General features: G+C 72.5%; 51 protein-coding genes (1 of these 51 cut by a window edge). 23 read left to right on the top strand and 28 right to left on the bottom strand.

Annotation, left to right across the window (positions count from 1 at the left end; genetic code table 11):
• Positions 1-31: 31 nt before the first annotated feature.
• Positions 32-523, top strand: a complete 492-nt coding sequence (locus AMA02S_RS14395; protein ID WP_067457800.1) for a glutathione peroxidase — start codon at positions 32-34, stop codon at positions 521-523.
• Between the two features lie 88 nt (positions 524-611).
• Here AMA02S_RS14395 and AMA02S_RS14390 read toward each other — a convergent pair whose 3' ends face one another.
• The 4 genes from AMA02S_RS14390 to AMA02S_RS14375 form a co-directional block, all read right to left on the bottom strand.
• Positions 612-1,154: a methylated-DNA--[protein]-cysteine S-methyltransferase gene (locus AMA02S_RS14390; protein ID WP_067457798.1), complete on the bottom strand. Its 543-nt coding sequence runs from the start codon at positions 1,152-1,154 to the stop codon at positions 612-614.
• A 127-nt stretch (positions 1,155-1,281) separates the two neighbouring features.
• Positions 1,282-3,930 carry a DUF6493 family protein gene (locus AMA02S_RS14385; RefSeq protein WP_067457795.1) on the bottom strand — a complete coding sequence of 883 codons (2,649 nt, stop codon included), beginning with the start codon at positions 3,928-3,930 and terminating at the stop codon, positions 1,282-1,284.
• Positions 3,927-5,303, bottom strand: coding sequence for an SWIM zinc finger family protein (locus AMA02S_RS14380; RefSeq protein WP_067457791.1), 1,377 nt, complete (start codon positions 5,301-5,303; stop codon positions 3,927-3,929). The genes AMA02S_RS14385 and AMA02S_RS14380 overlap by 4 nt, the downstream gene beginning before the upstream one ends.
• A 58-nt stretch (positions 5,304-5,361) precedes the next feature.
• Positions 5,362-6,609, bottom strand: a complete 1,248-nt coding sequence (locus tag AMA02S_RS14375; protein ID WP_067457786.1) for a hydroxymethylglutaryl-CoA lyase-like TIM-barrel protein — start codon at positions 6,607-6,609, stop codon at positions 5,362-5,364.
• 93 nt (positions 6,610-6,702) lie between these two features.
• Between AMA02S_RS14375 and AMA02S_RS14370 the strand changes: the two genes are divergently transcribed.
• From AMA02S_RS14370 to AMA02S_RS14355, 4 genes are all read left to right on the top strand, one after another.
• Positions 6,703-7,923 (top strand): citrate synthase, encoded by a 1,221-nt coding sequence (locus AMA02S_RS14370; RefSeq protein ID WP_245667532.1) that lies wholly within the window; start codon positions 6,703-6,705, stop codon positions 7,921-7,923.
• Between the two features lies 1 nt (position 7,924).
• Positions 7,925-8,284: a hypothetical protein gene (locus AMA02S_RS14365; protein WP_067457777.1), complete on the top strand. Its 360-nt coding sequence runs from the start codon at positions 7,925-7,927 to the stop codon at positions 8,282-8,284.
• Positions 8,285-8,331: 47 nt separating this feature from the next.
• Positions 8,332-8,640, top strand: coding sequence for a DUF3817 domain-containing protein (locus AMA02S_RS14360; protein WP_245667531.1), 309 nt, complete (start codon positions 8,332-8,334; stop codon positions 8,638-8,640).
• 77 nt (positions 8,641-8,717) lie between these two features.
• Positions 8,718-9,641: a bifunctional helix-turn-helix transcriptional regulator/GNAT family N-acetyltransferase gene (locus tag AMA02S_RS14355; RefSeq protein WP_067457775.1), complete on the top strand. Its 924-nt coding sequence runs from the start codon at positions 8,718-8,720 to the stop codon at positions 9,639-9,641.
• Positions 9,642-10,499: 858 nt separating this feature from the next.
• Here the strand turns inward: AMA02S_RS14355 and AMA02S_RS45005 are convergent.
• The 4 genes from AMA02S_RS45005 to AMA02S_RS43260 form a co-directional block, all read right to left on the bottom strand.
• Positions 10,500-10,754 carry a Type 1 glutamine amidotransferase-like domain-containing protein gene (locus AMA02S_RS45005; protein WP_084265146.1) on the bottom strand — a complete coding sequence of 85 codons (255 nt, stop codon included), beginning with the start codon at positions 10,752-10,754 and terminating at the stop codon, positions 10,500-10,502.
• Between the two features lie 103 nt (positions 10,755-10,857).
• Positions 10,858-12,111 (bottom strand): trypsin-like serine peptidase, encoded by a 1,254-nt coding sequence (locus AMA02S_RS14350; protein WP_067457774.1) that lies wholly within the window; start codon positions 12,109-12,111, stop codon positions 10,858-10,860.
• A gap of 473 nt (positions 12,112-12,584) precedes the next feature.
• A complete protein-coding gene (locus tag AMA02S_RS44685) occupies positions 12,585-13,148 on the bottom strand; it encodes a CocE/NonD family hydrolase (RefSeq protein ID WP_218004965.1) in 564 nt (187 codons plus the stop codon).
• Positions 13,072-14,511 (bottom strand): CocE/NonD family hydrolase, encoded by a 1,440-nt coding sequence (locus tag AMA02S_RS43260; protein ID WP_084265144.1) that lies wholly within the window; start codon positions 14,509-14,511, stop codon positions 13,072-13,074. Before AMA02S_RS43260 ends, AMA02S_RS44685 begins: the two co-directional genes overlap by 77 nt.
• 522 nt (positions 14,512-15,033) lie before the next feature.
• Between AMA02S_RS43260 and lon the strand changes: the two genes are divergently transcribed.
• Together lon and AMA02S_RS14335 are read left to right on the top strand one after the other, a co-directional pair.
• Positions 15,034-17,430: an endopeptidase La gene (gene lon, locus AMA02S_RS14340; protein ID WP_067458918.1), complete on the top strand. Its 2,397-nt coding sequence runs from the start codon at positions 15,034-15,036 to the stop codon at positions 17,428-17,430.
• Between the two features lie 138 nt (positions 17,431-17,568).
• A complete protein-coding gene (locus AMA02S_RS14335; protein WP_245667529.1) occupies positions 17,569-18,051 on the top strand; it encodes a VanZ family protein in 483 nt (160 codons plus the stop codon).
• A 25-nt stretch (positions 18,052-18,076) separates the two neighbouring features.
• Here AMA02S_RS14335 and AMA02S_RS40255 read toward each other — a convergent pair whose 3' ends face one another.
• Positions 18,077-19,576, bottom strand: coding sequence for a nitroreductase family deazaflavin-dependent oxidoreductase (locus AMA02S_RS40255; RefSeq protein WP_084265143.1), 1,500 nt, complete (start codon positions 19,574-19,576; stop codon positions 18,077-18,079).
• A 138-nt stretch (positions 19,577-19,714) separates the two neighbouring features.
• On the opposite strand from AMA02S_RS40255, the gene AMA02S_RS14325 reads away from it, so the two are divergent.
• Genes AMA02S_RS14325 through AMA02S_RS14315 form a run of 3 tightly spaced genes read left to right on the top strand, consistent with a single transcriptional unit; the run spans position 19,715 to position 22,613 of the window.
• Entirely contained in the window at positions 19,715-20,713 is a 999-nt protein-coding gene (locus AMA02S_RS14325; protein ID WP_218004964.1) for a sugar ABC transporter substrate-binding protein, read from the top strand.
• Positions 20,710-21,762, top strand: a complete 1,053-nt coding sequence (locus tag AMA02S_RS14320) for an ABC transporter permease (protein WP_067457771.1) — start codon at positions 20,710-20,712, stop codon at positions 21,760-21,762. Before AMA02S_RS14325 ends, AMA02S_RS14320 begins: the two co-directional genes overlap by 4 nt.
• Entirely contained in the window at positions 21,759-22,613 is an 855-nt protein-coding gene (locus tag AMA02S_RS14315; RefSeq protein WP_067457768.1) for an ATP-binding cassette domain-containing protein, read from the top strand. Before AMA02S_RS14320 ends, AMA02S_RS14315 begins: the two co-directional genes overlap by 4 nt.
• A 70-nt stretch (positions 22,614-22,683) precedes the next feature.
• On the opposite strand, the gene AMA02S_RS44125 is transcribed toward AMA02S_RS14315, so the two are convergent.
• The 4 genes from AMA02S_RS44125 to AMA02S_RS14295 are packed head-to-tail and all read right to left on the bottom strand — an operon-like array spanning position 22,684 to position 28,478.
• The gene (locus AMA02S_RS44125; RefSeq protein ID WP_084265142.1) at positions 22,684-25,956 is read right to left on the bottom strand and encodes a coiled-coil domain-containing protein; all 3,273 of its coding nucleotides are present in this window, start codon (positions 25,954-25,956) and stop codon (positions 22,684-22,686) included.
• Entirely contained in the window at positions 25,953-26,609 is a 657-nt protein-coding gene (locus tag AMA02S_RS14305) for a DprA-like winged helix domain-containing protein (RefSeq protein WP_067457765.1), read from the bottom strand. The genes AMA02S_RS44125 and AMA02S_RS14305 overlap by 4 nt, the downstream gene beginning before the upstream one ends.
• Positions 26,602-27,261 carry a hypothetical protein gene (locus AMA02S_RS14300; RefSeq protein WP_245667528.1) on the bottom strand — a complete coding sequence of 220 codons (660 nt, stop codon included), beginning with the start codon at positions 27,259-27,261 and terminating at the stop codon, positions 26,602-26,604. The genes AMA02S_RS14305 and AMA02S_RS14300 overlap by 8 nt, the downstream gene beginning before the upstream one ends.
• On the bottom strand, positions 27,258-28,478 hold the full coding sequence (locus tag AMA02S_RS14295) for a hypothetical protein (RefSeq protein WP_084265141.1): 1,221 nt from the start codon (positions 28,476-28,478) through the stop codon (positions 27,258-27,260). The genes AMA02S_RS14300 and AMA02S_RS14295 overlap by 4 nt, the downstream gene beginning before the upstream one ends.
• Positions 28,479-28,677: 199 nt before the next feature.
• Here AMA02S_RS14295 and AMA02S_RS41700 point away from each other — a divergent pair, with 199 nt between their 5' ends.
• From AMA02S_RS41700 to AMA02S_RS14280, 4 genes are all read left to right on the top strand, one after another.
• Complete coding sequence (locus AMA02S_RS41700; RefSeq protein WP_067457763.1) at positions 28,678-31,236, top strand: ATP-binding protein; 2,559 nt, start codon at positions 28,678-28,680, stop codon at positions 31,234-31,236.
• An 82-nt stretch (positions 31,237-31,318) separates the two neighbouring features.
• Complete coding sequence (locus AMA02S_RS41695; protein WP_439951595.1) at positions 31,319-31,588, top strand: response regulator transcription factor; 270 nt, start codon at positions 31,319-31,321, stop codon at positions 31,586-31,588.
• A 270-nt stretch (positions 31,589-31,858) separates the two neighbouring features.
• Entirely contained in the window at positions 31,859-33,043 is a 1,185-nt protein-coding gene (locus AMA02S_RS14285) for a class I adenylate-forming enzyme family protein (protein WP_067457760.1), read from the top strand.
• A gap of 65 nt (positions 33,044-33,108) precedes the next feature.
• On the top strand, positions 33,109-34,044 hold the full coding sequence (locus AMA02S_RS14280; protein WP_084265138.1) for an AMP-binding protein: 936 nt from the start codon (positions 33,109-33,111) through the stop codon (positions 34,042-34,044).
• 41 nt (positions 34,045-34,085) lie between these two features.
• On the opposite strand, the gene AMA02S_RS42850 is transcribed toward AMA02S_RS14280, so the two are convergent.
• The 3 genes from AMA02S_RS42850 to AMA02S_RS42840 all read right to left on the bottom strand — a co-directional run bounded on the left by AMA02S_RS42850 (position 34,086) and on the right by AMA02S_RS42840 (position 35,561).
• Positions 34,086-34,328, bottom strand: a complete 243-nt coding sequence (locus tag AMA02S_RS42850) for a SpoIIE family protein phosphatase (protein ID WP_281181890.1) — start codon at positions 34,326-34,328, stop codon at positions 34,086-34,088.
• A gap of 107 nt (positions 34,329-34,435) precedes the next feature.
• Positions 34,436-34,882, bottom strand: coding sequence for a cytidine/deoxycytidylate deaminase family protein (locus AMA02S_RS42845; protein WP_067457754.1), 447 nt, complete (start codon positions 34,880-34,882; stop codon positions 34,436-34,438).
• Positions 34,875-35,561 (bottom strand): RibD family protein, encoded by a 687-nt coding sequence (locus AMA02S_RS42840; RefSeq protein WP_067457751.1) that lies wholly within the window; start codon positions 35,559-35,561, stop codon positions 34,875-34,877. Before AMA02S_RS42840 ends, AMA02S_RS42845 begins: the two co-directional genes overlap by 8 nt.
• A gap of 280 nt (positions 35,562-35,841) precedes the next feature.
• Here AMA02S_RS42840 and AMA02S_RS14265 point away from each other — a divergent pair, with 280 nt between their 5' ends.
• Positions 35,842-36,975, top strand: coding sequence for an exonuclease SbcCD subunit D (locus AMA02S_RS14265; RefSeq protein ID WP_067457748.1), 1,134 nt, complete (start codon positions 35,842-35,844; stop codon positions 36,973-36,975).
• Positions 36,972-39,995 carry an AAA family ATPase gene (locus AMA02S_RS14260; protein WP_067457746.1) on the top strand — a complete coding sequence of 1,008 codons (3,024 nt, stop codon included), beginning with the start codon at positions 36,972-36,974 and terminating at the stop codon, positions 39,993-39,995. The genes AMA02S_RS14265 and AMA02S_RS14260 overlap by 4 nt, the downstream gene beginning before the upstream one ends.
• 28 nt (positions 39,996-40,023) lie before the next feature.
• On the opposite strand, the gene AMA02S_RS14255 is transcribed toward AMA02S_RS14260, so the two are convergent.
• The gene (locus AMA02S_RS14255) at positions 40,024-40,815 is read right to left on the bottom strand and encodes an SAM-dependent methyltransferase (protein ID WP_067457745.1); all 792 of its coding nucleotides are present in this window, start codon (positions 40,813-40,815) and stop codon (positions 40,024-40,026) included.
• 307 nt (positions 40,816-41,122) lie between these two features.
• A complete protein-coding gene (locus AMA02S_RS14250) occupies positions 41,123-41,575 on the bottom strand; it encodes a MarR family winged helix-turn-helix transcriptional regulator (RefSeq protein WP_218004963.1) in 453 nt (150 codons plus the stop codon).
• Between the two features lie 116 nt (positions 41,576-41,691).
• On the opposite strand from AMA02S_RS14250, the gene AMA02S_RS14245 reads away from it, so the two are divergent.
• Entirely contained in the window at positions 41,692-42,702 is a 1,011-nt protein-coding gene (locus AMA02S_RS14245; RefSeq protein WP_067457738.1) for an SMP-30/gluconolactonase/LRE family protein, read from the top strand.
• A gap of 37 nt (positions 42,703-42,739) precedes the next feature.
• On the opposite strand, the gene AMA02S_RS14240 is transcribed toward AMA02S_RS14245, so the two are convergent.
• The 4 genes from AMA02S_RS14240 to AMA02S_RS44680 all read right to left on the bottom strand — a co-directional run bounded on the left by AMA02S_RS14240 (position 42,740) and on the right by AMA02S_RS44680 (position 45,035).
• Positions 42,740-43,060 (bottom strand): GroES family chaperonin, encoded by a 321-nt coding sequence (locus AMA02S_RS14240; protein WP_067457736.1) that lies wholly within the window; start codon positions 43,058-43,060, stop codon positions 42,740-42,742.
• 10 nt (positions 43,061-43,070) lie between these two features.
• On the bottom strand, positions 43,071-43,982 hold the full coding sequence (locus tag AMA02S_RS14235; RefSeq protein ID WP_067457733.1) for an NAD-dependent epimerase/dehydratase family protein: 912 nt from the start codon (positions 43,980-43,982) through the stop codon (positions 43,071-43,073).
• 146 nt (positions 43,983-44,128) lie between these two features.
• Positions 44,129-44,896, bottom strand: coding sequence for an SDR family NAD(P)-dependent oxidoreductase (locus tag AMA02S_RS14230; RefSeq protein ID WP_067457730.1), 768 nt, complete (start codon positions 44,894-44,896; stop codon positions 44,129-44,131).
• Positions 44,897-44,906: 10 nt separating this feature from the next.
• Positions 44,907-45,035 carry a hypothetical protein gene (locus AMA02S_RS44680; protein WP_281181892.1) on the bottom strand — a complete coding sequence of 43 codons (129 nt, stop codon included), beginning with the start codon at positions 45,033-45,035 and terminating at the stop codon, positions 44,907-44,909.
• Positions 45,036-45,091: 56 nt separating this feature from the next.
• Between AMA02S_RS44680 and AMA02S_RS14225 the strand changes: the two genes are divergently transcribed.
• Entirely contained in the window at positions 45,092-45,484 is a 393-nt protein-coding gene (locus AMA02S_RS14225) for a DUF4132 domain-containing protein (protein WP_067457727.1), read from the top strand.
• On the opposite strand, the gene AMA02S_RS14220 is transcribed toward AMA02S_RS14225, so the two are convergent.
• The gene (locus AMA02S_RS14220; RefSeq protein WP_067457724.1) at positions 45,414-46,076 is read right to left on the bottom strand and encodes a helix-turn-helix domain-containing protein; all 663 of its coding nucleotides are present in this window, start codon (positions 46,074-46,076) and stop codon (positions 45,414-45,416) included. The genes AMA02S_RS14225 and AMA02S_RS14220 overlap by 71 nt on opposite strands.
• 93 nt (positions 46,077-46,169) lie before the next feature.
• Between AMA02S_RS14220 and AMA02S_RS14215 the strand changes: the two genes are divergently transcribed.
• On the top strand, positions 46,170-47,045 hold the full coding sequence (locus AMA02S_RS14215; protein ID WP_067458904.1) for an aldo/keto reductase: 876 nt from the start codon (positions 46,170-46,172) through the stop codon (positions 47,043-47,045).
• 91 nt (positions 47,046-47,136) lie between these two features.
• On the top strand, positions 47,137-47,694 hold the full coding sequence (locus tag AMA02S_RS14210) for a PadR family transcriptional regulator (protein ID WP_067457721.1): 558 nt from the start codon (positions 47,137-47,139) through the stop codon (positions 47,692-47,694).
• 57 nt (positions 47,695-47,751) lie between these two features.
• Here AMA02S_RS14210 and AMA02S_RS14205 read toward each other — a convergent pair whose 3' ends face one another.
• The gene (locus tag AMA02S_RS14205; RefSeq protein ID WP_084265136.1) at positions 47,752-49,161 is read right to left on the bottom strand and encodes an APC family permease; all 1,410 of its coding nucleotides are present in this window, start codon (positions 49,159-49,161) and stop codon (positions 47,752-47,754) included.
• Between the two features lie 153 nt (positions 49,162-49,314).
• Between AMA02S_RS14205 and AMA02S_RS14200 the strand changes: the two genes are divergently transcribed.
• Both AMA02S_RS14200 and AMA02S_RS14195 read left to right on the top strand, forming a co-directional pair.
• Complete coding sequence (locus tag AMA02S_RS14200; RefSeq protein ID WP_067457717.1) at positions 49,315-49,935, top strand: TetR/AcrR family transcriptional regulator; 621 nt, start codon at positions 49,315-49,317, stop codon at positions 49,933-49,935.
• A complete protein-coding gene (locus tag AMA02S_RS14195) occupies positions 49,932-51,041 on the top strand; it encodes a DmpA family aminopeptidase (RefSeq protein WP_067457714.1) in 1,110 nt (369 codons plus the stop codon). The genes AMA02S_RS14200 and AMA02S_RS14195 overlap by 4 nt, the downstream gene beginning before the upstream one ends.
• A 30-nt stretch (positions 51,042-51,071) precedes the next feature.
• Here the strand turns inward: AMA02S_RS14195 and AMA02S_RS14190 are convergent, their stop codons facing one another.
• The 4 genes from AMA02S_RS14190 to AMA02S_RS14175 all read right to left on the bottom strand — a co-directional run bounded on the left by AMA02S_RS14190 (position 51,072) and on the right by AMA02S_RS14175 (position 54,948).
• Positions 51,072-52,058 carry a diacylglycerol/lipid kinase family protein gene (locus AMA02S_RS14190; protein ID WP_067458898.1) on the bottom strand — a complete coding sequence of 329 codons (987 nt, stop codon included), beginning with the start codon at positions 52,056-52,058 and terminating at the stop codon, positions 51,072-51,074.
• A gap of 358 nt (positions 52,059-52,416) precedes the next feature.
• Positions 52,417-53,460 carry a cation diffusion facilitator family transporter gene (locus tag AMA02S_RS14185; protein ID WP_067457711.1) on the bottom strand — a complete coding sequence of 348 codons (1,044 nt, stop codon included), beginning with the start codon at positions 53,458-53,460 and terminating at the stop codon, positions 52,417-52,419.
• A complete protein-coding gene (locus AMA02S_RS14180; RefSeq protein ID WP_067457707.1) occupies positions 53,457-53,846 on the bottom strand; it encodes an ArsR/SmtB family transcription factor in 390 nt (129 codons plus the stop codon). Before AMA02S_RS14180 ends, AMA02S_RS14185 begins: the two co-directional genes overlap by 4 nt.
• Before the next feature lie 25 nt (positions 53,847-53,871).
• Entirely contained in the window at positions 53,872-54,948 is a 1,077-nt protein-coding gene (locus tag AMA02S_RS14175) for a DUF6777 domain-containing protein (RefSeq protein WP_157430573.1), read from the bottom strand.
• A 108-nt stretch (positions 54,949-55,056) separates the two neighbouring features.
• Here AMA02S_RS14175 and AMA02S_RS43475 point away from each other — a divergent pair, with 108 nt between their 5' ends.
• Positions 55,057-55,665, top strand: partial view of a serine/threonine-protein kinase gene (locus AMA02S_RS43475; RefSeq protein ID WP_067457701.1) — the start only. The gene runs 1,047 nt beyond the window's last position; the window shows 609 of its 1,656 coding nt (coding positions 1-609); the start codon lies at positions 55,057-55,059; its stop codon lies off the right edge, out of view.

Genomic DNA, 55,665 nt, shown 5'->3' with positions numbered 1-55,665 from the left:
CATGTCGGTCCGATCTCCTAAGATCGGCCGCATGTCTGTCTTCGACGTAGAAATTGATGGTCTGCGGGGAGGATCCGCGGACCTCGGTCAGTACCGGGGCAAGGCCGTACTGGTGGTCAACGTGGCCTCCAAGTGCGGCCTGACCCCGCAGTACTCCGGTCTTGAGCGGCTGCAGGAGCGGTTCGCCGAGCGCGGCTTCACCGTTCTCGGTGTTCCCTGCAACCAGTTCATGGGCCAGGAGCCGGGTACCTCGGAGGAGATCGCGGAGTTCTGCTCGGCGACCTATGGGGTCACCTTCCCGCTGACGGAGAAGGTCGAGGTCAACGGCGACGATCGGCATCCCCTCTACCGGGATCTGGTCGGCACGCCCGACGCCGAAGGCCACACCGGCGACATTCGGTGGAACTTCGAGAAGTTCCTGATCGGCCCGGACGGCGCCGTCACGGCGCGGTTCTCCCCCCGGACCGAGCCGGAGTCCACCGAGGTGGTCGCCGCCATCGAGAAGAACCTCCCGCCCGTGTGAATCGCGCCACATGGCGCTGTAGCCCGCCCGGCACGGCGCGTCCGTCGTGCCGGGCCGCCGCGGCGCCGGGCCGGCCGGCCTTCGCGGGTCAGGGGGCGTTGGTGATGTCCCAGTCGAGGGTGGCCGGGATGGAGCCTTCGAGAGTGAGCAGCCAGCGTTTGACCTCGACGCCGGAACCGCCGCTGTAGCCGCCGAGGCCGTTGGAGGCGACCACCCGGTGGCAGGGCACCACCAGCGGGATCGGGTTGCTGCCCATCACCTGGCCGATGACCTGGGCGTGGACCCCGGTGCCGCTACGGTCGCCCAACTCGCCGTAGGTGACGGTCCGGCCGTAGGGGACGGATTCGTGCAGCGTGGTGAGCACCTGCCGCTGGACGTCGGACGTGAGCCGCCAGTCGATCGGCAGATCGAAGCTCTTGAGGTCGCCGGAGAAGTAGTCCCGCAGCGCGGACAGCGCGGGGGCCAGCCGGTCGGGGGCGTCCACGACGGGCAGGCCGGTCGCCTTGGCCGTGCGGGCGCGGGCGGCGGGAGTGTCACGGAAGTGCAGCGAGACGATCCCCGTCTCCGTCTCGCCCACGAGCAGGCGGCCGAGCACGGTGTCGGCCGTACCGAACGCGAGGGTGTCGTTCATCGTTCAGGCTCCTTCCCGGGTGGACAGCTTGTCATGAGGGTCCGTCATTCCTCTTAACACCGGCCGGACCCCGTTCGTTGCGCGGCGGCGGGCCGGCGGCTCGGCGGGCGGGGCGGCCCAGCCGGCGTCAGGGTGCGGCGACCAGCGTGCGGTGGAGGTGGGCGGCCTCCTTGACCAGGCGGCTGGAGCCGCGGCGGGACGCGACGACCTCCAGGGCGGGGATGGCGCCGCGCGCCCCGCCGAGCTCCGCCGTCCGGGTACCGAGGGCGATGAGGTCGGGCAGACCGGCCGGCGCCCGGGTGCCGGGTGCCGGCAGCGCGGCCGGGAGGGCCGCCGCGATGATCGCCCATACGTCGGCGTGGGCACCGGCGTCGGCGGCCGCGCCGAGCGCTCTGGCGATCCGGGTGGCCTTCACGCGGCCCCGCGCGGCCAGCCGCCCGACGGCCGCGCCGAGCTCCACCGTGGGCAGCCGCCCGCGGCCGCTGAGCGCGAGCAGTGCCTCGACGGCGTCGGCGCGCTCACGCGCGTGTTTGTTGCCGAGCGCGCCCGCCAGCACCGTCGCGGTGGCCGCGCCGGACGGCCCGTCGGCCTCCGCGAGGGCGAGCATGGTGCCGCCCTGGCCCCACTCGTACTCGTCGGTGCCCGCCAGGTACGGGACGAGATGGGCCGCGGCGACCTCGCGGTGGGAGGGCGTCACGGCGGGCCAGGACCAGGTGGAGGCGCGATGATCCGGCCTGCCGGGGTCCGTCCAGCCGCGCTCGGGGAAGGCGCAGACCTGGACGATGTCGGACGGGGCCTCGCCGCGCAGCGTCACCGTGGGCAGGAGGCGGGTCGGGAGTCGCAGCGTCCGCCCGTCCAGCAGCGCGGCCGGCTCGTCCAGGATCCGGCAGTCCACGGCAGGGTCGGCCAGGCCGCCGGCGGCGAGCCACGACGCCAGGGCCCGTCCGGCGTCCGAGTCCAGGGCCTTGGCGCGGGTCATGGCGTCTGTGTCGATCGTGCGGGGGACACGCAGCATTGCCTGGACGAGGTCGGCGCGGCCGGGCTCGAGCCCGGCCTCCTCCAGCCGTTCCAGGCGCCGGACGAGGACGCCGGCGTCGACATGGCCGCCGCCCTCGGTCGGGGTGGCGAGGAGCAGCGGGACCACCCCGACCGCCGCCGCGGTCTCGCGCCTGCGCCAGCGGAGGAACCGGTCGAGCTGGGGGGTGTACGTCGTCCCGGAGCCGCCGAGCCGGCCTCTGACGAAGGCGGCGCGGGCCTCGGCGACGTGCGGCACCTCCGGCAGGAGCAGGCTCCGGACGGCGGACAGGACCCAGCGTCCCTCCGCGTAGGAGCGCCGGTACCCGTCGTCAGCGCCCGCCACCCACGGATCGTCGCCGACGGCCCTGCCGAAGGCGTCCCGCGTCGCGGCGAAGTCGTGGAAGGCGTGCTCGATGAGCGCGGCCAGGAAACGTTCGTCGGCGACCCATCTCTCGGGCGCGTGGGCGAGCGCGCCGAACTCCGCGACCAGCTCGGCGAGTGAACCGATCGGTGGCGGCAGGTCGCGCGGCACGAAGGGTGGTGGTCCCGCCGGCACCGGTGCCGCGGCGGCGGGCTCGGCGACCGCGCCGAACGCGGCGGCGACCGTCGCGCGCAGGCCGGCAGGGAGGTCGGCCGCCGCGGTGCGGACCTCATCGCGGGCCTGCGCGCCCGCCTCACCCGCATGCCGGACCACGATCTTGACGGCGCGTTCCCGCAGGTCGAGGGCGTCCGAGGCGAACATCGCGGTGGCGGCGCGCAACGTCGCGTCGATCCGGTCGAAGGGCCGGGCCGTCCGGTCGAGCCAGCTCAGGGTGGCCCGGACGAGCTTCTTCTCGGGACGGAACAGCAGTGCGCTGATGGCCTCCTCGAACAGCGCCCCCTCCAGCCGTCCGAGGTCGTCGGCACGGCGCACCTCGCGGAGCGCCAGGTCGGCGACGGCGGGCGGCGCGGTCGGCAGCAGCCGGACATAGTCCCGCGTGCGGGCGGCCGATTCCTCGTCCGTGGGATGCAGGTCGTGATGGAGAAGGACGAACCAGCGCAACGTGTGCGGTGTACCGCCGCGCAGGAAACGGTTGACGCACCCGTCCAGGAGGGCCGTGCGTTCGAGTCGTTTGGCCTCGGCCAAGGTGACCAGTGCGTTGATCCAGACGCGCCTCCTGTCGTCCGCGTCCATCGCGAGCGCGACAACCACCCCGTCCGTCTCGAACAGCTTGGGGACGAGCGGCTCCAGGAACGGGTCCTCGCCGAGGGACGCGGCGTCGGCCCCGCCGAACACCCAGCCGATGACGAAGCCGTCCGACACCGGGGGCTCCGCCCCGGCGGACAGCGCGAGCGTCGCCGCCATGTGCCAGAGGGGAAGATCCCGCCAGACGGCGTCGGCGGTGCGGATCCGGGCGGCGACGCGGTGCGCGACCTCCGCGCGCCACTCGTCCGGACGCGCGGCGGTGACCGTGCGCACCGCCGCGCACAGGTCGTCGTAGCGTTCCGACCCCCACGGGACCTCCAGGTCCCGGCGTGCGAGCCAGGCGGCCGCGGTGGCGGCGCCGCCGATCGCGCCCGCGCCCGCCACCAGCAGGGACTCGATCCTCCGCCGGTTCAGCAACCCCCATTCCGATGCCGCGCGCAGCTCCTTCGACAGGGCGGGGAGCTCCTTGGCGACGGTGCGGCGGCCGGCGGTGTCGAGCGCCGCGACCAGGCTCGCGGTCCTGGTGAGGTCACCGGAGTCGATCGCGGTCCGGACGGCGTCCCACGAGCTCATCGGCCGGCCTCGACGCTCACGGCCGCGCCACGGCGGACGATCCTGGCCGCCAGGACGTGCTTGCACGGGCCGCGCTCGCCCCGGTGGTCGAACCACCATGGGCATGTGCAGGAGGCGCGGTCGCGGTCGAACCGTACCTGGCGGTCGCCGCCGTTGCTCACCACGATCGCGGTGTTCTCATCGACGAACCGCACGGCGCTGTCATCGGCCAGCGCGCGCGCCGAGCGCAGCCGTGGGTTGAGGTCGGCGACACGCGCCGGATCGTACGGGAGCTCACGATGGAAGAAGGCCGCCTCGGCACTATCGAATCCCACCCGGCCCGAGGTGCCCAACTGGGTCAGTGCCGCTCTCGTCCGGGCCAGGTCGAGACCCGAGCGTTCGGACAGCAGGTCTGGGTCGACGCACGGTTCGAACGACAGTTGCGCGCCGAGCAGATCCGCGTCGCCGGCCGCCTCGTCGGTCGCGAGAGCCTCCAGGACGGCGCCCTCACCGGAGAACCCTCGCGCGGGCTGGGGGGAGAGCGCCAGCACGTACCGCATCCCGGGAAGTTCCAGCTCCCACGCGCTCGACACAGGACCGCTCGTGTTCGTGACGGACGGCCCGTACACCCGCAAGGCGCGCGCGAAGCGGAGGAGCGGCAGCATGGTCTGCAGCCGGTTCGCCCCTGCCAGGCACACGGCGCCGGGCATCGGACGGGACGCGACCCGTAGTGTCCGTCCGGCCGACACCGCCCAGAGGGTCTCCCGCGCGCGCTTGGGGAGCGACCGCAGCAACCGCACGGCGTCAGGGGCCTTCAGTTCCGCCCGGGGATCGAACCCCGCCGTGATGACCTGGACCTCGGCGAAGCCGCGCAGCCACCGCTCCGGGAGCGGCACCTTCTTCTCCACGACCGCGCCGTCCAGCGTCGTCACCGCCAGTTCCTCCGCGCCGACGGCGAGGTGCAGCGGATCGGAGCCGCCCACCCGGGCGAGGGCCTCGCGCAGGGGGTTGTTCACGTCCACGTTGGTCGTGCCGCGCTCGTGGACCTCCCCGTCCATCGCCTGCTCCAGGACGTCCAGCCGCGCGTACACCCCACCGCAAGCGGAGAACGACTCCAGCCGGAGGCGGTCGCCGTTGCAGGTCACGACCGGATCGCGGAACGCGGTGGGACGCGGCTGGTGGTAGCGCGTCCGGGCGACGTCGGCCAGCGCGAGCAGCGCCGCCGCGGCCGGCGCCGCCTGGGTGAGCACGCCGCTGAAGAAGTGCGGATGCGGCCGCGGACCGGCCGTCGTCGTCCCGCCGGACGTCGACAGGCCGAGCAGCCCCCCGTCCAGCCCGGACGGGCGCGTGTAGGTGTAGGACTGCGCGGCCCCTGCCGCTGCGGTGGTCGCCATGCCGGAGAACGTAGAGTGCGCCGCCGACAAACTCCGGCGAATCCCTCAATCCGAGAGGTCAGGCGCCAGGAATCTGGTCCGGGAAGAGCAGCGCGAGCTCGCGTGGGTATCCGGCGATCAGCCGCAGCTCGTCGTCGGTCAACGGACGTCCCGTCTGCGCGTTGCACAGCTGGACGAGCGTGAACGCCAGGTCCTCGTCCGCTGGTTCGATGCCCAGCCCGTCCATCACGTGCTTGAATCCGGACTTGCCGCCGTACTCGCCGGTGAGGACGACCCGTCCGCGACGCGCGTGCCAGTCGTCCGGGAAGGGGCCGAGGGTCTCCTCGTCGTACAGCTCGTAGTTGCCGTGGTCTTTCAGCGCACCGTCCGCGTGGATGCCGGACTCGTGCGCGAAGGCGTTCCGTCCGACACCGACCTGGTTGTAGGGGAGGGGCTGGCCGAACGCGTAGCTCGCCCAGAGCGCGAACCGGCGCGCCCACGACAGGTCGATCGGATCGCCGAACTCGGCGCTGTGCCCTTCCAGCCCGAACCCGTGCCGGAACGCCAGGATCGTCGACAGCAGATCCGCGTTGCCCGATCGTTCGCCGATGCCGTTCACGCACGTGTTGATCCATGCGTCCTGGCCCGCCTCCAGGTCGCCGAGCGCACCGGAGACGGAGTTGGCGACGGCGAGGCCGAGATCGTTGTGGCAGTGCGTCTCGACGGGCATGCCCACGGCCGCCGCCAGTTTCGCGAAACGCTCCCGGATCCGCTCCGGCGTGTCGCCGCCGATCGTGTCGCAGTAGCGGACGCGGTCGGCGCCCGCCTCCTTGGCCGCCAGCGCGAACTCCGTGAGGAAGCCGTCGCCGGTGCGGGAGCCGTCCTCGGCGTTCACTCCGACCGTCGCCGCCCCGCCGGCCTTCGCCGTGCGCACCGCCGCGACCATCTCGCGGACGATCGCGTCCCGGTCCAGCCGCCCCCGGAACTTGTTCGCGAGCATGTAGTCGGACGTGGAGATCGACAGGTTGTAGTGGGCGAGCCCGGTGTCCCCGGCCTTCACCCGGACGGACTTCTCCACGTCCTCCGTGACCCCTCGGCACCACCCCGACAGCCGCAGCCCGCCGAACGCGCCGGCCTCTGCCAGGGCGAGCTGTGCCCGCACGTAGGGGGCCTCGTGGAACAGGAACGGGAAGCCGATCTCCGACTGCGCCGCGCCGAGCCGTCCCAGATAGAAGTTGACCATCGTCTTGCCGAACTTCGACAGCCCGGTCCGGGTCGTCTGCACGCCGTCCCGGTTGGTGACGTCGAGGAAGTGAATCTGAGGCATGGCCTCAGATTGACAGCACGATCCACATGTATCAATATTGATCAAAATCAATGTAAGAGGGGGAATGGGCTGGTGGATGGCTGGATCGACGCCGTGACAGCCGCGGAAAGGCTCGGTGTGAAACCCGCCACGCTGTACGCCTACGTCAGCCGTGGCGTCCTGCGCCGCAGGCATGCCGCCGACGGCCGGCGCAGCCTCTTCGACGCGGCCCAGGTGGAGGAAATGGCTCGGCGCGGGAAGCCCCGCCGTCCGCCCGGCCCGGGGGAGTTGGCGATCGAGTCGCAGATCACCGCGCTCGGCCCGGATCGCCCGTACCACCGGGGCCGCGACGTCCTCGACCTCGCGAGCGGCGCGGCCTTCGAGCAGGTCGCCGCCTGGCTCTGGACCGGTGCGCCGCCTTGCGCCGACGCCATCTGGAGCCCCCGCGCGGACGGCGTCGCGGTGGCCGTCGCCGCTCAGTCGGGCCTCCCCGCCGGGCTCCTGCCGATGGACCGCCTCCAGCTGATCGCCGCCGCCCTGGCCGCGACCGACCCCCTACGCCACCACCTGGACCCCGAAGGCGTGACCACCACCGCCCGCTCCCTCATCGCCGGTCTCGTCGAAGCCCTGCCGTTCGCGGGCGAACCCGTCCCCGAACGACCGTCCGCCACCGAACCGATCGCCGTGCGCCTGTGGTGGCGGCTCTGCCTCGATCCGCCCGAACCTGCGCTGCTGCGGGCCTTTGAGGCCGCGCTGATCCTGCTCGCCGACCATGAACTCGCGGCGTCCACGGTCGCCGCGCGGGTGGCCGCGTCCGTCCGCGCCGACCCGTACGCCGTCGTCGTCTCCGGTCTCGGGGTGCTGAGCGGGCCGCTGCACGGCGGCGCCTCCTACGGCGCCGAGCGCCTGCTCGCCGAGATCGGGGACCCGGCGGACGCGTCCAAGGCCCTGGACGGCAGATTGCGCGCGGGCGAGCGCGTCCCCGGCTTCGGCCACCCGGTCTACCGGTCGGGTGATGCCCGCTGCGCCTTCCTGCTGGACCTCGTCCGGGAGGCGGCGCACGGACACGAGCGCCTCGCCGCCGCCGAGGCCGTCCTGACCGAGGCACGGAGGCGGCGTCTGCCCCCGCCCAACATCGACTTCGCGCTCGCCGTCCTCGGTGCGGTCGCGGGGTTGGTCGCCGGTAGCGGGGAGGCGGTCTTCGCCGTCGCCCGCACCTCCGGATGGCTGGCCCACGCCCTGGAGGAGTACGGCCGCACGACACCGCTGCGCCCCCGGGCCGTCTACACCGGCACCCCGGTACGGACCCCCGGAGACCGGGGGTACGCTCAGTGACGTGCGACGGTTCCTCACCCCAGGCTGGCTCGGGCTGCATGCGCTGGCGATCGTCCTGTGCGCCTCGTTCCTCGGCTTCGGCTGGTGGCAGTACGACCGCGCCCAGGCGGGCAACGACCGCAGCTGGGCCTACACCTTCGAATGGCCGATCTTCGCGATCTTCGTGATCGTGATGTGGATCAAGATGATCCGGGACGAGCGGGACGGGGTGGAGCCGCAGGCGCCCCGGGTGATCGAGGAGCCCGCGGAGGCCGCCGTCAAGCGGGAGATCATCCGCCGGCAGGAGGAAGAGGACCCCGCCCTCGCGGCCTACAACCGCTACCTCGCGCGGCTCAATTCCGAATCGCACCGGCGCGACTGAGGGCCGCCTCGCGCGGTGGACGAAAGGTGTGTTCTGTGGAAGGCGCGGTGACCAGGTATCGCATCCTGGCCCTGGTGGTGGGCACGCTGCTGGTGCTGCTGGCCGTCGGCATGGTGCTGAAGTACGGGCCGACGGACGAGCCGGCGATGGCGGGCATCGTGGCGCCCGTCCACGGTGCGATCTACGTCGTCTACCTGCTGGCCGCCTACGACCTGTGGCGGCGCACCGGGTGGCCGGTGAGCCGGATGGCGCTGATCGTCCTCGGTGGCATCGTCCCGCTCATGACGTTCTTCGTCGAGCGCAGAGTCGTGCGCGACGCGCGGACGCTGGACGAGGGCGTCCAGGTCGGCGCCTGACGATCTTCTCCCCGGGGCTGGCCCGGCGGCCCCTCGTCCCGTAACGTTTGACGGAGTCAAATATTAGGAGGCGGGGGATGGGGGCGACCGACACCGACGTCGCTACGGTCCGGACGTTCAACCGGTTCTACACCGGGGTGATCGGCGTGCTCGGCGAGGGCCTGGTCCGCACGCCCTACTCCCTCACCGAGGCAAGGGTGATCTTCGAGTTGGCGCAGCGGGCGGACACCGAGGTGCTCGCCCTGCGCCGCGCGCTGGAACTGGACGCCGGGTACCTCAGCCGGATGCTCGCCCGCTTCGAGAGCGACGGGCTGGTGGTCCGCGAGCGGGCGGCGGGCGACGCGCGCCGGCAGATCGTCCGCCTCACCGCGCGGGGCCGGGAGGTGTTCGCGATGCTGGACGAGCGGTCCCGGGCGGAGATCCGCGGGCTCCTGGACGGGCTGTCCGGCGATGACCGGCACCGGCTGCTGTCGGCGATGCGCTCCATTCACGGCGTCCTCGACGACCGTCCGCGCCCGGCCGGGTTCGTCCTGCGCCCGCTCCGCCCCGGCGACCTCGGCTGGGTGGTGCAGCGCAACGGCGCGCTCTACGACGCGGAGTGCGGCTGGGACCGCACCTACGAGGCGCTGGTCGCCAAGGTCGTCGCCGAGTATGTCGATCAGCACGATCCGGAGCGCGAGAACGCCTGGATCGCCGAGATCGACGGCGTGGCGATGGGCGGTGTCTTCTGCGTCCGCCGCGACGACGCCGTCGCCCAGTTGCGCCTGCTGCACGTCGAACCCGAGGCCCGCGGCACCGGTATCGGCGCCGCCCTGGTCGCCGAGTGCGTGCGCTTCGCGACCGCGGCCGGCTACTCCGAGATCATGCTGTGGACGACCGCCCTCCAGCGTCCCGCGCACCGCGTCTACGAACGCGCCGGATTCACCCTGGAGACGGAGGAATCACCCGTTCGCCGTTTCGGAGACCTGATCAACGGTCAGGTGTGGCGCAAGAAGCTCTGACCACCGGCCGGGCAACGGGGCGGGCGTTGGTGGAGACGCTCGTCGGGGCCGGGGCCCGGGGAGGTTCGAGCCTCCGCGGGCCCCGGTTCGCAGCGATCCCTTACTGCGTGGTGGCGGCCGGGACGGGGGTCGGACGGAGTGCCGGCCGCCGTGTGCTCACCGGCTTCGCGCCGGTTCCGATCGAGGTTGCACCTCACCTCCCTTCCGAAGCCGACCGGGCGGGGGCGTGACATCCCGTCCGGTGGGGTGAGCGGGCGCCGGGGCGCCCGGTCGTGAGCGGGCCGGGCCGGCGGCGCTTCTCAAGGGCGCCGTCGGCCCGGCTGCGACGGACACCGGTGCCGCGGGGGCGTGCGGCGCCGGGGTCCTCGGCGGCGGGGTGGCTGCCGGTCGGGTAGGGCCGAGGACCCGAGGTGTGTCGCCCTGCCCCGGGCGAGGCGGGCGAACGCCCTCGGCCGTACCGTGGGGGACCGGCGTGAGGTGCGCGGTGATCCTCATCTGCCCCTCCTTCGCCTGGTGGTCTCCGGCCGGGTTCTTTGCCGCCCGGAGAACCTCTCCTTCACTCACTGTCACGATCTCGTTGCGGTAAGTACCCCCAGGTCATGCGCGTGTAAACCGAACCTGGCGCAAAGAATCAAGATCCCCTAGGAGCTTTGCCAGCCCATTGCCCAGCCGGTCGCGGGCGGGCTTTTCGAGGTGTTTCCGGTGTGGCCGGCAGCCCCCGGTGAAGCTCGACTGCGAGCCGGTCGCGAAGGTCGAGCGCCTGCGCCTCGATGGGGAGATCTATCGGTATGGCAAGTGATGGACTATTCGTCGGGACGGTGGCGTATTGGGCTTTTTCGTCCGGGCTGGTGGCGGGGCTCACGGTGAGTTTCGGATCGTCCAGGAGACGCCGTGGACGATGACGGTCTGGTCGTCGCCGATCGAGACGAATCGGGTCCGGCCGTCGTGTCGGAGGGCCTGCCGGTCGTGCCGTTCGGCGTTGCCGCGGTTGCGATGCGGTAGCACCGTGAAGGGGACGAGACCCAGGCCCGCGGTCGAGGTGACCTCGCCGGGGTCATCGTCGTCGCGGAAGAAGCGGTGGTCGGGCCCCGCGAGCGCGGCCCCGGCCGAGATGCCGGCGTAGGCCGTCGTCCGCCGACGGCTCGGCGGGAACGCGCTCGGCCGGAGGGGAGGACGCGATGTCCCCTCCGGCCGACTCTCGTAGGGCCTGAGGAGGTCAGGTCCGCAGCGCCGGGCCGCTGTTGTCGATCTGACCCGAGATCTCCGCGTAGACGAGGGTGATGCGGGTTCCCCAGTTCGGGCAGCCGCCGAGGTGGTGCAGCGCGATCACCTTGTGCGAGGAGGCGGCCAGCACCGGGGAGCCGGAGTTTCCGCCGGAGCTGTCGCACAGGTAGCCGGTGTTCACCCCGGACGACACACGGTCGATCTTGCAGTACGTGCCGCCGTCGCGGTCCTCGTAGAGGGAGAGGCGCTTGGGTTTGACGTCGCCGTGTCCGGCGATGTAGATCCGCTCACCGGCGACGGGCTCGCGCACGTCCAGGTAGAGGGTGCCGTACTTCTGGATCGAGGCGAAGTCGTTCACCGAGAACAGCGTGTAGTCCAGGGCGCTGAGCGGACTCGTCTTGATCAGTTCGGCTCCGCTGACCTTGGTGCCGGTGCGGGGGTCGTTGCCGCCGCACGTGGCGCACTGGTAGTCGAACTGGAACTCGCTGGCCCGCAGGTCGGCGGCGCTCTCCATGCAGTGCTGGTTGGTGAGCATGCGGTTGGTGTTGCCGACCCGCCAGGTGGTGCAGTGCCCGACGCCCTTGAGCAACTGGCGGGCGACCGCACCGGACCGGGCGTACTCGGTGGGGTGGCTGGTCTGGTAGCAGCTCACGTCGCGGCGGCCTTCCGCACCGCAGACGCTGAACGTGCCGGGGTTGGCCGCGGCCCGTTCGGCCTCGTCGAAGCCCCGGAAGTACGTGCCGATGCGGGCGCCGAACTCTCGCCGGGTCAAGTCGGCGGCGTCGTGCCGCGTCGCCGCGGAGTGCAGGGTGACCACGGCGGTGTCGCCGTCGACGGACATCGCGGCGAAGCCCGGCTTTCCGTGCACGGTGTGGCTGGAGTCACCGGGGAACCTCTGCACGGTCGGGTCGCCGTGGTAGGTGTGAACCTCGCGGCGGGTCGGGTCGGCGACCGTCACCCGGTCACCCGGCACCAGTTTCAGTGACGCGAAGTGCACCTTGATGTAGGTGGCGCCAGGCTCACGGATGACGACACGTGAGCTGTGGCCGGTGGGCGCGTACCGCAGAGCGGCTCCACTGGCCTTCTCCTCGCCGGCGACGGTCGGTCGGGTTCCGGCGGCGGGCGGTACCGCCTTGGCGGCGCTCGGCGATCGTGGCCCGGTGGCTTGGGCGGTCGGGCCCGGCAGGACGGACGCGGCCGCCAGCAGGGCGGCCGCGATGGACAGGATGCGTGGCCGGAGGAACACGGCGCACCTCCTCGGTTGCGGGGGGCAGGGGGTGTCCGGGGGGACGTCGTGGATGGGCGGGGGCTCCGGGCCGGGACGTCAGGAATGGGGGAGCTGTCCCGGTTGCTGGGGCGGGTGGGTCCGGCGTGAAATCGAACGCAGATGCACGTGCTCCCGTGGTCGATGACGCCGATGTCACCGGGTGTCACGCCCGGCGAGGACGAGATTGTGACATTCGGGATGCCGTCCTCATCACTCGCAACCTGGCATAGCTCCGGGGCTATCGATCCGGGGCCAGAGGATGCCAAGCGTCGGACGACTCAATGCGGAGGTCGAAACCCTGAGGCACGAATACAAGACAGCGAAATCCCTGCCTGATGGGTTCGAGGTATCCGTGGAGGTCTACGTGCGTGGGCAGCCGCCGCTGTCATCAGGTCCTCTGAGCCATTGGAAGGGGGTGGATGAACTCCGCCAGCGGGGCGAAGACGGGGAAGTCACCGGGCGCGGGGGGTGAGCGGGTCAGCCGGGCAGGGCACGGTGGGGAGGATGACGTGCGAGGCCCGCTGCGTGTCGTGGAACACAGTGCTGTCGGCGATGACGTGCCGCCGTTGTGTGCCGGGTGGTTCGCCGGTGTTTGGGTTGATGTCGAAGCGCGGGTGGTTGGAGCTTGAGATGTCGAGGCGGATCCGATGGCCGGCCACAAAGAGGTTGCTCGTGGGGTAGAGCGTGATCGTGACCTCGGTGATCTGGCCGGGGGGCAGCGGGCTCGGCGGGTCGCCGGCCCGGTACCTGAGCCGGATGATCGAATCGGTGAGGTTGAGGGCGTAGCCGTGGGGATAGGCCGCCGAGGGTGGGTAGAGGTCGATCAGCTTGGCGGTGAAGTCGGTGTCGGCCGCGGTGGTGGCGACCCACAACCGGACCTCGATCGGCCCGGTCACCTCAAGGTCGTCGACGAGCGGATCGGTCTGGAAGACCAGAACGTCAGCCCGTGCCGCGAGCGGCAGGTAGGGGCGGCTGGCAGCCGTACAGCTGCGCGGATTCGCGCTGGTCGAAGCCACCCGGTTCGAGGAGGTTCTGGACGCCCTCGAACAGGAATGTGTCCCGGGGGTGGGCGATCCCAGGTGGCAGGCCGGGGGCCTCGAACAGTGAGGACACGTTGCCGCCGATCGAGGGCACTGGGTCGGCCGGGTCGAACCGGTAGGTAGTCGAGGATCTGTCCACCGCGGGCGGCTGAGGGCTTAGGCCGCCGTCTTGGTGCAGGTAGTAGGGGACGTAGACGGTCCGCGCCAGTGGCCATTCGAACTCGTCACGCCATCGGCCGCCGTGGCTGAGCCGGCCCTGCGGCCCGCGTGCGCCCGATCCCCCGCCCATCACGAAGATCCGCACCGGCGGGTCATGGTCGGCGCCGTTGGGTCGCTCTTTGAGCCACCGGTCGTACCAACGCAGGTGAGTACCGATGACGTCGATGGCTGCGTCCTGGCCGAACCACAGGTCACCCGCTGACGTTTCCCCTGTCTGGTCGTGCGACCAGGGCCCCACGATCAGCTTGACAGGCCCGGTCTTGCGGGCAGACAGCCCCTCGAACAGCTCGAATGTGGCGCGAGTGTAGGAGTCGTACCAGCCGCCCATCAGCAGAGTGGGCGCATCGGTGAAACGGTCGAGATGGGCGGCCGGATTGATTCCCGGGTTCGTCCAGAAGTCGTCGTAGCGGTCGTGGGTGAGCAGCGCGAACGCCAGCCGCTCATACGGCGGGACAAGGGCGAGCTGAGTGGCTCCGGGCCGGATCGGCCAGCGTCGTAGCCATTGCCCGAACGGTATCGGGTCCAGGTTGAGGGCGGCATCCACCCACGGCTGTGCCTTGAGCGCCGCCTGGGTATTGCGTGCGGAATGCCAGAACAGCCAGGCGATCCACCGCAGTTCCAGCGCACCGCCGTGCCGGATCGAGCTGGTGTAGCCGTTGGCGCCGCTCTGGTTCGGCACGATCGCGGCCAGCCCTTCGGTGCCGGCGGCGGCGGTGGCCGTCTGCGTCCAGCCGAGATAGGAGGTGCCCCAGGTGCCGACCTGGCCGTCGCACCACGGCTGGGCGCGCACCCAGCCGACCGTGTCATGCCCGTCCTCGGCCTCGCAGCCGAGAAAGCCCAGCTCTCCCTCGGACCCGAAACAGCCGCGGCAGTCCTGGATCACCACAACGTATCCCCGTGCGGTGAACCAGTGCGCCCACTCGCTGTCCTCCCCGGCGGCGGACTTGTCGTACGGGGTCCGGACCAGCAGGGTCGGCAGCGCCGTGCCGACAACGCCGTCCTGCCCGGCAGGCCGGTACACATCCGTAGCCAGCCGCACACCGTCGCGCATCGGGACCATAAGGTCCGACTCCAGGGCCGTGTGATACATCGGCTCGGAGAAGCCTCCGTCGGCTGCCATGGAGACCTGCCTACCCAAGATCCAGTTACCGTGTCAACGGTCTTTCGGCAGGACCGCCCTACGAATCGCATCCGCGGCCACCTTGCGGACCCCGGCCATGTCATAGACGACCTTCATCCGCTTGCGGACGGACTCCCGATGCCGCTTGGCCGACCGAACCGCAGGGCGTCCCTGCTCGAGAGAGGCCTCTCACGCCTCTGCGAGATCGCCCCGGGGCTTCCCGTCGTCGGCGGTCGCCTACTCGATCTCGAAGCCGTCGACTGGCCGTACAGGCTCGCCCAACGCCACCGACAACTCAGTCGCGCACCGCGTACTGTGCCGCGCCGAGGTGCCGACTTGATCCGAACGTTGCAAGGTCGGCTGCATCCTGGGTCCGAAGGTGCAGGGTTCGCTCGGACGGGACACCAAGGGAGTTGATCGCTGAGAGCGAACGTTGCTGAGGAAACAAAATCGTGCTCCGTTTTCTTGAGTGTGGATGACTCAACTTGATGTTGGGTGACACACGCGGACTTGGAGCTGAGCATGAGCGAGACCCTGACGCTGCCGGTGCTGCCCCTGGACGACGGGGCCGTTCTGCCGGGCATGGTGGTGCCCCTCGACCTGTCCGAGAGCGGGGAGGTGCGGGCGGCCATCGAGGCCGCGCGTGCTGTGGCCCAGGCCAAGGGGCCGGGGATCCGGTCGGAGACCAAGCCGCGGGTGCTGCTGGTGCCGAGGCTCAACGGGCAGTACGCCGGTGTGGGAACGCTGGGCGTGATCGAGCAGGAGGGACGGCTGCCGGGCGGGGAGCCGGGTGCGGTCGTCCGGGGTGTGTCGCGGGTGCGGATCGGGACCGGGACGACCGGGCCGGGCGCGGCCCTGTGGGTCGAGGGAACCGTGATCGAGACCCCGCCCGCGAGCGGGCGCGCGGAGGAACTGGCCAAGGAGTACAAGGGCCTGGTCAGCGTCATCCTGCAGAAGCGCGGCGCCTGGCAGGTCGTGGACGTGGTGCAGCAGATCGACGATCCCTCCACGCTGGCCGACAACGCCGGATACGCCCCGTACCTGTCGAACGAACAGAAGATCGAGGTGCTGGAGACGCCCGACGTCGTCGAGCGGCTCACGCTGGTGATCGGGTGGGCGCGCGACCACCTCGCCGAGCTGGACGTGGCGGAGACGATCCGCAAGGACGTGCAGGAGGGGATGGAGAAGACGCAGCGGGAGTTCCTGCTGCGGCAGCAGCAGGAGGCCATCCGTAAGGAACTGGCCGAGCTGAACGGCGACCCCGCCGACGAGGAGGACGACTACCGGGCCCGGATCGAGGCCGCGGATCTTCCCGAGAAGGTGCGGGAGGCGGCGCTCAAGGAGGTCGACAAGCTGGAGCGGTCGTCCGATGCCTCGCCGGAGGGCGGCTGGATCCGCACCTGGCTGGACACGGTCCTGGACATCCCGTGGAACGAGCGGACCGAGGATTCCTATGACATCGCGGGCGCGCGCGCGATCCTGGACGAGGACCACGCCGGTCTCGACGACGTCAAGGAGCGCATCGTCGAGTATCTGGCCGTGCGCAAGAGGCGCGCGGACCGGGGTCTGGGCGTCGTGGGTGGGCGCAGGAGCGGCGCCGTGCTGGCGCTGACCGGCCCTCCTGGCGTGGGTAAGACCTCGCTCGGCGAATCGGTCGCGCGGGCCATGGGACGACAGTTCGTGCGTGTCGCCCTGGGCGGTGTCCGGGACGAGGCGGAGATCCGTGGTCACCGCCGTACATACGTGGGGGCCCTTCCCGGGCGGATCGTCCGGGCCATCCGTGAGGCGGGGTCGATGAACCCGGTCGTCCTGCTGGACGAGGTGGACAAGGTCGGCGCGGACTACCGGGGCGACCCGACCGCGGCGCTGCTGGAGGTCCTCGACCCCGAGCAGAACCACACGTTCCGCGACCACTACCTGGAGGTCGAGCTCGACCTGAGCGACGTGCTGTTCCTCGCTACGGCGAACGTGGTGGAGGCGATCCCCGGTCCGCTGCTGGACCGGATGGAGCTCGTCGAGCTCGACGGCTACACCGAGGACGAGAAGGTCACGATCGCCCGCGACCACCTGCTGCCGCGCCAGCTCGACAAGGCCGGGCTGGAGGCGTCCGAGGTCGGCTTCGGCGACGATGCGCTGCGGCTGCTGGCGGCCGAGTACACCCGCGAGGCCGGGGTCCGCTCCCTGGACCGCTCGATCGCGCGGGTGCTGCGCAAGGTCGCCGCGAACGTGGCGCTGGAGAAGGCGACCCTGCCGGTCGGTATCGGCGCGGACGACCTGAAGAACTACCTGGGACGGCCGAGGTTCACGCCGGAGGTCGAGCTCAGCAGGTCGGAGCGGCGGACGGGCGTGCCGGGCGTGGCGACGGGCCTCGCGGTCACCGGCGCGGGCGGCGACGTCCTCTACATCGAGGCGTCGCTGGCCGACCGGGAGACCGGTGACACCGGCGTGACGCTCACCGGACAGCTCGGCGACGTCATGAAGGAGTCGGCGCGGATCGCGCTCAGCTACCTGCGCTCGCGGGGCGCCGAGCTGGAACTGCCGGTCGGCGACCTGAAGGAGCGCGGCGTGCACGTCCACGTGCCCGCCGGCGCGATCCCGAAGGACGGTCCGAGCGCGGGCATCACGATGACGACGGCCCTGGCCTCCCTACTGTCGGGACGCCCGGTGCGCTCGGACGTGGCGATGACCGGCGAGGTCTCGCTGACCGGGCGGGTCCTGCCGATCGGCGGACTGAAGCAGAAGCTGCTGGCCGCGTCCCGGCTCGGCATCACGACCGCGATCGTTCCGAAGCGTAACGAGCCGGACCTGGAGGACGTGCCGGCCGAGGTGCTGGAGAACCTGACGGTCTTCGCGGTCAGCGACGTCCGTGAGGTCCTGGACCTGGCCCTCGAACCGGCCACCACGCCGGTCGCCGTCTGACCCGCACCGCCCCCGGGATCCCCGCTCCCGGGGGCGGTCGCTCGTATTCGGGCTGTCCCAAATGAAGGTCGTGCACCGGATTAAATGGCGATATCGCCTCATGTGCATACTTCGGAACGGAGCGGGGACCAGGGGTTCGTGGTGGTGCAGATGTGGCAGCCGGCGGCGCCCGGCAAAAGGCTTCCCTGGTGGATGATCGCCCTTCGGGTGGTCGCGGTGACGATCGCACTCGGCTTCCTCCTGGTGTTCTGCTATATAGCGTTCCGGCTCACGCTGACGCCTGTCCGCGATAATGGGCAGGCCGGAGGGAACACCGATCCGGGGCGCTCGCTGCGCTTTTATATGGACCGTCCGATCAAGGAGGCGGTCCTACAGATGGGCGGCAACCTGGTGTTGCTGGCGCCGCTCGGCGTGCTACTCCCCATCGTCTGGGTGAGCCTGCGCGGGCCGATCCGTCTGGCCCTTCTGACCGGCATGTTCTCCCTGGCCATCGAGACCGTCCAGGGCACTGTCGTGATAGGCCGCGCCTTCGACGTGGACGATGTGATCCTCAATGTGGCGGGAGTCGTCCTCGCCTATCTCTTGCTCGGACGGAAACTATCGAAATCTGTACGCGGCTGAATGGCGGCGCCGATTCGGCATGGAATCACCGTGGGGTCAGCCGGAAGATTCTCAGCTGGCGGTCCGTGCGTTCCACGTAACGGTCGTAGACGGGCCAGACCTCCACCAGGCCGGGCCAGACCTCGGCGCGTTCGGCGTCGTCGAGAAGGTGCGCGGTGACCGGCACGGTTCGGCCGCGATAGCTGACCTCCGCGTCCGGGTGCTTCATGAGGTTGCCCGTCCAGGCGGGGTGCTTCGCGCGGCCGAAATTGGACCCGACGACGAGCCAGCCGCCGTCCTTCTCCGGGAGGCAGGCGAGCGGCGCCCGGCGCGGCCGGCCGCTGACGGCGCCGGTCGTGGTCAGGACGAGGCTTGGGACGAGCGCTTGGCCCAGCAGGAGCCAGCCCCCGGTGAGCCTGTGCAGGGCCCGGTCCAGGGGAGGGACGACCTTGGGCCCCACCCTGGAGAACCAGGAGGCGCCGGAGATCCGCTGAAAGAGCGGGCCCAACGTGCGCTGGACGAGGCCGGGCATCGGCTGCTCGTTGGCGACGAGCCGCCCGGCTCTGCGGGGGTTCAGGTGGCCGCTCTCGGCCAGCCAGCGCACACTGTCGGCGACCGTCTCCTCGATCGGACGGAGCGTGAGGTCGAGCGCGTCCAGGATGGGGCGGTCGTCGGTCGGGACGAGCGTGACCATGAACTCGGCGGCGTCGCGGGTGAGCGGATAGCCGAAGGGGCGGACGTGCTTGGCGGCGTCCAGCACCGCCCCGAGACCCAGCAGGACGCCGCCCGGCACGGGGACGCGGCGGCACCGGACACCGGTCAGCGCGTCGCACAGGTCGGCGTACCGGGACCAGGCCAGATGGTGGCCGCCGAGAAGCCAGCGGCTCGCACCCTGGCGCGTCGCGACCGAGCGGGCCAGCGCCTCGCCGAGGTCGCGGACGTCCAGGACCGGCACGCCGCCGCCCGGCAGCGGCCAGAGCGTGCCGAGGGCCGCGGCGAGGCCCTCCATCAGCGAGTCCAGATGGGGTTGGTCCGGCCCGCAGACGCCGCCCGGATAGATGATCGTGACCGGTGCGCCCTCGTCCTGGAGACCGCGCACGTAGCGTTCGGCGGCCAGTTTGGAGCGGCCGTAGGCGGTGCGGGGTCTCCCGAGAGGCGCGTCCGCCGTGATGACCGGCGCGGACGGAGGGACGAACACCGCGATCGTGGACACGTGGATCACCGGGGCGAGCCCCTGTGCGACCGCCCCGCCGACCACGTTCCGGGTGCCGGCGAGATTGACCTCGACCAGATCGCGGCGCGTACCGGTCACGCCGACCGCGGCCGCCGCGTCGCAGCCCGACAGGGCCTCGGTCACGGCGGCGGCGTCCCGCATGTCACCGGTCACCAGTTCCACGTCGCCGACGGGGACGCCGATCGTCCGCAACACCCCGGCCGCCCTCTCCGGGTCCCGCACGAGCGCGCGCGGACGGTGCCCGGCGCCGAGCAGGGCACGGACGGTGAAGGATCCGACGAACCCGGAGGCCCCGGTGAGGAAGACCCGCATGGCCAACAAACTAGCTCCCGGTGCCGTCCGCGAGAGGGAAGAATGGGCGCGGTGCCGCCAACTATGATCAACTCCTCCAATTGACCCGCCCACTCCATCGGGGAGAAACGGAGAGCGTTCGATGAAATGCAGCTTCCGATGAAGAACGTCGCAGGGCGCAGGCCGTCCACGAAACTCATGGTCCTGGCGGCGACGGGGGTGCTGGCACTCGGCGCCTGTAGCGGCTCGGGCGGCAAGAAGGCGGAGGAGAGCGCCAACGCCGCGCCCGGCGCCGGGCCACGGCTGAAGATCGCGATGGTCACCCACTCGGGTCCGGGCGACACTTTCTGGGACATTGTTCAGAAGGGCGCGAAGGCCGCCGCCGCCAAGGACAACGTGGAGTTCCTCTACTCGGCCGACCCGGACGGCGGTAAGCAGGCCCAACTCGTGAAGGCCGCCATCGACAAGAAGGTGGACGGCATCATCGTCACCCTCGCCAAGCCCGACGCCATGAAGGACGTGCTCGCCCAGGCCACCGCCGCGAAGATTCCGGTCGTGTCGATCAACTCGGGGGCGGGCGAGTCGGCGAGGCTCGGCGCGGTCGCGCACTTCGGGCAGGACGAGTCGATCGCGGGCGAGGCGGCGGGCCGGGAGCTGGCGCGGATCGGCTCGAAGAAGGCGCTGTGCGTCATCCACGAGCAGGGCAACGTCGGGCTGGAGGACCGTTGCGCCGGGGCGGGCAAGACCTTCGGCGGCGACCTGGAGAACCTGTTCGTCAAGGGCACCAGCATGCCGGAGGTCAAGTCGTCCATCACGGCGAAGCTCCAGGCCGGCAAGGACATCGACGGCATCCTCACGCTCGGCGCGCCGTTCGCCGCGACCGCCGTCGACTCCGCCAAGGAGGTCGGCAGCAAGGCCAGGATCGGCACGTTCGACATGAACAAGGAGCTCATCGCCTCGATCAAGGCGGGTGACATCTGGTTCGCCGTGGACCAGCAGCCCTACCTCCAGGGCTACGGCGCCGTGGACGAGCTGTGGCTGCTGAAGACCAACGGCAACGTTCTCGGCGGCGGGCGCCCGGTGCTCACCGGTCCCGCGATCGTCACCAAGGACAACGCCGCCGCGTTGGAGGCGTTCGCCCAACGGGGGACCCGGTGACACAGACCGTGGCGGAGCCGCCCGTCACCGGCTCCGACGAACGCCTGGCCCGGCGGTCGCCGCTGTGGCGGCTGCTGGGCCGTCCGGAGCTCGGCGCGCTGCTCGGCGCCGTCGCGGTGTTCGTGTTCTTCTCGCTCGTCGCGGACGCGTTCCTGCGCGCGAGCTCGTTCTCGACGGTCCTGTACGCGAGCTCGACGTTCGGCATCATGGCCGTCGGCGTGTCGCTGCTGATGATCGGCGGTGAGTTCGACCTGTCCGCCGGGGTGATGGTGACCAGCTCGGCGCTGGTCGCGGCGCTGACCGCCTACCAGCTCACGCTGAACGTGTGGGCGGGCGTCGCGATCTCGCTCGTGCTGACGCTGGCGCTCGGCGCGGTGAACGGGCTGCTGTACGTCAACACCCGGCTGCCGAGCTTCATCATCACCCTCGCCACGTTCTTCATGCTCGCGGGCCTCAACCTGGGCGTGACCAAGGCGATCACCGGCAACGTCGCGTCCGACTCCGTCCGGGACATGGACGGCTTCGGCTCGGCCCGCGCGGTGTTCGCCTCCGATGTCGGCGTCGGCGGCGTCCAGGTCGAGATCACCGTGTTCTGGTGGCTGCTGCTCGTCGCGGTCGCCACCTGGATCCTGCTCCGCACCCGGATCGGAAACTGGATCTTCGCGGTCGGCGGCGACGCGGGCAGCGCCCGCGCGGTCGGCGTTCCGGTGACCCGCACCAAGATCGGCCTCTTCATGGGCGTCGCGTTCTGTGCCTGGATCTCCGGGATGCACCTGGTGTTCGCCTTCGCGACCGTGCAGTCCGGCGAGGGCGTGGGCAACGAGTTCTACTTCGTCATCTGCGCGGTCATCGGCGGCTGCCTGCTGACCGGCGGCTACGGGTCGGCGATCGGAGCCGCCATCGGCGCGTTCATCTTCGGGATGACCAACAAGGGCATCGTGTACGCCGAGTGGAACCCGGACTGGTTCAAGTTCTTCCTCGGCGCGATGCTGCTCATCGCCACCGTGGTCAACCTGATCGTGCGTCGCAGAGTGGAGCGTTCGGCATGACGGACGGGAAGACGGGCGGGAGGGCCGTCCCGCTGGTCAGGCTTACCGGGGTCGGCAAGAACTACGGGACGGTCCTCGCGCTGCGGGACGTCGACCTGGAGGCGGCCGCCGGCGAGGTGACCTGCGTCCTCGGCGACAACGGCGCGGGCAAGTCCACCCTGATAAAGATCATCGCCGGGCTGCACCGGCACGACACGGGCACCTACGAGGTCCAGGGCGAGCCGGTGTCGTTCGGCTCGCCCCGGGACGCGCTCGACCGGGGCATCGCCACCGTCTACCAGGACCTCGCGGTCGTCCCCCTGATGCCGGTCTGGCGCAACTTCTTCCTCGGCTCGGAGCGGCGCAAGGGCTTCGGGCGCCTGGACATCGGCTTCATGCGCGCCACCACCCGCGCCGAGCTCGGCGCCATGGGCATCGACCTGCGCGACGTCGACCAGCCCATCGGCACCCTGTCGGGCGGCGAGCGCCAGTGCGTCGCCATCGCCCGCGCCGTCCACTTCGGGGCCAGGGCCCTGGTCCTGGACGAGCCGACCGCGGCACTCGGCGTCAAACAGGCCGGGGTCGTGCTCCGCTACGTCGTCCAGGCGCGGGAACGGGGCCTCGCCGTCATCTTCATCACCCACAACCCGCACCACGCCTACCCGGTCGGGGACCGGTTCCTGATCCTCAACCGCGGCCAGAGCATCGGCTACCACACCAAGGACGAGATCACCCGAGAGGAGCTCACCGCCCTGATGGCGGGCGGTGCGGAGTTGGAGCAGCTGGCGCACGAACTGGACGCGGCGGGTTCCACGGCGGCCGCAGGGCGGCTGGCAGCGGAGGCCGAGCGCCTCGGCCTCACCGACGACTAGGGAGGGCGGCCGGTAGCTGCCGGAGCGGCGTGCCCCGCGCTTGACGCCGAGCCCGCCCCGCGGCCGCTCCTCAGACCGGTCCCGGACTCTCTCCTGCCGTCTCCCCGGCCGGCTCGGTCCGCGCCGCCGTCATCAGCTCCGCAAGCTTCCGGACACGCGGCTCGTGCTCGTCGTAGCCGACCACGACCGGCGGCTCGTTGTAGGGCATCGTGTCGGACGAGCGGCGCAGCTTCACGTACTGCCCGCACGCGTCGATCGCGTACGGCTCCATGTCGTCCTGGAGCGCCCCGATCACGGTGATCCCGTGCGTCTCGCCGATCTTGCGGAACAGCGCGACGGCCTCCTTGCGGTGCTCCTTGCCGAGGTTGCGGCCCAGCTCGTCCAGGACGAGGCAGAGCCGCCCGCCGCCGGAGCTCGCCAGCGCCGCCGCGCACACCAGCTTGACGGCCTTCTCGTCCATCAGCGCGGTGTTCGCGCGCCGGTTGTAGGGGACGTAGCGCTGCCCGTCGGAGCGGCGCCACTTCGGCGTCACCCGCCAGCGCCACTCCTGCTCGGGGTCGCCCGGCTGCTCGGGCGTGGGGAACTCCAGCGTCGCCCCGTACCCGCCGTACGCCACGTCCAGCTTCTCGAACTCCTCCGACACCCGCTGGAGTCGCGCGCGGATCGCGGCGGTCAACGCGGTGCGATGCGCCTCGGCGGCGCCCGCCGCCTCCCGCGCGCCCTTCTGCGCCTTGTCCAGGTCGGCGCGGCGCCCCGACAGCTGCACCTCGATCTGCCGCCGCTGGTGCCGCTCGTAGTCCTCCTGCTGGCGCAGATAGCCCTCCATCGCCTTCACCAGCCGCGGGAACGTGGCCTGCTCACGGTCGGTGCGGCGCCCCTCGCCCTCGGCGCGCTCGCGCAGCAGGAAGCGCGTCTCCTCCGGCATGTCCTCATCGGACGGCCCGTCCGGGAACACGCGACGCAGCGCCTCCGACAGGTGCTTCTCGGCGGTGTGCCACCATTCGGCGGGCGTCCAGGTCGCCTCGTCGTCGTCCAGGCCGGCGAGCCATTCGGCGGCGCCGTCGCGCGACCCGCCCCAGTCCTTCTCCAGGTCGTCCAGGCCGAGGGCGGCGCGCTTGTCCGCCAGCTCGGACGCCGCGCGCCGCAGCTTGTCGCGCTCCCGGTCGTGCGCCTCTTTACGCCCGCGCAGCCGATCCACCTCCAGCGCGCGTGTGTCCGCCTTCGCCTGGAGCCTGCGCAGCGCCTGCTCCGCCGACCCGAGGCGCGGCCCAAGCCGGGACTCGCTGCCCGCGAGCTCCTCAAGCCGCTCGCGCAACTCCGTCATCCGTCCGCGGACGTCGTCCAGCTCGGCGGACGCACGCGCCCCCGCGAGTCGCCTTCCCGCGAGCGTCACGTCGGCGGCGGCATCCGACGTCGTCTGCCGCGCTTTCTCCAGTGCCTCGTTCGCCGCCTCCAGCGCCGCACGGGCGGCCTGCACCCGCGCGACCTTCCCCGTGACGGCCTCGGGGAACCCGCCGATGATGACGACGGCCTCGTTCTCCAACGACGTGAAGAAGGCGCCCAACGGCCGATCGCATTGGACGCCCCGTGGGTGTTGCGCAGCCGCACCCGCATCCGTCGGGCCGGCCTTGGTCGCCGCGGCGCCGGCCGACTCGGCGTGGGCCGGGACGATCATGGATCCGGGCAGGTCCTTCAGAGCACCCGCCGCCGCGTTCAGATCGGCGGTGCCGACGACGACGGCCTCTCGATAGGGCCACAGGGCGGCCTCCCATCGGTCCCGGACGTCCTCCGCCAGCTCCACCGCGTCCAGCAGCCCGACCGCGGTGATCCCGGCGGCGGCCAGCGCCCGGAGCTGCGCGGGCGCGCTGCTCTCGCCCGCCTCGGCTTCGGCCAGCGAGCGCTCGGCGCGGGCGACCGCGCCCCGCGCCATACCGAACTCCTGCTGCGCCTCGTCGCGGCGCGCCTCGGCCTGGGCCAGCTCCGCGCGCGCGGTCGCGCCGTCGCGTCCGTCCGCCTCCCGCTGCCGCTCCTCCAGCGCCGACACCTGCCGGCGCAGCTCGTCGAGTCGGTTGCGGGCGACGGCCTTGTCCGCGCCCAGCTTGTCCGCCTGCCCCTTGAGGTCGGCGAGCGCCGCGTCCGCCTCGCCGAGCCGGGCGTCCAGCGCGCCGCCGGTGAGCTGCTCGATCTCCCGGTCGGCCGCCTTCGCCGCGGCCGCCAGTTCCTCGCCCTCGGCGCGCAGCCGCTCCTGCTCGGCGGCGTGCGCGGTGTCGGCCTCCGCCGCGTCCACCAGCAGCCGCGCCTGCCGCGTGCGCCAGTGCCGCAGCGCCGCCGCCACCTCGTCGCGGGCCCGGTCGCGACGGTCGAACGTCCTCAGCAGCGCCGCCGCCTCGCGCTCCCACTCGGCCAGCCGCTCGGTGGCCTCCGCCGCCTTGGCGCGCTCGCGGTGCTCCTCCGCGCGGGACTTGCGCTCGGCCTCCAGCTCCCTGTCCAGCCCGGTCAGCGCCGCGATGGCGCTGAAGATCCGCTCCGGGCCGATCTCGTTCAGCGGCTGGGACAGCAGGTTCGTCGCGACCTTCGACCGCACCGACGTCGACAGGAACGACACGCATCGCACCTGCCCCCCGTACAGGACGCGGCCGAGATCCTTGGCGACCAGGTCCCGGCGGCCCGCGCTGCGCGGCAGACCCGCCCACAGCCGGTCGGCGAGCGCCACCCGCCCGGCCTCGGACGGCGCCGACGCCAGCCACACCCCCCGGCGCCACCGGATCTCCAGATGCGGAGCGTCCACGTTCACGCGAAGCCACACGGTGACGGCGGTCTCGCCGTCCGTCCCGGCGTCGGGCCCGGCGTCGGGCCCGGTGGAATTCTCGTCGTCGGACGTCTCGTCGGTGTGCTCACCGGCGCCGTCCCCGCCAGCGGACTTTTTGCCGTTGGATCCACCATCGGCGGTCACGCGAGATGGCGTCTTGCCGGGCGGCTCCGCATAGTCGAAGACGCCGACGATGTAGCCGTGGTCGGCGCTCGCCCAGCGGCTGTCTCCCTGCGCCGCGAGCTCGGCGTTGAACAGCAGCTCCGCCACCGCCCGCGCGCCGGACGCGAACCGCCACTGCTCGTCCCCCAGGAGCGCGGTGATGGCAGCGATGAACGACGACTTACCTGCGCCGTTGGAGTCCTTCGGCCCCTGACCGGCCACCACTATCAGCGTCCCCGGCACGGTCGGCACCGGATGCGTCGACAGCCGTGAGATGTTGACCGCCTGCACCGCCACGAGCGTCCGGTCGCCGACGATGTTCTCGGCGTCGCGCGCGGGGCCTGGCACCAGCGGTTCGAGGACGGCCGTCATCTGTTCTCCCCCTGATCGCGTTCCCGTCCCCGGCGGCGCGCCCGGATCGCCGCGGCCAGCGGCGAGTCCGGCCCGGCGGCGAGGATCAGTTCCTCCTGCAGGCGGCGCCGCGCCCCGGCCGTCAACCGGTGGAACTGCGGCCCCGGGACGAAGCCGCCCGCGTCGTCCGCGCCTGCCTTGACCTGCGACACCAGACCGGCCAGCCGCAGCCGCCGCAGCGCGGCCTCCAGTTCCCCGACCGGGAGCTGTGTGCGGCGGCGCAACTCCTCCAACGGCGTCGGATGCGGCGACAGCCACGAGTCGTCCGCCAGCAGGCCCGCCGCGCGCGGGATCGCCACCGAGTGGATCAGCACCAGCGTCAGCACCGCCCGTTCCTGGACCGGTGGGACGCACGCGGGGTCCGCCGCCAGCTCCGCCGCGACGTCGTCGCGGTAGCCGGAGATCCACCGGGTCTGCTCCGAGCGGACCAGCGTCCGCCCGCTCAGCGCGAGCATCCCCTCGACCGTCCGCCGCAGCGCCGGTTCCCGCAGGGCCGCGAACCGCACCTCCGGCACCGGCTCGGCGGCGTGCTCCACCGCCATGTACGCCGCGACGACCTCGGCCCGCCGCCGCTCGTCGAAGGACCGCAGCAGGGGCTCGAACACCTCACTCATCCAGGTCCTCCGGCAGGTTATCCACAGTTGCCGAAGTCGTGGCCGCGGGGCCCGGACGGGAGGGAGACTCTGGTTCAGACGAGGAATCCGGTGCCGAGGGGGGCGACGATGCGGGTGGTTCGGGGAGACGGCGCAGCAGGTCACGCAGGGACGCGAGCGACTGGTCGGCCCACAGGGCGACGCGGGGGCCAGAACGCACCGTGCCGGACGGCTCGTCCAGGAGAAGCCAGCCGGTTTCTGCCAGACGGCGCAGTTCGCCGGTCGCCCACCGGCGGGCGAGATCGGCGTCACCGCGCGACATGCCCGCGTAGACCTCCAGGACGTCCGCGACCTTCGCCGGCGTTCCGGGCCAGGGGGCATCGTCCAGACGTGTCCAGCAGCAGCGAAGCACGGCGGCGAGCACGCGGCGGGCCTGCCCCGCGCGGTCCAGCGGCATCGGCGCCGTCTCGTACTCCTCCAGGACGGCGGGCGTGGCGCCGTCCGGCCAGATGGGCAGGAGCCATACGTGCGTGCCGTCCGATACTCCGTTGGTGCCGGCGGGCATGGGCTCTGACACGGCCGTCGCCGGAGTACCCAGGACGCGGGCTCGGGCGCGGGCCATGGCCTGCGGGTTCACGCTCACCGGCTCCACGCTCACCGGCTCTTCACTCACGGGGTCGCCCTTTCGAACCAGCCGGGGGACATCCAGGTGGGGGAGCCCTCAAGGCGGACGGTCAGGCCGTCCGACCAGACGAGCCGGTAGGGCAACTCGGGATGCAGATGCACGGAGGACAGGTCCGCCAGCACGCGGCGCGCCGTCACCCAGTCCCGTGCGAGGACGTCCTCCACCGCGACCCGGTCGCGGCCGCGCAGGGTCTGCTCGGCGATCTCGCGAAGTCGCTCCACGGTGGCGCTGTCCGACCCGGTGTCGTCCGACAGCCCGGTGTCGGGGACGGACGGGCGCGGCGGGGCGGGCCGGGCGGGGGTGGCGCGCGGGCCGTCCTCGACGGCCGTCACCACGGCCGACGGTTCATGCCAGGGCGCCGCCGCGTCGAACACGAACCCGTCCAGCACGGCCGCGAGGTCCTCGCGGGAGGCGGTGCGGGCGAACGTCCGCCAGGTCTCGGGCGGCAGCAGGGTCAGGTTGCGGGTCGTGCCCGCCGAGTCCGACAGCCGCGCCGCCGCCCGGCGGGACGCGTCGCCGTAGGCGTAGATCGCGGCGCGCAGGTCGGTGCAGGTGCGGTCGAGCTGCGGCCAGCGGCGCAGGATTGCGCCGTGCAACCGCTCGGCGCGCAGCAGGATCTCCTCGGTGCCCCACAGCTTCGGCGCCTGCTCGCGCAGCTCCTCGATCGTCCCGTTCGTCAGGGTGACGAGCTCGACGCTCCACAGCCGGAAGGCGCGGGCGAGGCCGTCCGCCCCGTCCCGTGCCTGCTCTGGCGTCATGCGCGGGTCGGCCACGTTGAGCTGCTCCAGGGCGAGGAGCCGATGCATCTCGCTCTGCCCGCCGTCCAGCATCATCCGCCGCACGAACATCAGCCCGACCACGCTGGTGAACGACGCCCGGTAGCGCAGCTGGTTCGGCTTCGGGAACACCTCGCGGACCGCGCCGAGCCCCTTCAGCACCCGCAGCCGATTCTCGAACACCTCGGGCGGGTAGCGGCGGCACACGTACCGCATCTGCTCGCGGCTCAACCCCTCTTCGCCCGCGTCGGCGAACGCGGCGAGAAGGGTCTCGGCGACGTCCACCAGCTCGGGATCGTCCACGACGGCGCCGCTGTCGCGGGCCAGTGCGGCGAACATCTGCCGGTACACGCCCAGCACCGCCTCGCCGACCAGCGCGTCGTCCAGGCTGGCGGCCGTACCGGAGCCTTTCTCGGAGGTGGGGGACACGGCGCACTACGGTACGGCCCCGTGGCCGCCAAGGTGGAATCGGCGGGCGCGGGCCGGGGAATCAAGACCGCGAAACGGCGGACGCGACACGCACAGCGATGCGACACTCACGCTCTAGAGTCACGGGACGTCGCGGGCCCCGCAAGGTGCACCGGGTACAGAACGCACCGGGCCGGGCCCTTCGGACACGGCAGGGAGCATGACAGCGCTGAACACCCCCGCGAGGACCAACCTCCCGGCGGAGCCCAACGCGTTCGTCGGTCGCGACCGCGACGTGCAGGACCTCGTCCGGCTGCTACGGGACATGCGGGCTGTCACCCTGTGCGGTCCCGGCGGCATCGGCAAGACCAGGCTGGCGCTGCACGTCTCCCACGCGATGGTCGCCGCCCACCCCGAGGGCGTGTGGCTGGTCGAGCTGGCCGACGTCCAGCCGGGTGGGACGCCCGAGCCGATCGCCCGGCGCGTGGCCGCGGTCCTGGACGTGACCGAGGAGGACGGTCGTGCCCTGGCCGAGACGCTCGCGGACGCACTGCACGGGCCCTCGGTGCTGCTCGTCCTGGACAACTGCGAACACGTCGTCGAGGAGTGCGCGGCGCTGACCGGGATGCTGCTGGCGCGCTGCCCGCGGCTGCGCGTCCTCGCCACCAGCCGCGAGCCGCTGCAACTGCCCTGCGAGAACGTGTGGCGGGTGCCGCCCCTGGAGCCGGACGACGCGGCGCGGCTGTTCGTCGAGCGAGCCCGTGCCGCGCGCCCCGGATTCGACCGGACGGGCGCCGTCGAGGAGGTCACGCGCGCCCTGGACGGGGTGCCGCTGGCGCTGGAGCTGGCCGCCGCCCGAGTGCGGGTCCTGTCGGTCGAGCAGATCGCGCGGCGCCTCGCCGACCGGTTCCGGCTGCTGAGCGCCGGCGACCGCTCGGCACCGCTCCGGCAGCGCACGCTGCGCGCGGCGATCGACTGGAGCCACGACCTGCTCGGCGACCCGGAGCGGATGCTGCTGCGCCGCCTGTCGGTCTTCGCCGGCTGGACCCTCGACCAGGCCGAGCACGTCTGCGGCGACGACGCCCTGGACACTGGCGAGATCCTCGATCTTCTCACCGCACTGGTCGACAAGTCCCTCGTCGCCGTCGCGGGGGAGACGGCGGGCGAGGTCCGGTTCCGGCAGATCGACAGCATCCGCGAGTACGCCGCCGAGCGGCTGGACGCCGCGGGCGAGGACGCGGCGTTCCGACTCCGCCACCGGGACGCGGTCCTGGAGGCCGCCGAACGGCACGGCGAGATCGCCGTCGCGGAGATCCGCGCGTCCTGGCAGGAGCGGGTCGCCCTGTTCCGCCTGTACGACGCGGAACTCGGCAACGTCCGCGCCGGGCTCTCCTGGTCCCTGGAGCACGGCGACATCGAGGAGGGCCTGCGGATATGCACCGCCCTACGGACATTCTGGATCGTCCGCGGTCGGGTCGCAGAATGGGCCGAGTGGACCGACCGGTTCCTCACCCGGGGTCCCGCCCTTCCCGCCCGCGTGCGCGGCGCCGGCCTCGCCGGCCGGGCGCAACTCGCCGCCGGCGGCCGGGACTTCGCGCAGGCGCAACGGTACGCCGAAGAAGCGCTCGCCCCCTGCCGCGCGTCCGGCGACGACTTCATGACCGCGTGCTCGCTGATCACGATCGCCGAGGCGCTCACCCGCGCCGGCCGCACGGCCGACGCCGTCGCCCGGCTGGACGAGGCCGACGCCATCGCCGCCGCACCCGGCCAGGAGTGGAACCGCGCCTACTCCCTGGCCACCCGCGGCTACCTGCTGATCCGCGGATCGCGCCGCCGCGAGGCCCGCGACCGTCTTACGGACGCCGCCGCGATCATGCGGGACATCGGGCAGCTCTGGGGCGCCTCGCACGCCATGATCGGCCTCGGCCGCCTGGCGGAACTGCGCGGCGACCACGACGCGGCGCGCGGTCACTACGCCGAGGTCCTGCCGATCCTCGCCGAGATCGGCGCCCGCCCGGAGATGGCCCGCGCCCTAGCCGGCCTTGGCCGAGTCGCCCTGGAGCGCCAGGACGCCGCGGGTGCGCGCGAGGCCCTGGCACAGAGCCTTACCTTGAGCCGTTCGTCCGGCATCCGCCTGGACGTGGCCCGCGCCCTGGAGGCGTTCTCCGACCTCCTCGCCCGCGAGGGCGACCCTCGCGGCGCGGTCCTGCTGGCCGCGGCCGCGTCCGCCCTGCGCGAAGCCGCGGGCCGGCACCCCGGCGCGGGCGCCCGCAGGGAACGCACCCTCGCCCCGATCCGCCGCAAACTGGGCGACGCCCTCGTCACCCAGTTCTGGGCGGAAGGGTGCGCCATGCCCGCCGACGACGCGGTCGCCTACGCCCTTCACCCCACCGCGCCCACCGCAGTAGCAGGAGGACCGTCCACCACACCAGAGCAGTCCCCCGCCCCCACAGTCCCCTCCGAGGAAACGCCACCGGTCAGACTCACCGGCCGGCTAGACGAAGCCGCGTCCGGTTCTCTCACCCCTCATCCACGAGAGGCGCCCCAGCCGACCCAGCTCGCCGGGCGAGAAGGCGATGCTGCCTCTGGTTGGCTTCCCTCCGCTCGAACCGGGGAGACGGCGCCGGGTGGACTCGTCGAACCGGAGGGGCGTGCTTCTCGCGGTTCTGGTTCCCCTGTCTCGTCTGGTTCTGTCTCGTCTGGGGGGGGTGGTTTCGGATCGAGGCCCCGGACGAGAAGGCGCTGTTGCCGCTGGTTCGTCTTCTTCCGTTCCGTCTGAAGGGACGGCGCCGGGTGAGTTCGTCGACCAGGAGGGGTGTGCTCCTTCTGGCTCTCTTTCTGCTGGTGGGGCGGCACCGAGAGTGCCCGCCGCGCGGGAGCCTGCCCCCTATCCGCAGGCGTCCTCGCCTTCAGCGGCCAAGCTGGGGGCGGGTCTGCTCACCGCCCGAGAGCGAGAGGTGGTCGCGCTGGTCGCGCGGGGGCTGAGCAACCGCGGTATCGCCGAAGAGCTGGTGATCAGCCCCGCGACCGTCGCGCGGCACGTCACCAACATCCTCACCAAACTCGGCTTTTCCTCACGCGCGCAGGTCGCCGCCTGGGCGGTCACCAACGGGCCGACGAGAGATCTCTGACGCGGTCTGTAGCCGGGCGCGGCCAGAGGCACCGAGCTGGTGGTAGTGCTCCAGTGGTTTCGTGGAATGCGTTGATGGCGATCTGATCTGTCTCGAAGTGGGCGATTTGAGAGCGCCTGACCATGCCGGTCATCGGTTGCGCCGGTGGTTCACCGCCGGTCGACACTGATTGCTGGCCTGCTGTGTACACGGTGCGGGCGGTGTGAATACGCAGTCGTTTGCTCGGTTCAGGGCATGTCTCGGAGGAGGCACCGATCTAGCCTCGGCGGCATGATCTTCTACGGTGTCGGTGTGGCCTATCCCGTGGTGACGGTGACGGAGGCGGTCCTGTGTCCGGGCCGCGCGTCCGGGCGGCGCGCGGTGGTGGACGGGGTGTCCGGCCGCTCCATCACCCATGCCGCGCTGGCGGACGAGGTCGCGCCCGCGTCGGCGGCGCTGACGGACAGCGGCATAGGTCCCGGTGATGTGGTGGGTTTGCACCTGCCGGACGGTCCCGAGTTCGCGGTCGCCTTACATGCGTTGCTGGCCGTGGGTGCGGTGCCGCTCCCGCTTCGGGCGGCGGATCCGGCCGAGCTGCTGGACAACGCGGGGATGCGGGTCATGATCGCCGGGTCGGGGCCGGCCGACAGGCTCCTGACGGTGGCGAGGGCGGCCGGCGTGGAGAGGGTCCTCGGTCTCGGTCTCGGTCTCGGTGGCCGGTCCGGCGCCCGGACCGCGGCGCCGAACGTCCGGGCCGATCCCGCGCACGACACCGCCCTGGCCGTCCGGGCCGGAAACGGGCCTCCGCGTGTCGTGCGGCTGACACACGCTGAGGTCGTCGCGGGGCTGGTCCGCGTCGCGGAGGCGGGCCTGATCGGGGGTGATGACATCGTGCTCACCGCGCTGCCGTTCGCGAGCGCGATCGGGCTGAACGGCGTCCTCAACCCGGTGCTGCGGCTCGGCGCCACCGTCGTCGCGCTCCCCGAAGCGGGCCGCCATGACCTGCTGCGGGCTATCCAGGACCACCGCGTCACGGTGGCCGTGCTGCCGCCACCTCTCGTGGAGGCGCTGGCCCGCGGACGCACCGCCACTCACTTCGATCTCGGGTCCCTGCGTGCCGTCGTGGCCGCCGGGGGGCCGCTCGCCGCCGAGGACGCGCGCGCGGCGGCGGCGCGGGTCGGGTGCCCCGTCCGCAGGGCGTACGGGGTGGCCGAGGCCGCCGGGATCACCCATCTCAACCTGTGGGCCGACGAGGAGGGCGCGCTGGACTCGGTCGGGCGCGGGCTCCCGGGTGTGTCCTGGCGGATCGTCCACCCGCGGACGCGCGCCGTCCAGCCGTCCTACCGGCGGGGCGAACTGTGCGTGCGCGTCCCCGCCGCGGCCGAACCCGCGCGGTGGGTGCCCACCGGCGACGCGGCCTTCGCCGACGACCACGAGCGCGTTTTCATCCTCGGGCGGCTCGGCCCGCGGTCGTGAGCTACACACGTGCCTACACACTTCTTCGGATGTGGTCCGCGATGCGGGCGGCATACCGTCGGCCCATGCCCGACGGAGACACCGCCGCCCCGCCGACCGTTGCCGAGACCACGGTGACCCGCGTCGTACTGGGCGCCGCGGCCGACAACGCCGCCCGGTACGGCGACCGGAGCGCCCTCACCGACTCGGGAGGGGAACTCGGCTACGCGCGGTTCGCGGCGGCGGTCCCGGCCGCCGCGTGCGGACTGCGGCGGCACGGAGTCCGTCCCGGCGATGTCGGGGCGGTCCATGTCACCGGCGCCTGTGACCTCGCCCTCGCCGTGCACGCGATCACCGCCGCGGGAGCCGTGCCCGCCCTGCTGCGGGCCGGCGCGGACGCCGCCGAGCTCGCCGCGATGATGAACGAGTGCGGCGCCCGCTTCCTGCTGACCGGAATGGAGGGCGCCGGGCAGGCCGTGGCCGCGACGGAACGCTGCTACGTCCGGCAGGTCTTCGCGTTCGGGGACGTCCCCGGCGCGACTCGGTTCGTCCGCCTGATGGACGAGGTGTCCGGCGAGACCTTCCCGGTCCCACCGCCCGACCCGCTTCGCGACACCGCGCTGCGGTTGTGCGGGCCGTCCGAGGAGATGACGCACGCCGACCGCCTAGCGGACCTCTACCGGCTGGGTGGGGTGGCGGGCCTCGGTGACGGGGACGTGCTCGCTTTGTGCGGACGGGACGTTTCCACGCCGACCTGGCTCGGCCTGGTCGACCTGTGCCTCACCCAGGGGGCGCTGCTCGCCGGCGTGTCCGGCACCGGCGCGGGCGCGCTGCTCGATGCGATCGTCCGGCAGCGGGCGACGGCGGCCGTCGTGACGCCCACCAAGCTTCGCGCGATCGCCTTCGACCACGACACGGTCCCGGTGCCGGGCGTCCGCCTGCTGGTCACGGGCGCCGCGTCCCCGGAGGCGGTGCGGGGCTGCCGCACCCGGCACGGCTGGACGGTGTCGCCGCTGACCTGACCGGCTGCTCCACACGGCAGGCGAGGCTGGCACGTCGTCGTTCAGCGGGTGGGGGCTGAAGTCGCGCACCGCGCCCCGGCGCGACTGAAGAGGGGGGTGGCCAGCCCCTTGTCGTCGAGCTGCCGTTCGCCGTCGCGCCGCTCGGTGATCCCGTCGGTGACGCACAGCAGCAGGTCCCCCGGAGCGAGGTCCACCGAGCCGAGGTCGTAACCCGTTCCCGCGAGGGCGCCGAGCAGGATCTGGGACGCGCCTACCTCGGTGACCTCACCGGACGCGTCGAGCAGCAGCCCTACGACGCCCTCTTCGTCCCGGCGGCACCCGACCTGTGATGTCGTGCCGGCCGCGGGATGGATCGGTGCTCCAGGCAGGCGGTCGGCCCCTGATCCGGCGGTCAGAGCAGGTGGGCGTTGGGCTCGCGGGCCCGGTCGGCGAGCTCGGGCAGCTCGACCGGCTCGACGCCCGCCGCCGCGAGGATCTCCGCGCCCGTTCCGGCCGTGAACAGGGACGGCTCCCGCCACGCGAACACCACGCGCCGCGCGCCGGACGCGACGATCAGCTCCGCGCACGGGCGCGGGCGCGAGGCCCGGGCGCCGCACGGCTCCAGCGAGCTGTAGACCGTCGCGCCGCGCAGGCGCCCGGCCCGCCCCACGAGGATGCCCGCCTTGGCGAGCGCGGCCTCCTCGGCGTGGTCGTGCGGGTCGCCCTCGCGGGAGAAACCGCGGGCGATCTCGCGTCCGTTGGCGTCCACGATGACGGCGCCGACCGAGAAGGCCGTCGTGGACGGCGGGCACAGCCGGGCGAGGTCGCAGGCCAGCCCGAGCCAGCCGAGGTCATCCACGCCCCGCCCCGGTGAGGAAGCGCAGCAGTGCCAGATTGCCGATGCGGGTGATCTCCTCCAGCCGCATCGGGTGCTCCGGGGACTGCGGGAACACGCCCGAGCCCACGAACCGCGGTGCGGAGGGGTCGCCGATGAGGAAGGGCGCCACGACGAGTTGCAGTTCGTCCACCGCTCCCGCGGTCAGGAACAGCGTGTGGATCCCGCCGCCGCCCTCCACCATCAGCCGCCGGACGCCGCGCGCCGCGAGGTCGCCGAGGACGGTGTCCAGGGTGAGCGGCTCGCCGGCGTCGACGACCTCGGCGAGGTCGCCCAGCCGCGCGGCGAGGTCGCCCGCGGTGCCCGCCGGGGCGTAGACGAGCTTCGGGGCGGAGCCCGTGGTGAAGAACTTCGCGGCCGGGTCCAGGTCGCCGCTCCAGGTCAGCGTCACCTTCGTCAGGTCGGACGGCATCCCGCGCGCCGCGCGCTGCTCCTTGCGCGCGGGCGAACGGATCAGCAGCTGGGGATCGTCGGCGCGTACCGTCCCCGCGCCCACCAGGATCGCGTCGCACCCGGCCCGCACCGTGTCCACCCGATCGAAGTCGGCCGGGCTCGACAACCGCAGCCGCTCAGGAGTCGCGTCGTCGATGTATCCGTCGACGGACATCGCACAGCTCAGCAGCACATAAGGACGCTCGCTCACGCCAGCAAGCCTAGAGCCGTCCTCCGGTGCCACCGGCCGGATACCCATGAGAAGAGCCGGTTTCGCTCTGACCTCAGCGATCACGCGAGCGCGTTACCGGCCCGGGTGGGGCGATGCCGGAGGCAAGGCCTCACCCGGGCCGATCGCGAAGCCATGTCGCGCTCGCCCAGGGACGGTGAGGAAGGTCGAGCCGCCAGGCGCGCCCTCTTCACCGAGATTGAAAGCAACACGGCGTTTCTGCGCGGGATGTGTCGGAGGGGGTGCCTATGGTTGCCGGGACATGCGAATCCTGCACACCTCCGACTGGCACCTGGGGAGATCGTTCCACCGCGAGGACCTGATGGCGGCCCAGCAGAGCTTTGTCGACCATCTGGTCGATACGGTCCGGGCGGAGCGGGTCGACTGCGTGCTGATCTCCGGTGACGTCTACGACCGGGCGCTGCCACCCGTGGACGCCGTCCGCTTGTTCGACGACACGCTCGGGCGGCTGAAGGGGCTCACCCGGGTCGTGCTCATCGCGGGCAATCACGACTCCACCCGCCGCCTGGGCTTCGGGTCGGCGCTGATGGACGACGCCGGGGTGCATGTCCGCACCGACTTCGCGCGGGTGGGGGAGCCGGTCCTCGTCGAGGACACGGCCGTCTACGGCATCCCCTACCTGGAACCCGAGCTCGTCCGGCAGCCGTGGGACCTCGACGAGCGCAGCCACGCCGCGACGCTGGCGGAGGCGATGCGCCGCGTCCGGGCCGACGCCGCGCGGCGCGGCCCCGGCGTGCGGTCGGTCGTGCTGGCGCATGCCTTCGTGACCGGCGGCGAGGCCAGCGAGAGCGAGCGCGACATCTCCGTCGGCGGCTCCTCTCACGTTCCCGCGTCGGTGTTCGAGGGCGTCGACTACGCGGCCCTTGGCCACCTGCACGGTGCCTGGCCCGTCACCGACCGCGTCCGCTACTCGGGCTCGCCGCTGGCCTACTCCTTCTCCGAGGAGCATCAGGTCAAGGGTTCGTGGCTGGTGGACCTGCGCGCCGACGGGGTCGCCGCGGAGTTCGCGGAAGCCCCGGTCCCGCGCCGGATCGCGCGGATCCGCGGCCGCATCGAGGACCTGCTCGCCGACGCCTCGTTCGAGCCGTACGAGGACCGCTGGCTCCAGGTGACGCTGACCGACCCGCGCCGCCCGTCCGCGGCGATGGAGCGGCTGCGTCGCCGTTTCCCGCACGCGCTCGTCCTCGGTTTCGAACCCGGCGGCCGCGAGGCCGGTGCCGGGCGTACCTGGTCCGAACGGGTACGCGAGCGGTCCGAGTTGGACATCGCGGGCGACTTCGTCGCCGAGGTGACCGACGGGCCGGCGAGCGCGGCCGAGCGCGACCTGCTGCACGAGGCGTTCGAGCACTGCCGTCGGAAGGAGTCCCTCGCGTGAGGTTGCACCGGCTGGAGGTCACCGCGTTCGGGCCCTTCTCCGGGACGGAGCAGATCGACTTCGACGCGCTGTCGGACGCCGGGCTGTTCCTCATCCAGGGCCGGACGGGCGCGGGCAAGACCAGCGTGCTCGACGCGGTGTGCTTCGCGCTCTACGGGCGCGTCCCCGGCGCGCGCAGGGCGGTCAAGGGCCTGCGCAGCGATCATGCGTCGCCCGGCGCCGTGCCGCGTGTCGTGCTGGAGACGACGATCCGGGGGCGCCGCATGCGGCTCACCAGGTCTCCGGAGTGGGAGCGGCCGAAGCTTCGGGGGGACGGCACCAAGAAGGAGAACCACAAAGTCCTGCTGGAGGAGTTCGCCGACGGCGCGTGGTTCGGGCACTCGACCCGGATCGACGAGACCGCCGACCTGGTCAAGAGCCTGCTCGGCATGGACGCCGACCAGTTCTGCCAGGTGGCGATGCTGCCGCAGGGCGAGTTCGCCGGGTTCCTGCGCGCCGGGGCCGACGAACGCCGCAAGGTGCTGGAGCGGCTGTTCGCGACCGAGGTGTTCGCGCAGGTGGAGAAGTGGCTGGCCGACCGCCGCGCCGCCACCGGCCGCGAGGCCGGCGAGCTGGGAGCGCGGGCCGTGTCCATCGCAGACCGCGTCGCGGAGGCGACCGGCGCCGCGGCGCCGCGGCGGGAACGCGCGGCCGTCCCGCAGCCGCGCCGCGGGGAACCGATGCCGGAACCGTCCGCCGACGTGGCGGGCCTGCCCGCGTGGGCGGCCGAGTTGGCCGGCGTCCACGAGGACGTCCGTGTCGTGACCGAGGAACTGCGCGCGGGTGCCGCCGGCACGCTGGAGGCCGCCCGCGAGGCGCTCCGCGGCGGCGCGGACCTCGCCGACCGGCAGCGGCGGCACGCGGAGGCGCTGGTTCGCCGCGACGCGCTCGCCGAGCGCGCCGCGGAACGGTCCGAGGTCGCCTCGCGGCTCGACACCGCGGCCCGCGCCGACCGTGTCGTTCCGCTGGTGCGGGCGGTCGCCGACCGGCACGAGCGGGCCCGGCACGCGCGCCGCTGGGCGGACCAGACCCGCTCGCGGGTCGCGACGATGCTGCCGCCGAACGCGCCGGAGGACGTCCTCGTCAAGGCCGAGCGGCAGCGCCGTGACGAGGTCGCGGCGCTGGAGGGCATGCGCGGCAAGGCCGCCCGGCTTCGCGAGATCGAGGACGAGCGTGGCCGTCTGGCCGCGGAGCTGGCGCGGCTGGAGCCCGAGGAGGCCCGCGCCGCCGCGGCCCTGGCCGAGCTTCCCGGCCGGGTCGAGGAGCGTCGCGCCGGGCTGGACGAGGCGCGCGCCGCCGCCGCGGGGCGATCCGGCGCGCTGGCGGCCGTGGACGCCGCGCAGCGCAGGCTGGACGCGGCGCAGCGCCGCGACCAGGTCGAACACCTGCTCGCCGAGGCGGAGGCGGCGAGGCACGCGGCCGTTGACGCCGCCCAGGGCGCCCGGCAGCGCGTCCTCGATCTCCGGCAGGCGCGGCTGGACGGGATGGCCGCCGTACTCGCCGAGGACCTGGTGGACGGCGAACCCTGCCGGGTCTGCGGCGCGACCGAGCATCCCGCCCCCGTCACCTCGCTCGCACTGATCCCGACCGAGGAGCAGGTGGACGAGGCACAGGCCGAGGCCGATGCGGTGCAGGGCGTCCGGGAGTCGGCCACCGCCGAGGTCGAGGCGCGGCGCACGGAACGCGACGGGCTCCTGGAGAGCGCCGGTGAGGCGACCGTTGAGGCGCTCGGCGCCGGGCTGGCCGAGGCCGAGCGGTCCCTCGATGCCGCGAACGCCGTGGCCGCGGAGGCCGAGCGGCTGGAGGCCGCCCTGCACCGCGACGAGCAGGAACTCGACCGCGTCCGGGACGAGCACGCCGGGCTCGGCCAGGCCCTGGCCGAGCACCGCGCCCTCGACGGTCAGCTGTCGGCCGAGGGCACGCGGCTGCGCGGCGAGCTGGCCGAGGCGCTCGGTGCCGACGGCACCCTGGAGGCTCGTGTCGCCCGGCTCGGCCGCGAGGCGGGCGCGCTCGCCGAGGCCGTCGACGCGCTCCGCGCCGCCGACCTTGCGGCCGGGGAACTGGCCGCGGCCCGCGCCGCCGCGAAGGCCGCCGCCGAGGCGGAGGGCTTCCGCACCCCCGACGAGGTGCTCGGTGCCGCGATGGCGGACGAGGACCAGGCCGCGCTGCGCGACAGGCTCCGCCGTTTCGACGGCGAGGAGGCCGCCGTCCGCGACCGGCTCGCCGATCCCGCGCTGCGCTCGGCGGCGGCCGAGCCCGCCCCCGACCTGCCCGGCCTGGAGGCGGCCTTCGCCGCCGCCGAGGCCGCGCACACCGGTGTCGCGTCCGCCGCCGACCGCGCTCGGCTCCGCTGCGACCGCATCGCCGAGCTGCGCGCCGAACTGGACGGGGCCGTCCGCGCGTGGCGCCCGGCGCAGTCGCGGCACGCGGTCGCCGAGCGGCTCGCCGGGCTCGCCTCCGGGAAGTCCACCGCGAACCGGCACGCGATGTCGCTGTCGGCGTACGTGCTGGCGGCGCGGCTGGAGCAGGTCGTCGCCGCCGCGAACGAGCGGCTCGCCCGCATGTCCGGGACCCGCTACGCGCTCGTCCACACGACCGAGAAGGCGCTGGGCGACCGCAGCAAGAGCGCGGGCGGCCTCGGGCTGCGCGTCGCCGACGCCTGGACGGGGCTGGAGCGCGACCCGGTGACGCTGTCGGGCGGCGAGTCGTTCATCACCTCCCTGTCGCTCGCACTCGGCCTCGCCGACGTGGTCACCGCCGAGGCCGGCGGCACCGAGATCGGCACGCTGTTCGTCGACGAGGGCTTCGGGACCCTCGACGAGGAGACCCTCGACGAGGTCATGGACGTCCTGGACGGGCTGCGCGACGGCGGCCGGGCGGTCGGCATCGTCAGCCACGTCGCCGAGTTGCGGGCCCGCATCCCCGCGCAGCTGCGCGTCACCAAGGACCGCGCCGGATCCACCGTCAAGATCATCGTCTGACGGTCCGGGACGGTGGCGGGGGCACTGGTCAGGGCTTGCGGCCGACGCCCGCGAGCAGCCATCCGGAGGCCGGCTCGTAGGGACGGTCGGGGCGCCACTCGGGAGCGTGCACCAGACCGGGCTCGACGACGTCGAGGCCGCCGAACAGGCCCGCCAGCCGCTCGGCCGAGCGGAACGCCAGGTGGATCCCGATCTGCTCGGTGAGCTTGCGATGCGCGGCCCAGTCGTCCGCGGTGAGGTTGTCGGCGAGGAAATCGCAGACGACGAGGTGGCTGCCGGGCGCCATCGCGTCCCGGAACGCCCGGACGGTCGACTCCGGGTCGTCCTCGTCGCGGACGTGGCCCAGCACCGAGATCATCAGTACGCCGACCGGCCGGTCGAAGTCGATGAGCGCCGTCACCTCGGGATGTCCGATGATCTCGTGCGGGCGGCGGGCGTCGCCGTGCACGGCCGTCGCGCCCGGGACCGAGTGCAGCAGCGCCTGGTAGTGGACGACGGCGACGCGGTCGTGGTCGACGTAGGCGACCCGCGCGTCCGGGGCGGCACGTCCGGCGACCTCGTGCACGTTGCCCTTGCCGGGCAACCCGCAGCCGACGTCGACGAACTGCCGTACGCCCGCCTCCAGCAGGTAACGGACGGCGCGCCGCATGAACTTGCGGTTCTCGCGGGGCAGCAGGTGCGCGACGCGGTGCGCGGCGAGCGCGGCGGCGGCGGCTTCGCGGTCGGCGCTGTAGTTGTCCTTGCCGCCGAGGGAGTAGTCGTAGACGCGCGCGCTCGCGGCGCCCGCGAATCCGAGGTCGGACGGGTCACTGTCGATCATCGTGTCCCCTCGACTGAGAGCGGGGGTGGGGTCGAGGAGGCCCCAGCTTAGTGGATCACGATCACGGTATGCAGGGCGGGTGTCGCAGAAAGTGGCGGACCCGCCGGGTCGGCGGGAGATGTACTGCAGGATCACGTTGTGGACGTGGTGGCTCGACCCGACCGGTCGTGCGGGATCGCGTTGCCCATGCGTCCTTCTGTGCCCTGTCTCCAGAGGCCGGTCTCCTGTGGCCTGCCTCCCGTGCCTCCTGGTCGGCGACTCGGCGACTCGGGCCGTTCCGGCGTGCCCGTGCGGTGGCGGTAGCGGCTCAGCCGCCGCGTGCCGGGCGGGCGGTTTCGAGGAAGTCGACGCAGCGGCCCAGCAGTTCGATCAGCGCGGCGCGCTCGTCCTCGGTGAACTCGGCGGCGAGGCCCCGCTCGACGCGCACCGCGCGGACGTCGGCGTCCGCCAGCGCGGCCTCGCCGTCGGAGGTGAGGCGGGTCTCCAGGATGTTGCGGTGCCACTCGTGCGGCGTCCGCTCGATCAGCCCGCGCTCCTGGAGGTTCTTCAGGACGGTGTTCATCGTCGGCGGGGTCACGGCGCACGCCCGGGCCAGCGCCGCCGCCGACATGCCGGGGTTGTCGGCCAGGTGCAGCAGGGCGGCGTACTGCGGAACCGTGAGCCCGCTCGGCCTCACCGCGGCCTGCTTGGCCCCGTTGAGCGCCTGCTCGGCGCGCTTGAGGTAGGAGCCGATGCGCTCCGGAACGGGCATTGAGGTCATCCCCGCATGGTATCGAGCCTGCGAACGAAAGAGGGTTGACGAGTATTAGAGTTCTATCTAGTGTTCGTATGCGTTCTGATCTTGCGATACGAATCTTGTAGTGCGAATGGAGAGTCATGTCCCGGTTCATCCGCTCCACCGCGGCGGCGGCCACCGCCCTCGCCACGGCCGTCCTGCCCGCGTCCGTCTCCCTCGCCGCGCCGTCCGCCGCGCCGGTCCCGGCGGCGCCCGCGCCGTCCCGGGTGCGGATCAGCACGGCGTTCGAGCTCCCCGGAGATCGCGTCTACCCGGAGGGCATCGCCACCGACCCCCGCACCGGCGCCTTCTACGCCGCGTCCTTCGAGGACGGCACCGTCTACAGGAGGGCGCCCGGCCACCGGGTGGCCGAGGAGTTCCTGCCCGCGGGCGCGGACGGCCGCCGCACCGCCAACGGGCTGAAGGTCGACCGGGCCGGACGGCTCTGGGTGTGCGACTCCTCATCCGGTGTGTCGGTGTACGACACGCGGACCCGCCGTCTCCTCGCCCGCTTCGTCGTCCCCGGCGGCGCGGCCACGTTCGTCAACGACGTGGCCATCGCCCCGGACGGCAGCGCCTACCTCACCGACAGCCTGCGCGCCGTCGTCTACCGGGTGACCACGCGCGAGGTGACGCAGGGAGGGGTCATCACCCTCAAGTCGCGCTTCGACCTCGGCCGCGTCCTGGAGGCGCACGCGCCGGGCGCGTTCACGCTCAACGGGATCATCGCCGACCCCGCGGGACGCTACCTGCTGACCGTCGACATGACCGGTGGCGACCTCTACCGCCTCGACACCGCCTCCGGCGTCGTTGGCAAGGTGGCGCTGCGCGGCGGCGACATGCGCAACGCCGACGGCTTGGAACTCCAGCACGGCCGGCTGTGGGTGGTGCACAACGTCGACAACGCGATCAGTCGCTGGCGGGTCGGGCGCGGCGGTGCCACGGCCGGCCAGGAGCGCCGGGTCACGGACACCGGCCTGCAACTCCCGACGACCCTGGCCCGCAGCCGGAACACGCTCTACGTCGTCCGCTCCCAGTTCGACAAGGGGGGTCCCCTGGGACCGGGCACCCCGCAGAAGCCGTTCACCATCGCCGCGGTCCGCGGGCTCTAGCAGCCGGACGGACGCGGGGCCCGGTCACTAGTCGTGGCTACAGGTAGAGGCCGGTGCCGTGCTCGGGACGCTCGCTGGCGATGGCGTGCAGGTCGCGCTCGCGCATGACCAGGTAGTTCTCGCCCTGGATCTCGACCTCGTACTGGTCGCCGGGGTGGAACAGCACGCGGTCGCCCGTCTTGACGATCCGGACATGGTGGCCGACGCCGCAGACCTCGCCCCATACCAGGCGGCCGGCCTGCTCGACCGTCGCGGGGATCACGATCCCACCGGTGCTGCGGCGCTCGCCGCTGTCCTTCTCCACCTTGATCATGACACGGTCGTGCAGCATCTGGACTTCGAACTTCGGCTCGGGCACGCCGGGGAGTTTAGCCGTCCGCGCGGGTCAGGGCGTCCCACGAGCCCGCGATGATCTCCGGTAGGGACGAGCGGGCCGGCCGCCAGCCGAGCCCGCCGATGATCGCGGCGGCGTCGCAGAGCAGCACCGGCGGCTCGGGACGCGGCGGGCGGCGCAGGGTGGGGACCTGCCGGCCGGTGACCTCCTGCACGGTGGCGACGACCTCGTGGACGGCCGCGCCCGCGCCGCTACCGACGTTGTAGACGCGCTCCTCACCGGGGCGGACGGCCTCCAGCGCGCGGACGTGGGCGGCGGCGAGGTCGTCCACGTGCAGGTACTCGCGGACGGCGGCGCCGTCGCCGTTGATCTCCAGATGGGGGGCGCGTCCGGCGGCGACCGCGAGGGCCTTCGGGATCAGCCGGGTCTCGTCGGGGTCGGGCCGCCCGTCCACCGAGCCCGCGACGTTGAAGGTCCGCAGCACCACGGCGCCGATCTCGCCCGTGCGGGCGTGGAAGCGGACGGCCTGCTCGGCCGCCAGCTTGGACGCACCGTACGGGCTGGTCGGGGCAGTGCCCTCGGTCTCCGGGATCGGCTGCCGCTCGGGGGTGCCGTACACGGCGGCCGTCGATCCGTACACGACCCGGGTGCCGCCCACGGCCTGGAGGAGGTTGACCGTCCCCTGCACGTTGACGGTGAAGAAGCGGAGCGGTTCGGCGAACGACTCGCGGACCTGCGTCAGCGCGGCGAGGTGGCACACCCCGTCGTAGGGGCCCCGCGGCAGCCCGCCGGGGTCGAGCAGGTCACCGACGACGGGGCGCACCCCGTCCGGGACGCGGGCGTCCGGGTGCCGGACCAGCCCGTCCACCTCGTGCCCGGCGGCGATGAGACGCCGCCCGACTGCATACCCGACATAGCCCGACGCACCCGTCACCAGTACCCGCATGCCCCAAGCATCCCGGAATCAGGGCGGGGACGTGGCATGCGCGCGAACTTCATCCGCTCCCGGACGTCACCCGCCCTCGAACTGCGGCCGCCCTCGAACTGCGGCCGCCCTCGGGCTCCGGCTCGCCGCCCGTCCGCCGAGCCGGATCAGGTGTACTTGCGCCCCCGGTTGGAGCTCAACCGCGCGACCAACTCACGGGGCAGCAGCCGGGTGAGGCTCACGATCGCCTTGTACTGCGCGCCGGGGACGCTGATCTGCACACCGCGCCGCAGGTCGCGCAGCGCCGCGTCCACGACAGCCGTGTCCTCCAGCCACATGAAGTCCGGCAGGCCCGACATGTCCATCTGGGCGCGGTCGTGGAACTCGGTGTGCACGAACCCGGGGCACAGCGCCATCACATGGATCCTGCCGTGCGAGCGGCCCGCGATGTCGGCGGCCACACCCTCGCTGAAGCTCACCACCCACGCCTTGGACGCGCCATAGGTGCCGCGCGCCGCGAACGCCGCCACCGACGAGACGTTGATGACGGCACCCCGGCCCCGGTCCAGCATGCCGGGCAGCGCCGCGTGCGTGAGGCGCAGGACGGCCTCGCAGTGCACCTTCAGCATGGTCGTCTCGTCCGAGACGGGCACGTCCAGGAACTTGCCCTTGTTGCCGAAGCCGGCGTTGTTGACGAGCAGGTCGACGCCCGCGCGGACGCGCTCCTCGGCGGCGGCCAGCCCCTCCTCGGTGGACAGGTCGGCGCGCAACGTCTCGGCCTGGACGGCGTACTTCTCGCGCAGGTCGGCGGCCGTCCGGTCGAGACGCTCGCCGTCGCGGGCGAGCAGGACGAGGTCGAGTCCGTCTGAGGCGAGGCGGCGGGCGAACGCGGCGCCGATGCCCGCGGTCGCGCCGGTGATGAAGGCGGTCGGCATGGGATCGAGCCTAGGGCGGCGGACTACCGCGTGGTAGCACCTTGGACGCGGAAGTGCCGGGGTCGGGACGGCGGGGCGCGCGGCGGTAGGCGAACGCGAAGCCGGGCCAGTTGTCGACCACCGCGCCGTCGGCGGTCATGTACCAGCTCCGGCAGCCCGCCTCTGGCGGACGAGCGGTCCCGTGTCGAGACCCTGATGTCGGCCGAACGGGAGTGGGACTTCGCCGACTGGTGCCGCCACTACCGTGACCATCCGGTCACCGGGCACATCGCGCAGGCCCTGATCTGGGAGTTCGAGGACGCGGACGGGCACCGGCACGCGGCCACCCCCGGCGGCCGGGCGCTGCCCGTCCCGCCGCTCGTCTTCAGCGAGGCGGTGCGGGACGTGGAACTGCTCGTCGGCACCGCCTCGATCGCCACGGACCCGCGATGGCCGGGAGGGGTCCGGGCCGCGGCGCCGGACGCCACCGCACTACTGGCAGAGGCGGCGTTCGGTGCGCTGACGGCGCCCGCCGGGGTCAGCCGAGCAGCCCGAGCTCGTGCGCCCGCAGGCCCGCCTGGAACCGCGACTCGGCGTCCAGCAGTGTGAGGATCTCGGCCACCCGCCGCCGGTAGGTGCGCAGCGACAGCCCGAGCCGCCGCGCGGCGGCCTCGTCCTTCAGGCCGCCGCCGAGCAAGCGCAGGATGTGCCGGCTCTCCTCGCTCAGCGCGGGCGGCCGGTCCCGGCGGTAGTCGGCGAGCTCGGCGGCCGTCTCCCAGGTCGCCCAGAACAGCGAGATCACGCCCTTCACCACGCCCGGCGACCGGACGATGGTGTACTCGCGGACCCCGGCCCGCGGCGGGCCCGCGAGGATCGCGATCCGCCGGTCGATGACGATCGTCTCGTGCGGCAGCGGCGTCGCACAGATCCGGACGCGCGGGCCGCGCTTGGCGATCTCCACCAGCCGCCGCTCGGAATCCTCGTCGGCGAGCGCCGCCGGGTTGTGCAGCTTGTAGGCGAGCAGGCCGGGCCGGCGCGCGCGCTTGGCGATGATCTCGTCGCGGACGCCCGGCAGCGCCCAGGTCCGCAAATCTTGCGCGGCGCAGACGAACTCCTCGCGGGCGTCGAACAGATGCCCCGCGCGCTCGGCCAACTCGACCTCGCCGCGCAGGACCACGTTCCGGTCGAGGTCGACGCTCATCGCCTCCCAGTCTGCCAGCCCGCCCGGACCGCCGGAATGGCAGCAAGCTGCCAGCCGATCGTCCCCTCGCGGTCCGCCCGGCACAGTGAGGTCATGACCACCGAGATCACCGAAGAACGGCATTTCGACCTGGGCGGGGACCTGCGGGTCGCCCGGATGGGCCTCGGCGCGATGCGCCTGCCCGCCTCGACGCGGGGCGGACCGGCCCACGACCGCGACACCGTCCTCGGCGTCCTCAGCCGCGCCGTCGAGCTGGGCGTCGACCACATCGACACCGCCGCGTTCTACCACCAGCACGGGCTCGCCGCGAACGAGCTGATCCGCACGGCGCTGAACCCCTATCCCTCCGGCCTGGTGATCGCCACGAAGGTCGGGCCGTACCGGGGCCCGGACGACCCGTATCCCACCGGCCAGCTCCCGGCCTCGGGCCTGCGCGGCGAGGTGGAACGCAACCTGCGCGAGCTGGACCGCGACCGGCTCGACCTCGTCTACCTGCGGCCCGGCGGCCTGGACACCCCGATGGACGAGTCGATCGCGGAGCGCTTCTCCGTCCTGGCGGAGCTCCGTGAGGAGGGCCTCATCCGGCACCTCGGCGTCAGCCATGTCAGCCTCACGCAGCTGGAGGAGGCCCAGGCCATCGCCCCGGTCGCCGCCGTCCAGAACCGGTTCGACGTGACGCGACCCGAGGACACCGACCTCCTCAAAGCCTGCGAGCGCGACGGTATCGCCTACGCGCCCTACTTCCCCCTCGGTGGCTTCGGCATCCCCGACGACGAGCGCGTCACGGCCGTCGCGGCGCGCCACGGCGCCACGGTGCCGCAGATCCTCCTCGCCGGGCTGCTCGCGCTGTCACCCGTCATCCTGGCGATTCCCGGCACCGGCTCCCGCGCGCACCTGGAGGAGAACCTCGCCGCGGCCGACCTGCGGCTGACCGCCGAGGACCTGTCCGTGCTACGAAACCGGCCGTGATCGGACGGGGTGGGGGGCCCGCGCCCGCCGGGACGCTCTAGCCTGATCCCCGGACGCGGTCAGGTGAGCGCGTCCGGGGAACGGGGGAAGGATGTCGACGACGCGGCTGCTGGTCCTCGGCGGGGTTCGGCGGTTCGGGCGGGCGCACGGGTACGAGGTGCGGCGCGAGCTGATCTCATGGGGCTCCGACGAGTGGGCCCACGTGAACCCCGGCTCGATCTACCACGCCCTGAAGCAGCTCGCCAAGGAGGGCCTGCTGCGCGCCCACGACGTGGAGGAGAGCGACGCCGGACCGCCGCACACCGACTACGAGATCACCGAGGCCGGCCGGGAGGAGTTCCTCCGGCTGCTGCGGTGCGCGCTCGCCACGGTGGACGTCCGGCACCCCGAGATGCTGATGGCCGGTCTCGGGTTCCTCACCGAGCTGACCCGCGAGGAGGCCGTCCGGCTGCTGCGCGAGCGGCTGGACGGTCTGGCGGAGTGGCGCGGGTCCGTCGCCCCGCACCTGGACGAGCAGGACGCCGGCGACCACCTTCGTGAACTGCTCGGCTGGTGGGTCCACTCCGCCGAGTCCGCCGCGGCCTGGACCCGCGGCCTGATCGAGCGACTGGAGTCCGGCGCCTACACCATGGCCGGGGACCCGCGGTGACCCGCGGCGGGTCGCCGTCCGCCCTCGCACGACGACGACCCGCCGCGGACGCTCCGGTCACTCCTCGTCGGCGGCACCCTTGAGGTGCCAGCCGCCGCGGCGGCGCAGCACGAGCGCGAAGTAGGCCGTGGAGACGACGATCACGGCGAGGGTGACGTACAGGCTGGGACGGCCGACCTCCGTGTCCTTGGCGTTCTGGTAGATGACGTAGACGAGCGCGGCGAGCGCGGCGACCGGCGCGACCGGGAAGAAGGGCATCCGGTAGCCGGCGTGGGCGGTGCTCCCGTTCCGGCGCCCCGCGATCACCGCGAGGCAGAGCGCTCCGTACACGACGACCAGGGACGTCCCGGTGACGACGAGGAGGAACTTCTCGTCCAGGAAGCACGCGCCGGCGCTGAGCACGCCGGTGAGGATCGTCGCGATCCAGGGCGTGCCGAAGCGCGGGTGGAGCGCGGTGAGCGCGCCGTCGATCTTCGGTGACCAGGTGCCGTCCCGGCCCGAACTGAAGATCAGCCGGGCGGTGAGTAGCATGATCGCGATGACCGCGTTGAGGATGGCGAGCGCGATGGCGAGGCTGATCACCGTGTTGAGGGTGTCGCCGCCGCGCTCGGTGATGAAGTACTCCAGCATGTTCTCGGAGTGCAGCAGCGTGTCCAGGTCGGGGGACCCGAGCAGGACGGCGGTGATCGGGATCAGCTCCGCGGCCACCGTGATGCCGAGGGCCCACAGGATCGTCCGGGCGATGGCCTTCTGCGCGTTGTGGGTCTCCTCGCCGAAGTACACGGCCGAGCCGTAGCCGTTGTAGGAGAAGATCGCGACGGCGGTCGCGGCGGCGATCAGCCCGGCGGACGCGGCGGTCACGCCGGAGCCCTCACCGGCCACGACCGGGTTCGTGATCAGGTCGGTGAAGGGTCGCTCGACGTGCAGGAACCCGAGCGCGGACAGCACGACCAGGGCGATCATCTCGATCGCCAGGAAGATCCCGGTGACCACCGCGTTGACCTTGATGTCGAAGATCGCGATCACGGTCGCGGCGGCCACCGTGACGGCCGCGACGACGGGGCCGTTCAGGCCGTCGATGAGGACGCTGAGGTAGGTGCCGACACCGAGCGCGATCACCGCGAGGATCAGCAGCTGGGTGATGAGGATCAGGCCCAGCACGACGAAGCCGGGCAGCCGGCCGAGCGTCCGGCCGACGATCGCGTACTCGCCGCCGGTCAGCGGGTAGGCCGACGACAGTTCGGCGTACACGAACGCCATGAAGATGCCGACGACGCCCGCGGCGGCGAAGCTCAGGAACGCTCCAGTGCCCGCTTGCGAGATCACCCCCGGCGCGATGATGAAGACCGAGGACGCGGGCGTCACCGCCGACAGGACGATGAGCAGCGCGCCGACCGTGCGCAGGCCGCGATGCAGCGCGAGCGGCCGGTCGGCGGCGACCGGGGGACGGACTTCGGGGGCGGCCATGGGGCACCTCCTCCTGAGAGAAGAATTCTTTGAATGAGTATCAAAGAACACCCGGTCACCTGGTCAAGGATTGCCGGTGTAACATCTTGGTCTCGGCTTATCTGCTCCCACCCCTGACTTGAATTGTCTGAAAGATCTTCGGAGAATGTCGGCATGGCACGACCAAGCAAGGCTCATGAGCGGCGCGCCGCCCTCGTCGCCGCCGCCCGCCGCGCGGTGATCGAGCGCGGCGTGCTCGATCTGCGGTTGCGTGACGTCGCCGAGCAGGCCGAGATGTCGTCCGGGTCCGTCCTGTACTACTTTCCGACCCTGATCGACCTGCTGCGGGAGGTGCAGCGCGAGGCCGTCGACCGGTTCTGCTCCGGGCGGGAGGAGGCGGTGCGCCGCGAACCCGACCCGCGGCGCAGGCTGACGGCGATGATCCGCAGCGGTCTGCCCTCCGGCCCGGGCGACGAGCTGTGCGTGCTGCTGTACGAACTCGGCACCATCGCCCGCCGGGAGCCCTCGTACGCCGCCGAGCACATCCGCCTGTACGAGCGGCAGGTCGGCATCTACGCCGGGATCCTGGAGACCGGCGTGGCCACCGGCGCGTTCACGCTGACCCGCGACGCCACCACGATCGCCCGCAACCTGGTCGCGCTGGAGGACGGGTACGGGCTGCACATCGTCATGGCGGTGCCCACCCTCGACACCGCACGGGCCGCACACCTGCTGCTCGCCTCCGCCGCCGATGCCACCGGTTGCGCACTTCACGACCTGGAAGGGAACACATGACCCGCGCCCGCCTGTTCGGCCTGCCGCTGCCCGGCGCTCCCGGCCCGCACAACGCGATCACCGACGTCCCGGGGGTGGAGGTCGGCTACACCACGCTGATCTCCGGGGACGGGCCGCTGACCGCGAGCGGCGGCCCGGTCCGCACCGGTGTCACCGCGCTGCTGCCGCGCGGCCGGTCCGGCTTCACCGACCCGTGCGCCGCCGGGATCCACGCGCTGAACGGCAACGGCGAGATGACCGGATCGCACTGGATCGCCGAGACCGGTGCGCTGACCCTGCCGATGCTGATCACCAACACGCACGCGGTCGGGCCATGCCACCGCGGCGCGATCGAGTGGGCGCTGCGCGAGCGCCCGTCCGCCCGCGAGTGGATGCTGCCCGTCGTCGCCGAGACCTGGGACGGCTACCTCAACGACATCCACGGCGACCACGTCCGGCCCGAGCACGCCATCGCGGCGATCGACGCGGCGCGCGGCGGCCCGGTCCGGGAGGGCTCGGTCGGCGGCGGGACGGGCATGAACTGCTACGGCTACAAGGGCGGCAGCGGCACGTCGTCGCGGATCGTGGAACACGGACCGGACACCTACACGGTCGGCGCGTTCGTCCAGGCCAACTTCGGTGGCCGCGAGCAGCTCACGGTGTGCGGGGTGCCCGTCGGCGCGGACATGGCCGACGACAACCCGATGCGGGACACCGACTGGCTCGGGCTGTCCGGCGCGGGCTCGGTCATCGTGGTCGTCGGCACGGACGCGCCGCTGCTGCCCGGCCAGTGCACCGCCCTCGCCCGCCGTGTCCCGATGGGCCTCGCCCGGACGGGCACCTACGGGCAGCACTCGTCCGGCGACATCTTCATGGCGTTCTCCACCGCCAACCCGGGCGCGATCAGCGGCGGCTTCCCGGCGGGGGAGGGGGGCTACGACACCCTCCGGTTCGTCCCGTGGAACCTGATCGACCCGTTCTACGAGGCGGTCGTCCAGGCGGTCGAGGAGGCCGTGCTGAACGTCCTGCTCGGCGCCGAGACCATGGTCGGACGGGACGGGCACCGCTCCCCGGCACTCCCGCACGATCGGCTGAAGGAACTGCTCGCGGCCCGCGGCGTGCTCTAACGAGGGCCGCGGAGCCGGGCGGCGAGCAGCTCAGGTGTCCTCGAAGCTCCGCGGGACGATCACGCGCAGGGCGTTGCCGCGCAGCCGGATCGTCACCGGTGTGCGGCCGCGGACCTCGCCGTCCACGTCCACCCGCAGCGGACGGTCGGTCTCGATCTCCACATGCGCGGTCGTGAGGAAGGCGTCCTCGTCCAGCGACCGCCACGGCCCGGTCAGCACGTGCCGGGCCGTGGCCGACGCCAGCCGCAGCCGCCGCTCGTCGCCCAGCCGGTAGACGGCGAGGAGCCGGTCGTCGGGGCTGGCGTCGCGGGCGATGCGCTGCCCGCTGTGGTGCGCGCCGTTGGCGACGTTGAGCTGGTGCGTCATCACTTCGCGGGTCTCGCCATCGATCGTGATGCGCGCGGTGAACGCCTCGTGCCGGGGCAGCAACCGCGCCGCCGTCAGCGCGTACGCGGGGCGGCCGACGACGCGCTTGAGCGCGTGCGGGACGTTCCCGGCGACCTCCACCGACAGCCCGATACTGATCATGTTGGCGAAGATGTGCTCGCGGTCGCCGCCCGGCCCCCCGTCCTGCGGGTCGCCGGTGCTGGCGAACCAGCCGACGTCCACGTCGGCGACCTTGCCGCCGTCCGGGTCCGCGACGGCGAGCGTGCGGACGGCGCCCGGCAGGTCGAGCGGCAGCTCAAGGCTTCGCGCGAAGTTGTTGGTGGTGCCGAGCGGCAGCACGCCGAGCGCGACGTCGCGGTGCGCCAGGTGGCCGACCGCCTCGGCGACCGTCCCGTCCCCGCCGCCGACGACGACCAGGTCGGGTTCGAGGGCGAGGACGTCGGCGAACAGCTCGCGCAGCCGCCCCGGTTCGGTCACCGGGAAGACGTGGACGAACTCAAGCCCCGCCTCGCGCAGCAGCCGCCGCGCCGTCCCGTACAGGCGGCGGCCCCTGCGGGAGCGGGAATTGATCACCAGGACGGCGCGGCCGCCGGCCCCGATCGCCGCCTCCAGCTCCGCCTTGCTCCGCACCCGCGCCACACTACCCGGCGCGGGGAACGGGTCTTTGATCGTCTAGGGTCTGGGGCGTGCTGGAGCCCGTTCCGATGCGGCCGTCCCGGCCTTCTGGCAGGCGCTCGGGCTGCCGGGCCTGATCGACGTGCACGTCCATTTCATGCCGCCGCGGCTGATGAGCGCGGTGCGGGAGTGCTTCGACGAGGCCGGCCCGCTGCTCGGTGCGCGGTGGCCTACCAGTCGGAGTCACTGGTCGCGCTGGAACTGGGCGATGACTGGCTTCGGGCCGTCTGTCACGACTCCGCGGCCGCCCTCTTCGGTTGGTGAATCCCGGCAGGCGGGTCCCAGAAGGACGGTGCGTGAGCGCAACCCGTGCTCAGTGTTCGCAGGAGGCCTGGCCCACGTGCTCGTGGGGCGCCTCACCGGACACGTGGCGGGGGCCGTGCGGGTTCTCGCAGTGGCCGTGCCCGCCGTTGGACGAGGCGGCCTCGTCGATGTGATCGACTTCCAGTGTCGTGTGCGTGATCCCGTACGAGCTGCGCAGCAGCTGTTGCAGATCACGCCGTACGGCGTGGCAGTCGCCCTTGGCGTCCACGAGCACGTGCGCCGACAGCGCGGGGTAGCCGGAGCTGACCTCCCACACGTGCAGGTCGTGGACCTCCTCCACGCACGGCCGCCGGGCCAGCCGGCCACCGAGCTCGGACGGGTCGATGCCGGCGGGCGCGGCCTCCATCAGCACCCGGCCCGCGTCCCGCAGCAGCCCGTACCCGGCCTTGAGCATCAGCGCGGCCACCACCAGCGAGGCGAGCGCATCGGCGCGGGCGAAGCCGGTCGTCCACACCACGAGCCCGGCGATGGCCGTGGAGATGAACGCGTACAGGTCGTTCAGGATGTGCTGGAAGGCCCCCTCGACGTTGAGGCTGGCCCGGTTCGCCTTGCTGATCAGCCACGTCGCCGCCACGTTCACCACGATCCCGGCGAGGGACGTCCAGAACACCAGATGGCCCTCGACGTTCGGCGGGTCGATCAGCCGCTGCACGCCCTCGTAGACGAAGAAGACCGCGAGCAGGATCAGCGTCAGCCCGTTGAGCTGCGCCGAAAGGATCTCCGACCGGCGCAGGCCGTAGGTGTAGCCGCCCTTCGGGGGACGCGCCGCGATCCGCATCGCGACCAGCGCCAGCGCGATGGCGAACGCGTCGGTCATCATGTGCGCGGCGTCGGAGATGAGCGCCAGCGACTGGGCGAGGAGGCCGATCACGACCTCGCCGATCATGTAGACCAGGATCAGTGCGAGCGCGCCGCCCAGGTAGCGGCGGTCGGCGTCGGCCGAGACGCCGTGGCCATGCCCATGCCCATGCCCGTGCCCATGGCCCTGGTCATGGCCCTGTCCGTTCGTCGCAGGATCGTCCTGCCAGGTCATGTCTCCTCCTCCCTATGCCCGACATGGGCGAGGGCGAGGTCGAGCAGCAGCCGGACGTGGGAGTCGTCCAGCCGGTAGTAGGCTATCCGTCCGGCTCGGCGGACCCGGACGACGCGGTTGGCGCGCAGCAGGCGCAGCGCGTGCGAGACCGCAGACTCCGAGGTCCGGCAGGACGCGGCGATGTCGCAGACGCACATCTCGCCGCCCTCGAGCAGCGCGGTGATCACCCGCAGCCGCCCCGGGTCGGACAGCAGCCCGAACACCTGGGCCAACTCGGTGATCGTCTCGGCGTCCGGCAGCGAGGCCGAGACGACGGCGACCTTCTGGGCGTCGACCACGCGGACGGCGCACGCTTCGGCGGGGGTCACATATGAAGCACTGCTCATATGAGCAAATGTACCGCATTGGCTTTCACCAGGTGGGCGGGGTCTCCGGTTCCCGGGACGGCGCCATGGAGATCGGACTGTCCGGCGCCCCGCCCGGGTTCGGCTCCGACGCCCCCGGCTCCATCCCGGTGCCGCCGTAGTTCGGGCCGGCGGACATGCCCGGTGCCGGCTCGCTGCCGGTCGGGCCCGGCTCGGTGGGCTGCTCGGACGGTTCGGTGGGCTCCGTCGGCTCGGTCGGCGTGTCAGTGCCGGGCGTCATGCTCGGGTCGTCGGTGGGCACGTCGGTGCCCGGCGAACTGCTGCCGGAGTCCGACGGCGTCGGCGTGTCGGACGGCCCGACCAGCTCCGTCGAGGGCAGCTCGGTCGGCGGGCCGTCCACCGGGCCCGCAGTGGCGCGGGGCCGCTCGAAGCCCATCGTGGCGCCCGGATCGACGAGCACGAACGTCTCGATCGTCCCCTTCCGCGAATCCCTCGGCTGCACCTTGGTCACTTTCGCCTTGGTGAAGCCCGGCCAGGAGCGGCCACGGTACGACGCCTTCCCGGTGGAGATCTTCTTCTCCGGCTGAGTCAGCGGATTGCCGCAATTGCACTTCACCGTGGGGACCCCGTAACCATTGACCAGGACGCCCATTCCGGCCTGGAGGACGGCGGGTCCGCTGGTCGCCTTCCCGGCGTTCCAGCCGTGGTTGGTCACGAGCGTGTCAGTGCGGAGCAGGACCGGGGTCAGCCGCGAGACATAGCGCGGGATGTCGCCGACGGGGATTCCCTGGACCCCCGCCCAGGCCTTCGCCTTGTCCGGGTTGGCCTGCAGGAACGCGATCAACTTGCCCTGGTCGCAGCTCGCCGCGTGGCGCGTCCCGCCGTACAGGCCGGGGGAGTCGCCCTGCCGCGTCCCGCCCGCCTGCGGACGGTTCGCGACCTTCGTCTGGTCGGTGCCCGACATTAGCGTGTACGGCTCGGGCCCCGGCGTCCCCACGGTGAGACGGGTGATCGTCGCCCCCGCATCGCCGCAGCCCGCCAGCGTCCCCGCGGCCACGCACAGTGCCGTGAAGGACACCGCCGCGGCTCTGCGCCGGGCAATTCTCGAATGGATCTCACGCATGCGTCGTCTCCCGCTCCGGGCCTGCCGAACCTATACTCTTTGATGCCGGGTGAAGCGGTTTTGTGCCCGGTGAAATGCTTAAATTTTCGGGGACCCACGGGGGTACGAATGGCGAGCCCGCTTCCCCTCGACGCCGCCGATCCCACTCACCTTGGTGGCTGCGAGCTGCTCGGCCGGATCGGCGTCGGCGGGCAGGGCGTGGTGTTCCTCGGCCGCCCGGTCGATCCGGGGACCCTGCCGCCGCTCGTCGCCGTCAAGCTCCTGCATACCCAGTTGCTCGGCAACGCCGCGGCCCGAGGCCGATTCGTTCGCGAGCTCGCGCTGCTCCAGCGGGTCGCCGGGTTCTGCACCGCGCAGATGCTCGCCGCCGACATGGCGGGCGACCGTCCCTACATCGTCAGCGAGTACGTGCCGGGCCGGTCACTGCGCGACCTCGTCCTGGAGGACGGCCCGCGCGCCGGCGCCGACCTCGACCGGCTCGCGATCAGCTCGGTCACCGCACTGACCGCTATCCACCGCGCCGGCATCGTGCACCGTGATTTCAAGCCGCAGAACGTCCTGATGGGCCGGGACGGCCCCCGCGTGATCGACTTCGGGATCGCCCGCGCGTTCGACGCGGGCGCCACACTGACCAGCCAGGTCGTCGGGACGCCCGCCTACATGGCGCCCGAGCAGTTCGCGGGGCGTGTCAGCCCCGCCACCGACCTGTTCGCCTGG

The organism is Actinomadura macra NBRC 14102, assembly GCF_001552215.1.
Taxonomy (GTDB): domain Bacteria; phylum Actinomycetota; class Actinomycetes; order Streptosporangiales; family Streptosporangiaceae; genus Spirillospora; species Spirillospora macra.
This window is presented reverse-complemented; position numbering and strand designations above follow the sequence as displayed.

Coding starts and splice junctions, on each gene's coding strand:
- AMA02S_RS14315 (WP_067457768.1), top strand. CDS start 21,759: ATGACGGACGGGAAGACGGGCGGGAGGGCCGTCCCGCTGGTCAGGCTT.
- AMA02S_RS14375 (WP_067457786.1), bottom strand. CDS start 6,609: ATGCCTCAGATTCACTTCCTCGACGTCACCAACCGGGACGGCGTGCAG.
- AMA02S_RS14285 (WP_067457760.1), top strand. CDS start 31,859: ATGATCTTCTACGGTGTCGGTGTGGCCTATCCCGTGGTGACGGTGACG.
- AMA02S_RS44125 (WP_084265142.1), bottom strand. CDS start 25,956: ATGACGGCCGTCCTCGAACCGCTGGTGCCAGGCCCCGCGCGCGACGCC.
- AMA02S_RS14325 (WP_218004964.1), top strand. CDS start 19,715: ATGAAGAACGTCGCAGGGCGCAGGCCGTCCACGAAACTCATGGTCCTG.
- AMA02S_RS14305 (WP_067457765.1), bottom strand. CDS start 26,609: ATGAGTGAGGTGTTCGAGCCCCTGCTGCGGTCCTTCGACGAGCGGCGG.
- AMA02S_RS14175 (WP_157430573.1), bottom strand. CDS start 54,948: ATGCGTGAGATCCATTCGAGAATTGCCCGGCGCAGAGCCGCGGCGGTG.
- AMA02S_RS14390 (WP_067457798.1), bottom strand. CDS start 1,154: ATGAACGACACCCTCGCGTTCGGTACGGCCGACACCGTGCTCGGCCGC.
- AMA02S_RS14265 (WP_067457748.1), top strand. CDS start 35,842: ATGCGAATCCTGCACACCTCCGACTGGCACCTGGGGAGATCGTTCCAC.
- AMA02S_RS41700 (WP_067457763.1), top strand. CDS start 28,678: ATGACAGCGCTGAACACCCCCGCGAGGACCAACCTCCCGGCGGAGCCC.
- AMA02S_RS14395 (WP_067457800.1), top strand. CDS start 32: ATGTCTGTCTTCGACGTAGAAATTGATGGTCTGCGGGGAGGATCCGCG.
- AMA02S_RS14220 (WP_067457724.1), bottom strand. CDS start 46,076: ATGAGCGTCGACCTCGACCGGAACGTGGTCCTGCGCGGCGAGGTCGAG.
- AMA02S_RS43260 (WP_084265144.1), bottom strand. CDS start 14,511: ATGGCAGCCGACGGAGGCTTCTCCGAGCCGATGTATCACACGGCCCTG.
- AMA02S_RS14205 (WP_084265136.1), bottom strand. CDS start 49,161: ATGGCCGCCCCCGAAGTCCGTCCCCCGGTCGCCGCCGACCGGCCGCTC.
- AMA02S_RS14215 (WP_067458904.1), top strand. CDS start 46,170: ATGACCACCGAGATCACCGAAGAACGGCATTTCGACCTGGGCGGGGAC.
- AMA02S_RS44680 (WP_281181892.1), bottom strand. CDS start 45,035: ATGACCGCCGACGGCGCGGTGGTCGACAACTGGCCCGGCTTCGCGTTC.
- AMA02S_RS14195 (WP_067457714.1), top strand. CDS start 49,932: ATGACCCGCGCCCGCCTGTTCGGCCTGCCGCTGCCCGGCGCTCCCGGC.
- AMA02S_RS14200 (WP_067457717.1), top strand. CDS start 49,315: ATGGCACGACCAAGCAAGGCTCATGAGCGGCGCGCCGCCCTCGTCGCC.
- AMA02S_RS14235 (WP_067457733.1), bottom strand. CDS start 43,982: ATGCGGGTACTGGTGACGGGTGCGTCGGGCTATGTCGGGTATGCAGTC.
- AMA02S_RS14255 (WP_067457745.1), bottom strand. CDS start 40,815: ATGATCGACAGTGACCCGTCCGACCTCGGATTCGCGGGCGCCGCGAGC.
- lon (WP_067458918.1), top strand. CDS start 15,034: ATGAGCGAGACCCTGACGCTGCCGGTGCTGCCCCTGGACGACGGGGCC.
- AMA02S_RS14280 (WP_084265138.1), top strand. CDS start 33,109: ATGCCCGACGGAGACACCGCCGCCCCGCCGACCGTTGCCGAGACCACG.
- AMA02S_RS14385 (WP_067457795.1), bottom strand. CDS start 3,930: ATGAGCTCGTGGGACGCCGTCCGGACCGCGATCGACTCCGGTGACCTC.
- AMA02S_RS14355 (WP_067457775.1), top strand. CDS start 8,718: ATGGGGGCGACCGACACCGACGTCGCTACGGTCCGGACGTTCAACCGG.
- AMA02S_RS14210 (WP_067457721.1), top strand. CDS start 47,137: ATGTCGACGACGCGGCTGCTGGTCCTCGGCGGGGTTCGGCGGTTCGGG.
- AMA02S_RS40255 (WP_084265143.1), bottom strand. CDS start 19,576: ATGCGGGTCTTCCTCACCGGGGCCTCCGGGTTCGTCGGATCCTTCACC.
- AMA02S_RS14250 (WP_218004963.1), bottom strand. CDS start 41,575: ATGACCTCAATGCCCGTTCCGGAGCGCATCGGCTCCTACCTCAAGCGC.
- AMA02S_RS14380 (WP_067457791.1), bottom strand. CDS start 5,303: ATGGCGACCACCGCAGCGGCAGGGGCCGCGCAGTCCTACACCTACACG.
- AMA02S_RS14225 (WP_067457727.1), top strand. CDS start 45,092: ATGTCGGCCGAACGGGAGTGGGACTTCGCCGACTGGTGCCGCCACTAC.
- AMA02S_RS14185 (WP_067457711.1), bottom strand. CDS start 53,460: ATGACCTGGCAGGACGATCCTGCGACGAACGGACAGGGCCATGACCAG.
- AMA02S_RS14180 (WP_067457707.1), bottom strand. CDS start 53,846: ATGAGCAGTGCTTCATATGTGACCCCCGCCGAAGCGTGCGCCGTCCGC.
- AMA02S_RS14230 (WP_067457730.1), bottom strand. CDS start 44,896: ATGCCGACCGCCTTCATCACCGGCGCGACCGCGGGCATCGGCGCCGCG.
- AMA02S_RS14245 (WP_067457738.1), top strand. CDS start 41,692: ATGTCCCGGTTCATCCGCTCCACCGCGGCGGCGGCCACCGCCCTCGCC.